General features: G+C 60.9%; 51 protein-coding genes (1 of these 51 cut by a window edge). 31 read left to right on the forward strand and 20 right to left on the reverse strand.

Annotated elements, in window-relative coordinates; genetic code table 11:
- Positions 1-60 precede the first annotated feature (60 nt).
- Both RCH06_RS13185 and RCH06_RS13190 read left to right on the forward strand, forming a co-directional pair.
- Positions 61-369, forward strand: coding sequence for a type II toxin-antitoxin system RelE/ParE family toxin (locus RCH06_RS13185; RefSeq protein WP_327081925.1), 309 nt, complete (start codon positions 61-63; stop codon positions 367-369).
- 4 nt (positions 370-373) lie between these two features.
- Positions 374-694: an addiction module antidote protein gene (locus RCH06_RS13190; RefSeq protein ID WP_327081926.1), complete on the forward strand. Its 321-nt coding sequence runs from the start codon at positions 374-376 to the stop codon at positions 692-694.
- Positions 695-955: 261 nt separating this feature from the next.
- Here RCH06_RS13190 and RCH06_RS13195 read toward each other — a convergent pair whose 3' ends face one another.
- The 9 genes from RCH06_RS13195 to RCH06_RS13235 form a co-directional block, all read right to left on the reverse strand.
- Positions 956-2413: an ATP-binding protein gene (locus RCH06_RS13195; RefSeq protein WP_327081927.1), complete on the reverse strand. Its 1458-nt coding sequence runs from the start codon at positions 2411-2413 to the stop codon at positions 956-958.
- Complete coding sequence (locus RCH06_RS13200) at positions 2406-3848, reverse strand: restriction endonuclease subunit S (protein ID WP_327081928.1); 1443 nt, start codon at positions 3846-3848, stop codon at positions 2406-2408. The genes RCH06_RS13195 and RCH06_RS13200 overlap by 8 nt, the downstream gene beginning before the upstream one ends.
- Positions 3849-4004: 156 nt before the next feature.
- Positions 4005-4421, reverse strand: coding sequence for a hypothetical protein (locus tag RCH06_RS13205; protein WP_327081929.1), 417 nt, complete (start codon positions 4419-4421; stop codon positions 4005-4007).
- Positions 4345-5589: a class I SAM-dependent DNA methyltransferase gene (locus tag RCH06_RS13210; RefSeq protein WP_327081930.1), complete on the reverse strand. Its 1245-nt coding sequence runs from the start codon at positions 5587-5589 to the stop codon at positions 4345-4347. Before RCH06_RS13210 ends, RCH06_RS13205 begins: the two co-directional genes overlap by 77 nt.
- Before the next feature lie 15 nt (positions 5590-5604).
- Entirely contained in the window at positions 5605-9009 is a 3405-nt protein-coding gene (gene hsdR / locus RCH06_RS13215) for a type I restriction-modification system endonuclease (RefSeq protein WP_327081931.1), read from the reverse strand.
- A gap of 17 nt (positions 9010-9026) precedes the next feature.
- Positions 9027-9323: a 3'-5' exonuclease gene (locus RCH06_RS13220; protein ID WP_442799653.1), complete on the reverse strand. Its 297-nt coding sequence runs from the start codon at positions 9321-9323 to the stop codon at positions 9027-9029.
- Positions 9265-9873 (reverse strand): ORF6N domain-containing protein, encoded by a 609-nt coding sequence (locus tag RCH06_RS13225; protein WP_327081932.1) that lies wholly within the window; start codon positions 9871-9873, stop codon positions 9265-9267. The genes RCH06_RS13220 and RCH06_RS13225 overlap by 59 nt, the downstream gene beginning before the upstream one ends.
- A gap of 13 nt (positions 9874-9886) precedes the next feature.
- Positions 9887-10327 (reverse strand): 3'-5' exonuclease, encoded by a 441-nt coding sequence (locus RCH06_RS13230; RefSeq protein ID WP_327081933.1) that lies wholly within the window; start codon positions 10325-10327, stop codon positions 9887-9889.
- Positions 10328-10898: 571 nt separating this feature from the next.
- The gene (locus tag RCH06_RS13235) at positions 10899-11393 is read right to left on the reverse strand and encodes an Lrp/AsnC family transcriptional regulator (protein WP_327081934.1); all 495 of its coding nucleotides are present in this window, start codon (positions 11391-11393) and stop codon (positions 10899-10901) included.
- Between the two features lie 186 nt (positions 11394-11579).
- Here RCH06_RS13235 and RCH06_RS13240 point away from each other — a divergent pair, with 186 nt between their 5' ends.
- The 5 genes from RCH06_RS13240 (at position 11580) to RCH06_RS13260 (ending at position 21132) form a co-directional block, all read left to right on the forward strand.
- Entirely contained in the window at positions 11580-15200 is a 3621-nt protein-coding gene (locus tag RCH06_RS13240; RefSeq protein WP_327081935.1) for an indolepyruvate ferredoxin oxidoreductase family protein, read from the forward strand.
- A gap of 204 nt (positions 15201-15404) precedes the next feature.
- The gene (yajC, locus tag RCH06_RS13245; protein ID WP_327081936.1) at positions 15405-15752 is read left to right on the forward strand and encodes a preprotein translocase subunit YajC; all 348 of its coding nucleotides are present in this window, start codon (positions 15405-15407) and stop codon (positions 15750-15752) included.
- Between the two features lie 91 nt (positions 15753-15843).
- A complete protein-coding gene (secD, locus tag RCH06_RS13250) occupies positions 15844-17718 on the forward strand; it encodes a protein translocase subunit SecD (protein WP_327081937.1) in 1875 nt (624 codons plus the stop codon).
- A 41-nt stretch (positions 17719-17759) separates the two neighbouring features.
- Positions 17760-18713: a protein translocase subunit SecF gene (secF, locus tag RCH06_RS13255; RefSeq protein ID WP_327081938.1), complete on the forward strand. Its 954-nt coding sequence runs from the start codon at positions 17760-17762 to the stop codon at positions 18711-18713.
- Positions 18714-18735: 22 nt separating this feature from the next.
- Positions 18736-21132, forward strand: coding sequence for a DUF1631 family protein (locus RCH06_RS13260; protein WP_327081939.1), 2397 nt, complete (start codon positions 18736-18738; stop codon positions 21130-21132).
- A gap of 54 nt (positions 21133-21186) precedes the next feature.
- Here the strand turns inward: RCH06_RS13260 and RCH06_RS13265 are convergent, their stop codons facing one another.
- From RCH06_RS13265 to RCH06_RS13275, 3 genes are all read right to left on the reverse strand, one after another.
- The gene (locus tag RCH06_RS13265; RefSeq protein WP_327081940.1) at positions 21187-21705 is read right to left on the reverse strand and encodes a DUF494 domain-containing protein; all 519 of its coding nucleotides are present in this window, start codon (positions 21703-21705) and stop codon (positions 21187-21189) included.
- 24 nt (positions 21706-21729) lie between these two features.
- Positions 21730-22875, reverse strand: a complete 1146-nt coding sequence (gene dprA, locus RCH06_RS13270; RefSeq protein ID WP_327081941.1) for a DNA-processing protein DprA — start codon at positions 22873-22875, stop codon at positions 21730-21732.
- A 94-nt stretch (positions 22876-22969) separates the two neighbouring features.
- Complete coding sequence (locus tag RCH06_RS13275) at positions 22970-24190, reverse strand: LysM peptidoglycan-binding domain-containing protein (protein WP_327081942.1); 1221 nt, start codon at positions 24188-24190, stop codon at positions 22970-22972.
- 200 nt (positions 24191-24390) lie between these two features.
- Between RCH06_RS13275 and def the strand changes: the two genes are divergently transcribed.
- The 7 genes from def to RCH06_RS13310 all read left to right on the forward strand — a co-directional run bounded on the left by def (position 24391) and on the right by RCH06_RS13310 (position 31361).
- On the forward strand, positions 24391-24912 hold the full coding sequence (gene def / locus RCH06_RS13280) for a peptide deformylase (protein ID WP_327081943.1): 522 nt from the start codon (positions 24391-24393) through the stop codon (positions 24910-24912).
- A gap of 68 nt (positions 24913-24980) precedes the next feature.
- Positions 24981-25964 carry a methionyl-tRNA formyltransferase gene (gene fmt, locus RCH06_RS13285; RefSeq protein WP_327081944.1) on the forward strand — a complete coding sequence of 328 codons (984 nt, stop codon included), beginning with the start codon at positions 24981-24983 and terminating at the stop codon, positions 25962-25964.
- An 11-nt stretch (positions 25965-25975) separates the two neighbouring features.
- Positions 25976-26746, forward strand: coding sequence for an AzlC family ABC transporter permease (locus tag RCH06_RS13290; RefSeq protein WP_442799656.1), 771 nt, complete (start codon positions 25976-25978; stop codon positions 26744-26746).
- The gene (locus RCH06_RS13295) at positions 26743-27072 is read left to right on the forward strand and encodes an AzlD domain-containing protein (RefSeq protein ID WP_327081945.1); all 330 of its coding nucleotides are present in this window, start codon (positions 26743-26745) and stop codon (positions 27070-27072) included. Before RCH06_RS13290 ends, RCH06_RS13295 begins: the two co-directional genes overlap by 4 nt.
- 414 nt (positions 27073-27486) lie before the next feature.
- The gene (locus RCH06_RS13300) at positions 27487-28680 is read left to right on the forward strand and encodes a phosphoglycerate kinase (protein WP_327081946.1); all 1194 of its coding nucleotides are present in this window, start codon (positions 27487-27489) and stop codon (positions 28678-28680) included.
- Positions 28681-28887: 207 nt separating this feature from the next.
- On the forward strand, positions 28888-30321 hold the full coding sequence (gene pyk, locus RCH06_RS13305) for a pyruvate kinase (RefSeq protein ID WP_327081947.1): 1434 nt from the start codon (positions 28888-28890) through the stop codon (positions 30319-30321).
- 170 nt (positions 30322-30491) lie between these two features.
- Positions 30492-31361: an alpha/beta hydrolase gene (locus tag RCH06_RS13310; RefSeq protein WP_327081948.1), complete on the forward strand. Its 870-nt coding sequence runs from the start codon at positions 30492-30494 to the stop codon at positions 31359-31361.
- Here the strand turns inward: RCH06_RS13310 and RCH06_RS13315 are convergent.
- Entirely contained in the window at positions 31273-32025 is a 753-nt protein-coding gene (locus RCH06_RS13315) for a phosphatase PAP2 family protein (RefSeq protein ID WP_327081949.1), read from the reverse strand. The genes RCH06_RS13310 and RCH06_RS13315 overlap by 89 nt on opposite strands.
- A gap of 107 nt (positions 32026-32132) precedes the next feature.
- On the opposite strand from RCH06_RS13315, the gene RCH06_RS13320 reads away from it, so the two are divergent.
- From RCH06_RS13320 to RCH06_RS13340, 5 genes are all read left to right on the forward strand, one after another.
- On the forward strand, positions 32133-32825 hold the full coding sequence (locus tag RCH06_RS13320) for a response regulator (RefSeq protein WP_327081950.1): 693 nt from the start codon (positions 32133-32135) through the stop codon (positions 32823-32825).
- Positions 32822-34204: a sensor histidine kinase gene (locus tag RCH06_RS13325; protein WP_327081951.1), complete on the forward strand. Its 1383-nt coding sequence runs from the start codon at positions 32822-32824 to the stop codon at positions 34202-34204. Before RCH06_RS13320 ends, RCH06_RS13325 begins: the two co-directional genes overlap by 4 nt.
- Positions 34205-34342: 138 nt before the next feature.
- A complete protein-coding gene (gene fba / locus RCH06_RS13330; protein WP_327081952.1) occupies positions 34343-35407 on the forward strand; it encodes a class II fructose-bisphosphate aldolase in 1065 nt (354 codons plus the stop codon).
- Positions 35408-35511: 104 nt separating this feature from the next.
- Complete coding sequence (locus RCH06_RS13335) at positions 35512-36429, forward strand: phosphoribosylaminoimidazolesuccinocarboxamide synthase (RefSeq protein WP_327081953.1); 918 nt, start codon at positions 35512-35514, stop codon at positions 36427-36429.
- 30 nt (positions 36430-36459) lie between these two features.
- Positions 36460-37035: a cold shock domain-containing protein gene (locus tag RCH06_RS13340; RefSeq protein ID WP_327081954.1), complete on the forward strand. Its 576-nt coding sequence runs from the start codon at positions 36460-36462 to the stop codon at positions 37033-37035.
- A gap of 168 nt (positions 37036-37203) precedes the next feature.
- Here RCH06_RS13340 and uraH read toward each other — a convergent pair whose 3' ends face one another.
- Together uraH and RCH06_RS13350 are read right to left on the reverse strand one after the other, a co-directional pair.
- Positions 37204-37614 (reverse strand): hydroxyisourate hydrolase, encoded by a 411-nt coding sequence (gene uraH / locus RCH06_RS13345; RefSeq protein WP_327081955.1) that lies wholly within the window; start codon positions 37612-37614, stop codon positions 37204-37206.
- Between the two features lie 63 nt (positions 37615-37677).
- Positions 37678-38193 (reverse strand): GlcG/HbpS family heme-binding protein, encoded by a 516-nt coding sequence (locus RCH06_RS13350; RefSeq protein WP_327081956.1) that lies wholly within the window; start codon positions 38191-38193, stop codon positions 37678-37680.
- Positions 38194-38346: 153 nt separating this feature from the next.
- On the opposite strand from RCH06_RS13350, the gene RCH06_RS13355 reads away from it, so the two are divergent.
- Together RCH06_RS13355 and RCH06_RS13360 are read left to right on the forward strand one after the other, a co-directional pair.
- Entirely contained in the window at positions 38347-39021 is a 675-nt protein-coding gene (locus RCH06_RS13355; RefSeq protein WP_327081957.1) for a heavy metal response regulator transcription factor, read from the forward strand.
- The gene (locus RCH06_RS13360) at positions 39018-40397 is read left to right on the forward strand and encodes a heavy metal sensor histidine kinase (RefSeq protein ID WP_327081958.1); all 1380 of its coding nucleotides are present in this window, start codon (positions 39018-39020) and stop codon (positions 40395-40397) included. Before RCH06_RS13355 ends, RCH06_RS13360 begins: the two co-directional genes overlap by 4 nt.
- A gap of 6 nt (positions 40398-40403) precedes the next feature.
- Here RCH06_RS13360 and RCH06_RS13365 read toward each other — a convergent pair whose 3' ends face one another.
- Positions 40404-41297, reverse strand: coding sequence for a tetratricopeptide repeat protein (locus RCH06_RS13365; RefSeq protein WP_327081959.1), 894 nt, complete (start codon positions 41295-41297; stop codon positions 40404-40406).
- 222 nt (positions 41298-41519) lie between these two features.
- On the opposite strand from RCH06_RS13365, the gene purE reads away from it, so the two are divergent.
- The 4 genes from purE to RCH06_RS13385 all read left to right on the forward strand — a co-directional run bounded on the left by purE (position 41520) and on the right by RCH06_RS13385 (position 44686).
- Positions 41520-42032 (forward strand): 5-(carboxyamino)imidazole ribonucleotide mutase, encoded by a 513-nt coding sequence (purE, locus tag RCH06_RS13370; protein ID WP_327081960.1) that lies wholly within the window; start codon positions 41520-41522, stop codon positions 42030-42032.
- The gene (locus RCH06_RS13375; protein WP_327081961.1) at positions 42029-43252 is read left to right on the forward strand and encodes a 5-(carboxyamino)imidazole ribonucleotide synthase; all 1224 of its coding nucleotides are present in this window, start codon (positions 42029-42031) and stop codon (positions 43250-43252) included. Before purE ends, RCH06_RS13375 begins: the two co-directional genes overlap by 4 nt.
- Positions 43249-44232 carry an L-threonylcarbamoyladenylate synthase gene (locus RCH06_RS13380; protein WP_327081962.1) on the forward strand — a complete coding sequence of 328 codons (984 nt, stop codon included), beginning with the start codon at positions 43249-43251 and terminating at the stop codon, positions 44230-44232. The genes RCH06_RS13375 and RCH06_RS13380 overlap by 4 nt, the downstream gene beginning before the upstream one ends.
- A gap of 244 nt (positions 44233-44476) precedes the next feature.
- Positions 44477-44686, forward strand: a complete 210-nt coding sequence (locus tag RCH06_RS13385; protein WP_327081963.1) for a hypothetical protein — start codon at positions 44477-44479, stop codon at positions 44684-44686.
- Positions 44687-44896: 210 nt separating this feature from the next.
- On the opposite strand, the gene RCH06_RS13390 is transcribed toward RCH06_RS13385, so the two are convergent.
- Positions 44897-45727, reverse strand: coding sequence for an IclR family transcriptional regulator (locus RCH06_RS13390; protein WP_327081964.1), 831 nt, complete (start codon positions 45725-45727; stop codon positions 44897-44899).
- 366 nt (positions 45728-46093) lie between these two features.
- Here RCH06_RS13390 and RCH06_RS13395 point away from each other — a divergent pair, with 366 nt between their 5' ends.
- From RCH06_RS13395 to RCH06_RS13420, 6 genes are all read left to right on the forward strand, one after another.
- Positions 46094-46840 carry an SDR family oxidoreductase gene (locus RCH06_RS13395; RefSeq protein WP_327081965.1) on the forward strand — a complete coding sequence of 249 codons (747 nt, stop codon included), beginning with the start codon at positions 46094-46096 and terminating at the stop codon, positions 46838-46840.
- A gap of 30 nt (positions 46841-46870) precedes the next feature.
- Complete coding sequence (locus RCH06_RS13400) at positions 46871-47728, forward strand: fumarylacetoacetate hydrolase family protein (RefSeq protein WP_327081966.1); 858 nt, start codon at positions 46871-46873, stop codon at positions 47726-47728.
- Between the two features lie 83 nt (positions 47729-47811).
- Positions 47812-48483: an amino acid ABC transporter permease gene (locus RCH06_RS13405; RefSeq protein ID WP_327081967.1), complete on the forward strand. Its 672-nt coding sequence runs from the start codon at positions 47812-47814 to the stop codon at positions 48481-48483.
- On the forward strand, positions 48483-49133 hold the full coding sequence (locus tag RCH06_RS13410) for an amino acid ABC transporter permease (RefSeq protein ID WP_327081968.1): 651 nt from the start codon (positions 48483-48485) through the stop codon (positions 49131-49133). The genes RCH06_RS13405 and RCH06_RS13410 overlap by 1 nt, the downstream gene beginning before the upstream one ends.
- Before the next feature lie 84 nt (positions 49134-49217).
- Complete coding sequence (locus tag RCH06_RS13415; RefSeq protein ID WP_327081969.1) at positions 49218-50036, forward strand: transporter substrate-binding domain-containing protein; 819 nt, start codon at positions 49218-49220, stop codon at positions 50034-50036.
- 64 nt (positions 50037-50100) lie between these two features.
- A complete protein-coding gene (locus RCH06_RS13420) occupies positions 50101-50829 on the forward strand; it encodes an amino acid ABC transporter ATP-binding protein (protein WP_442799655.1) in 729 nt (242 codons plus the stop codon).
- Positions 50830-51063: 234 nt separating this feature from the next.
- On the opposite strand, the gene RCH06_RS13425 is transcribed toward RCH06_RS13420, so the two are convergent.
- The 3 genes from RCH06_RS13425 to RCH06_RS13435 all read right to left on the reverse strand — a co-directional run.
- Positions 51064-51615 carry a 4'-phosphopantetheinyl transferase family protein gene (locus RCH06_RS13425; protein ID WP_327081971.1) on the reverse strand — a complete coding sequence of 184 codons (552 nt, stop codon included), beginning with the start codon at positions 51613-51615 and terminating at the stop codon, positions 51064-51066.
- Between the two features lie 62 nt (positions 51616-51677).
- Positions 51678-55736: a Pls/PosA family non-ribosomal peptide synthetase gene (locus tag RCH06_RS13430; RefSeq protein WP_327081972.1), complete on the reverse strand. Its 4059-nt coding sequence runs from the start codon at positions 55734-55736 to the stop codon at positions 51678-51680.
- A gap of 147 nt (positions 55737-55883) precedes the next feature.
- Positions 55884-56605 carry the 3' portion of a branched-chain amino acid ABC transporter substrate-binding protein gene (locus tag RCH06_RS13435; RefSeq protein WP_327081991.1) on the reverse strand. Its footprint extends 358 nt past the window's final position, so only the last 722 of its 1080 coding nucleotides appear in the window; its start codon lies off the right edge, out of view — the gene reads right to left on this strand; it ends in the stop codon at positions 55884-55886.

Genomic DNA, 56605 nt, shown 5'->3' on the forward strand with positions numbered 1-56605 from the left:
GTTTGACCCTGCCGCATTCGACGTGGCCGAAATCAACCAGTGGCTCCACCAGACTGAGTCTTGAATTTCAATACGGGTACTGGGCGGACGCTTACCGATTTCGACACATGGCTGGCTGCGTTGCGGGACACAGTGGGGCAAAAACAGGTTTTGGCGAGGCTGGCCCGTTTGTCTTTGGGGCACTGGGGCGACTGCAATCCGGTTGGCGGCGATGTTGTCGAGCTTCGCCTGCATAGCGGTCCAGGCTATCGCGTCTATTGCTGGAAAGATGGCCTTACCGTGGTGATTGCACTGGGCGGTGGAGACAAGTCCAGCCAGGAGCGCGACATTGCCAAAGCACAGCACATGGTCACATTTTTGAAGGAGTAATCTGATGAACCCCACCGCCGCCGCACAACTTGGCATCAAACCCTTTGAAGCCGCCGACTACCTGCAATCCGACGAAGACTGCGCGCAGTACCTTCAGGCTTGTATGGACGAAGCGCCAGAAGACGCCGCCCTGTTCACCAAAGCCGTAGGCGACATCGCAAGGGCGCGCGGCATGATGCAACTGGCCCGCGACACCGGCATCACCCGAGAAGGGCTTTACAAAGCGCTGGGCGAACAAGGCAACCCCAGCTTTGCGACAGTGATCAAAGTCATGCACGCGCTGGGATTGCAGTTCAAGGTGGGGGCACGGCCGGCGCAAGGGTGAGTGCTAAATTGCGCTGTAGTCCTCGTGGGATATGCGCAAGCAGCTACAAAATTCATAGTGCAATGTGTTGCTTGATTCACTCCCGCAACAGAGCACGCGTACCGACTTCTTTTCATGGGCAACCAACATCGCGCCCATCGGCGGGAGCGCCTGTCAACTACCCATCAAGTAGACCAACGCCTGCAAGCTATTGTTTTGTATAGGTTTCACCCCACGCCATCGACGGATTAGGCCATTCCATCAAGTACTCAGCAAGCAAATTCAAGCCCAGCGCGGCACATAGCGCCGCATTTTGGGCGGTGCATCGGGGTCACTCAGGCGCACGACGCCTGCGTTTAGCGCTTCCTTGATCAGGCGGGACGCCGTGGCGCTGTTCTTGGTGTCGATGCCAAAGCGCTCGCGCAACGACGTATTGGTCATAAATTCTCGCTCTACGTAGCGCAGGCAAGCGTGCAAGTACACGGCCCGCACACGGTCGGCCTGGTCCATCTTGGTCAAGGTGCGCGGCGCAAACAGGGTGCTGCGGGTGCTATCGCCCACCACCTCAAAAGCAGGGGCGGGCAATTGATACAGCTCCGTTTGAAAAACCACCTTGTCCACACCGCTGCCACGCTCTTCGCAGATGCCCATGCGCCGCATCAGCGAAGCCAGCCCCTCGTTGCGAGAGCGGGGTGGGCTGTCCAGCATGCGAGAGGTTTCTACCAGCGGCACGCCGGGGTTGGTGATTTCCATGCGGTCGTCAAAAATCTCCACCATCGGCCCACTGCCGGTAATAGACAGGTCTTGGTGAATCAGCGCATTGGCCACCAGCTCACGAATCGCCAACTCAGGGTAAACCGGCACCGCCTTGCGCAGCGCCTGCCCAATCACCTCGTTCACCGGCAGTAGGTTGTTGATGAACCCTATCAAGCCCTCAAAGCCCGCCGCATAGCCCTTGGCCCCAGTCTGTTCACGCAGGGTATGGACTCGGCCCTTGCCCTTGTAAACCACCACCCGCACCGCCTTGCGTTGCAGCCCGCCAAAGTCTGACAACTGCTTGGCCAGCAAGATGGCGCCTACATTCGACACATTCCAATAACCGCCACCGGCAGCTTCAATCAACTTATCTGCGGCCAGCGCTTCCAAAATCGCGCTGTGCCCGTCGGGCAAGGCCCGGTCTACCAAATCAAAGTAGCTGGGGTAATCCAGCAATTTCAGCGTCTCATCCCCGGTGAGTTTCTCTGCGGCAGGCAAGCGCTCAAACGGCGTGGCATCTAGCGTGCGCCACAGGGCACGCTCTTTTTCTTGAAAGTCTTTCAGCCGCTTTTTATAAGTGCCAATCCGAATGAATGTGGCGCCGCCAAACTGCACCGGGTGCCGGAAAGCGCAGTCAATCTCTAGCAGCATGAGCTGCACACCATCAAACTCAACCCGCACAAACCGAAAGCCGATTTTGGGGGCGAGCTGGCGCAGCAGCCAGTTCTCTAGCTCTTCATTGCCCACGCGCTTGCTGAAAGGGTTAAACGCAGTGCCCAGCAATGCATGCGTGGCGTCATCAACACCCCAGACCATATAGGCGTGTGCCTTGCCCTCCAAGGCGGCCGAATTGGCCAGCGCAGAAATGTATTCACCAATTTCCGCCGGTTCGGCATCGTTGTGCTTGAACTCCAACCAGCCGGTTTCTTGCGGCAATGCGCACAGCTCGCGAACCAGGCTGGCCCAATACTGCACATCACGCATGGGTGCTGTCCTTCGACTTACGGCCCCGCGAAGCCTTCAATGGCGCAGATGTTGAGCGCTCGGCAGCGATGCGTGTCAGCAACACGCTGACTGGTTCGTCTTGCGGGTCTTGCGGCACCAGCTCTCCGCGAAAGGCCTTGGCCAGCACCAGTGGGCTCAGGCGCTGGGCGTGAGCGCGGGCGGTGGTTGCGCGGGCTTCGATGCGGTCGGCTAGGGCGAACAGGTTTTTTACCTGCCGAACAATTGCTTCAATTTCTGTCTGAGGAGGCACCGCAATTGGCAAAGCATTCAACGCGCCTTGAGTTAGCTTTGCTCTTCCCGTAGTCCCTGTGAGCCAGGGATGTACGTCGTAAAACATGAGTGAAAAACAGAGGTAATCCGCTCTGTGAACGTTGCCTGCTAACAAGACATGGGCATGATTGTTTACCCAGCAACGCCCAGAAGATCGATATGCGATTGGTTTTTCGCGCCCATAAAAAGTTTCGTCTTCGGTCACCAGTACCAACTCATCATCAAACAAAAAATCATCAACCATATCTACCTGGCCGTTTGCACCGTAGTACGGATACAAGCCCTTTGCAATAGCGCGCTTGTCTTTGGTGACAGGCACACGTTGATGATCCAGACACTCTGCAAACGTAGAAACGCTTTCGACCACCCATGACGCTGGTAGTTGCAACGCCCAATGCGTCAGGTCTGGCTTGCTAGGCTCCTTAAATTTTTTGTTGCTCGGTTGTTTCGCTCGTCGAGAGTTGAGCCGCTGTTCCACCTCTAGTTTGGCAACGCCAGTCGCTGTCGCATTCATGTCGCGCCATTCTTTGCTCAATTCCCCTGTAGTTGCCGCTCTTAACACCGTCTGCCGAAACCGTTTGAGCAAGGCGGGGATGGCGTCCAAGCGGTCGTTGCAGGACTGGATGCGGGTGAGCAGGGTGTCGAGTTGGTTGGCGATGCGGGTTTGCTCTGCGCGAGGTGCGAGCAGTATCGGTGTCTCCAGCAGGTAGTCTTTGGGCACACGTTTATGGCCAACAGAGCCCGTCATTAACATTGCACCTGTGCGCAAAAAGCCGTCGGTTTTCAGATGGGCTAACAAATACCGGGCATCAAGTGATTCTGTGCTGGTGCGACAAACAAAGTATTCCGTGCTGCCTGAGCCAACTCCATTCGGCAAAGCCTGTGCGATGCCAACTTTTCCGTTTTCAAAACAGGGCGTGATCTTTGCGAGAAGAACGTCACCATTTTGAAAATGGGTGTAGCCTTTTTTTACAGAAATCCATGGGCGTAATTCAAATCTAGGAACATCAAACCATGCTTTTCCAAGCAATGTCATCGGCACAAAACCAACTTCAGTTTGGTCGTCGATATCGGTTGTCTTTGGATTCAAATCAATCAGAGTGCCCAATGGAACGCGCACCCACCCTTCTGGCAACTCACTCATCTCGCCCCCTTCCAACAACACTCCACATCAGTCGTTCGCGCAGCTCCTGCAGAGGTTGGTATTGGGCGTAGTTTTTTAATTGTGCCGACAGCGTCGACAAATTGTCGCAACGCTGTCGCGACAATTTCAATACAGCAGTATTCGATTGGGCAGTATTCACAAATTGCCCTCGTCGGCGGTGGCGTCGTCCACCAGCAAGTCTTCCAGCGTGGCATCGGGGTCTTCGCCCAACTCTTCCAGCAGGCTACGCAGGTCGGCCATGGCGCCATCCAGTTCACGCATTACCAAGCGGGCCACCAGCGCGGGTTCGTCGCGCTGGGCCTCTGCGGTTTCGGCGTTGTCGTCTTTGAGCCAGCTGATGTCCAGGTTGTCGCCACGCGCTTTGATTTGCTCGCGGCTGTATTGGCGCCAGCGGCCTGCCTCGCCGGTGTCCACGCGCAGGGCCAAGGCTGCAGGGCCGCCGCAGGGGTCGGAGCCAAACACGTCTTCAAACTTGTCACGCGGAGTGCTGGCCGGTGCATCGGGCGCGGTGCGAAAGTAGTCGCGGGTAAAGGGAGTGCGCTTGCCAAACATGGGGCATGTTGGCGCGCATGTCGTACACCCACACTGCTTTGGTGTTGCCGGTGTCTTTAGCTCCTCGGGTAAAGAACAGCACATTGGTTTTGACACCCTGGGCGTAGAAGATGCCGGTGGGCAGGCGCAATATGGTGTGCAGGTTGCACTTGTCCATCAGGTCGCGGCGAATGTCTGCGCCAATATTGCTCTCAAACAGCACGTTGTCGGGCAGCACCACGGCGGCGCGGCCACCAGGTTTGAGGTTGCGGTAGATATGCTGCAAAAAGCAAAACTGCTTGTTGGTGGTGGGGTAGGTAAAGTCGGTGCGGGTGGGCAGGCCGCCGCCTTTTTTGGTGCCAAAGGGTGGATTGCTGAGGTTGAGTGTGGCCTGTGGCAGGCGGGTGCCTTCTTCGCCCAAGGTGTCGCCAAACTGGATGCCGCCTTCAATGCCGTGCAGCAGCATGTTCATCAGCGCCAGGCGGTGGGTGTCTTGCACCAGCTCCATGCCGTAAAAGGTGCTGGTGCGGTATTTGCGCTGCTGCGCTTCGGTGCGCGCGTCGGCCGGGAATTTGGCCCGCAGATAGTTGTTGGCGGCTATCAAAAATCCGCCGGTGCCAGCGGCCGGGTCTTGAATCACGTCGCTTAGCGTGGGCTGCATGACGGTGACGATGCTGTCGATCAAATCACGCGGGGTGAAGTACTGGCCCGCGCCGCTTTTCTTCTCATTGGCGTTGCGCTCCAGCAGGCCTTCATACAGGTCGCCCAGGTCGTCGCGCTGCACGCTGTACCAGTCAAGCTTGTCAATCTCCACCACCAGCTTCGACAAGGTGGCGGGCTTGGTGATGAAGGTGCTGGCGTTGGCATAGATTTGCTGCACGCTGCCATGGCCGTGCAGGCCGTAGTCCAGCAGCAGTTCTTTATACGTGTCCAGCCGGTCGGGGGCCGATGCGGCCATGAGGTCGGCCCAACGGGTGCCGTCCATTCTTACTTTTGGCTCGCCTTTCATGGGCGCTTTGTCGATGACCAGTGTGTCCTCTTGGCCGGTCTCTTGCATCATGCGCAAAAACAGCAGATAGGTGAGTTCGCTCACGTACTGGTGGTAGGTCACACCGTCGTCGCGCAACAGGTTGCACAGGTTCCACAGCTTGGCAACGATGTCAGACGCTGCGGGGTTCACTTGGGTCATAAATTCTTAGAGTTTTCAGGCAGACTTTTGATTGTCGGCCCACAGGGCGTCGTTAAAGGCTTCCAGCACGGGTTGGAGCTGGCCGTTGAAGAGTTTGTCTAGCCGGGCAAAGCCGCCGCCTTCGCGTTTGAAGAGCAGGTCGGGGTCGTCCAGCGCGTCGCGGTCTACCAGCATGTTGGCTTTGGTCTGCGCGGCAATGCGTTTAAGCCAATCGCGCTGGGGCTGCGTCCAGGGTTTGCCCGCCAGGGGCTTGGTCAGCAGGTCTTGCAGGGCGTGGTCTACGCGCTCGGCATACGGCAACAGCGCATCGCCAATGGCTGCTTGGCGGATGTAGCCAATGATGCGGGCGGCAATATCTTGATTGCTGTGCTCGCGCCAGGCGGTGGCCAAGCGGGTTTCGGTGAAGCCTGCCTGGTCTAGCGCCAGCACCAGTTCTTTAAGCTGCTTGCGGGTGAGGTCGCGTGGGCGGGTGAGCACGGTGATGAGCGCAGGCAGCTCATTGCCGTGACTGGTGATGAAGTCTTTGAACGCTTGTAAATAGTCTTCAGGCTTGCTGGCCGTGCCGTAGCCGCGCTCTATGCCTGCCAGTGCGTCGGGGTGGTCGGAGATAAACACGGGCTGGCCGCTGCTTTGGCGTTTGCGGTCCAGTATTTCGCCCAATTGGGGGTTATGAATAAACCAGTTGGCTATTTCGTCGACTGAGAGGGTGCGCAGTTTTTGAATGAAAGCGTCTGGCCCCATGCCAGCCTTGGTTTCAAAGTCTTGCGTGGCTTGTGCATCGAGGTGGCGCTTTTTGACTTGCAGCTTGGCCAAAAATTGCTCGCGTACCAATTCGCGCGCAGCAGGGTCTTGCACGGCCACCATTTCTTGCTCTAGCTGCGCAAAGCTGATGTTGGGGTTGACCACCACCGGGCGCATGGCGGTCAGGTTGCCAATGGCTTCAAAGATACGCACCGCGTCAAACACGCGGAAGCTGTCTTTGGGGGCGCCATCAAAATCGCACAGGCGGGTGGCGCGGCCCAGCATTTGGTCAAACAAGATGCGGCTGTTGACCTGGCGCAGGAAGACGAGGTTGCAGATTTCGGGCACGTCGATGCCGGTAGTGAGCAAGTCCACAGTCACGGTTACATTGGGCAGGCGTTCGTTTTTGAAGCGGCGGATCAGCTCCAGCGGTTTGTCGGCGTTGCCAGTGATTTTGATAACGGCGTCGTCTTCCACGCTGCCGTATTGGGCTTCAAATGCGGCCTTGAGCACGTCTACCACCAAGTCGGCATGGTCGGTGTTGACGCAGAAGATGAGTGTTTTGCGTTTGCCGGTGGGGTCTATCTCTTGCGCCAGGTACTGGCACACCACTTCATTAAAAGACCGGGTGATGACCTTGCGGTTGAAGTCCTCCACATTTAGGTCAATGGCGTCAGGCGCTTTGAACAGGTCGATCTGGTTGCGGCTTGCGTCGTATACCTTGACCTCTTCGCCCACCTTCCAGTGCATGCCGTCTTTTGATAACTCGGTGTAAATCTGAATAGGTGGCTCGTAGTCCACCAGAAAGCCATCGACCACGGCCTCGCGGTAGCTGTAGGTGTACGCCGGTGGGCCAAAAATCTCGGTGGTATGTAGAGCTGGGGTGGCGGTGAGGCCGATCTTGACGGCGTCAAAGTAGTCCAGCACGCGGCGGTATTTGGAGACGTAGTCGTCAAAACCGCGAAAGCTGAGCTCGGTGTCCGACATCTCGCGGTCCAGCGTGTAGCCGCGGTGGCACTCGTCAATCACCACACAGTCGTATTCATCTACCGTGGGCGGTGCCACACCGGCAGCCGGAAACAACACGCGGCGCATCATGCCTTGCACAGTGGCAATTTGGACGGCGGTGTCGTCGTCTGGCGATTGTTCTTGCAGTTCCTTAATGCCAAAGATGTCGGCAAAGGTTTGCAAGCGCTCCATGCGGGTGTCTTTGAACGAGTTGGCGGCCTGTTCGCCCAGTGCGGAGCGGTCCACCAAAAACAAGATGCGCTTAAAGCGCTGGGCCTTGAGCAGGCGATAAATCAGCGCAATGCATGTTTTGGTCTTACCGGTGCCGGTAGCCATGGCCAGCAAGATTTCGCGCTGGCCTTTGCCTATGCAGTCTTCCGTTGCAAGGATGGCCTGCTTTTGGTACGGGCGCAAAGGGAAGCCGAAGTTAAATTCGGCAATCGCCAACTGCTGGTGTGCTTTGACTTCGTCTGTGCCCAGCAGGCTTTTCAAGCCCTCTGGGCTGTACCAGCCGTCCAAGGCTTGGCTGCGGTTCTCCGGGTGGCGCAGGTCGCAAAACCAGATGCCGCTCTTGGTGGCCAACTGGCGCAGGTAGGGGCGACCATTGGCTGAGAAGACGAACGGAATGCGGTATTCAGACTTGTCGCCCCAATTGCGCTCGTGGAGCTGCGTTTCGCCACTGGCCGTAAATGTGCGGCTGTAGCGTTTGGCTTGCTGCAGCGCGCCGGATACGTCGACGTTTTTGCGCTTGGCTTCGACCACGGCCATGGGTGTGAGGCCGTGGAACAGCACGTAGTCGGCTACGTTACCGTCGCACGGCCACTCTGCAATGGCCAGGTTGCGTCCGCGTTGGGGACGCTTGCCCTTGCTGTAGCGCAGGGTGGGGGTGTCTGCCTCCCAGCCCGCTTGGCGCAGTTGCGCGTCGATGATGCGGCGGGTCTCGGATTCGTCCAGTTGCACCTGGGTGGCGGCGGAGGCCGAGGAGCGGAGGAATGTTGTGAACTGAGCGCTTGGAGCGGCTTGCGCGGCAGCTTGCAAAGACGCCAACTGTTCAGCCAGTTGCGCTTTCTCTTGTTCGGACTCGGTCGCCAATTGCTCCCAAACGGCTCGCTCTTCGCTCAGCGACGATAGCTGTGATTGGGCTGAATGCAATGCGACGTTAGTTTGTGCGTGCTGCGCTTGAAAGCCACTGACCGCTTCACGTAGTCGGGCCAACTCTGTCTGCAGCTCTGCAGTTTCTTGCTGCGGGGCCTGCGGGGGTACAAATGGCCCTGATTTGTATGCGGCATCTTTGAACGTGCGGTGAAACCAAAGCGCCAATTGCCAGCACAGCTTGAGTGTGGACAAGGCGCTTGCATGGTTGCCTTCCAGCGCGTGATTGGCTGCGTTGCCATTCACGCGGATTTGATCGAATACCTGCTTTATTTCCCTGGGTAGCGCACCTTCGTTTGCCAAGCGCCGAATGAGCTCGTATTGGGTTTCGCTAGGGTTTGTTAAAAGCCCGATTCGGGCTGCCAGTGACTGGGCCAATATCTCGGAGAACTGACGCAGCTTAAGTAGGCTGGTATTGGGGTCTTCTGCAAAATACCGTTCAGCGACAGCGCCGAGGCGCCAAAGCTGCTCCTCGTAAGGGCGCAGCATGTCAAAGTTGGAGCGGATGCTTGGTGTCATGGAGTGCCGATTCTCCGCTACAGCCGGCTTCTGAAAGCGGATGGCCTGCCGGCTCTGATCAACAACTTGCTTGTTGCCCGCGTAGCCGCCACATAAAACACGCGCGCCGCCTCCGTCTCGTCCTCGCCCGGCGCAGGCATGTGCCCCACGCCGGATAGCGCCACCACGGGGAACTCCAGGCCTTTGCTGACCTTCATGGTCATGACCTGAATGGCGTCTGCGCCGGGGTTGTAGTCGCCTCTTTTAGTTGTGCGCTCACGAGGACTTCTTTCCTTTGATCGTCTTGCTGGCTTTCGGTGCCTTTTTATCCTCATGCGCCAGAAACCCAATGGGTCGTTTGATCGGCTCCAGTGGTGTGGTCAGCTCACGCACCGCGTCCAGTAGTTGGCGCAACTGCAGCCGGGTGTTCCTGCTAAACGCATCGTGCGACATCTCTAGCGATTCGGTCTTCATCTCCAAGTCGGCCAGGCGCTTGGCGACATCCACATTGGCAGACAGTGACTGGCGCAACTGCACAAACGCGCGCACTACATAAATGCCCATCTCCACTGCTTGGCTTGACGTCAGCACATTAGCTGCCTGAATCGCCCCGTGCTCAGTAAACGCAAACGGCAGCGTCTTGGAAAACTTCAGGTTTTGGAGGTGGTCGCAATTTGCGACCACCTCGGTTTTCTCATCCTGCGTAAGTTGAAACAGAAAATCGCTGGGGAAGCGGTCCTGGTTGCGTTTGACCTGCTCATTGAGTCGCTTGGTCTGTACGCCGTACAGCGTCGCCAAGTCCACATCCAGCATGACCCGCAGGCCGCGAATCACTTGGATACGGCTCTCAATGCGCGGCACCAGTACCGAGTTGCTCGTAATCATGCTTGTAGCCTTTTCATGTTCCTAGCATTGCCCCAAACCCGCTGTCGCCGCCGACTGTCACTAGCAATTTCTGCGTAGCCCTTGTCGCCGCCACATAAAACACCCGGGCCGCCTCCGTCTCGTCCTCGCCCCGCGCAGGCATGTGCCCCACGCGGGGTAGCGCCACTACGGGGAACTCCAGGCCTTTGCTGATCTTCGTGGTCATCACCTTGATGGCGTCTGCACCGGGGTTGTAGTCGCCGCTGCGTTTGCGCACGCGGTGCGGCGACTTGCATTGGGCCAAGGCGTTGGCCAAGTGGGCGGCTATGGAAAACGCTTCGTCACGGAGTGTGGGCAGTTTGATGATGACGAGGGCTTGTCCGTCGCGCCCGCACCTCAAGAGTTGCTTCGGGCCAACCCGCACGGTGCGCCAACGCGAAAAATCACTGAGCAGTTGCCCCAAGCGCTCAGCCATCCGGCGCTTGCCCGCGCTATCGAATGAAGTGATCCCTGTACTGGGAATAAGAGTCGCCATTTCGCTGCCACCGCCCTGTCTTGTTGTTCAGTTTTTGATTAACACTTGGTAACAGGCGATCATGCAGCCAATGTTGCTTCGGAAGCCGAGTTAGATGCGAATTAATTCGACGGAGTGTTTACGTTGCGTGTCTCCAGAAGCCGCATCGCCATCCGCCTCATAAGACAGGGCTCAGAAACGTGGCATAGCGCGGTTGCCGTTTGAGTGACTGCCGTCTGCGCGTGGGCAGAACCGGTAGACGCAGTTGCAATACCCGTCTGCTACGTAAACCATAGCAACAAGCGCATCACCAGATTGCGGAAGCAATCTATTTCCCTGATTTCTCGTAACTACTCAGCTTGTTCATGAATCAGGTCACCGAGTCCGGATGACTTCGTCCCCATTGGGGAATGTTGGGGCGAGTGCCAGCGAGCGGGAGTGCTGCCCAAAAAATCGTCATCGGGGAACCCTCACCCCCGCCCTCTCCCAGAGGGAGAGGGAGCAAGAAGGTCAAATTCGATAAGCTGCGCAGTTACGGTTTTTTCGCCGTATCCCGCAATAAGTGCCCCAGCGGCAGCGCGCCGCTGGCTTTCACCTCGCCGAGCGAAAAGCTGGTGTGCAGGTCTTTCACATTTGGCAGGTTGATCAGCACGTCGCGCGCAAACTGGCTGAAGCTGTTCAGGTCGCGGCTGACGACCTGCAGTTCAAATGTGCCGGTGCCGCTGATGTAGTGGCAGCTGACCACTTCCGGAATCTTGCGGATCGCTTCTTCCAGCGACTGCAGCACGTCGCCGCTGTTGCGGGCGGCGTCTAGGCGCACGAAGGCCAGCACGCCCAGGCCGATCTTGTGGCGGTTGATCTCGGCGCGGTAGCCGGTGATGAAGCCGGATTCCTCCAGTGCCCGTACCCGTCGCCAGCACGGCGCGGCTGACAAGCCGACGCGCGACGCCAGTTCGGTGTTGGTCAGGCGCGCATCAAGCTGCAACTCGTTCAGGATGGCGATATCAAACTTGTCCAATGTTTCCATTTTTCGTATTTTGCAGCAAGAATCTTTCGCGAGGCGCGCTAAATCAGGCAAAAAAAGCAAAGACATATCACAAGGCGGGACATACACTTTTGCCTAAAGTCAAAGCACAGGCCTGACCGGGCTTGACGCTGGCAAAACCATCTGCCCACAAGGCGGGTTACAAAAACCATCCTGGAGACAAACACCATGAATGCACCGCTGCCCGAGCACATCCGCAAAGCGCTGGAAACCGTCACGCTCGACGACAAATATTCGATTGACCGGGGCCGCGCCTTCATGAGCGGCGTGCAGGCGCTGGTGCGGTTGCCGATGCTGCAGCGCACGCGTGATGCCATCAACGGGTTGAACACCGGCGGTTTCATCAGCGGCTACCGGGGTTCGCCACTCGGCGGCTACGACCAGGCGCTGTGGGCGGCCAAAAAGCACTTGGCGGCGCAAAACATCGTCTTTCAGCCCGGCGTGAACGAGGAACTGGGCGCCACCGCTGTCTGGGGTACGCAGCAGCTCGACCTGTACCCGCAAAGCAAAAAGTTCGACGGCGTGTTTGGCATCTGGTACGGCAAGGGGCCGGGCGTGGACCGTTGCTCGGACGTGTTCAAGCATGCCAATATGGCCGGCACGGCGAAACATGGCGGCGTGATTGCGATTGCCGGCGATGACCATATTTCCAAAAGCTCGACCGCGCCGCACCAGAGCGACCACATTTTCAAGGCCTGCGGCCTGCCGGTGTTCTTTCCATCCAGCGTGCAGGAAATCCTCGACATGGGGCTGCATGCGTTTGCCATGAGCCGCTTTTCGGGCGTCTGGTCAGGCATGAAGACGATTCAGGAAGTGGTGGAGTCGTCGAGTTCGGTGTCGGTGGACCCGGACCGCGTGAAAATCATCATGCCCGAGGACTTTGAGATGCCGCCGGGTGGCCTGCACATCCGCTGGCCCGACGCGCCGCTGGAGCAGGAAGCGCGGCTGATGGACTACAAATGGTATGCCGCACTGGCCTATGTGCGCGCCAACAAGCTCAACTACAACGTCATTTCCGGGCCAAACGACCGCTTCGGCCTGATTTCCAGCGGCAAGGCCTTCAACGACACGCGCCAGGCGCTGAACGACCTGGGGCTGGACGAAGACACCTGCCACCAGCTCGGCATCCGGCTGCACAAGGTCAACGTGGTGTGGCCGCTTGAGGCCAGCATCACGCGAGACTTTGCGCAGGGGCTGCAGGAAATTCTGGTGGTGGAAGAAAAGCGTCAGGTCATTGAATACCAGATCAAGGAAGAGCTCTACAACTGGCGCGCTGACGTGCGGCCTACCGTGCTCGGCAAGTTCGACGAACCCGAAGGTGACCAGTCGGGTGGCGAATGGGGCCGTGCCAACCCGAGCGACAACTGGCTGCTGCGCGCCAAGGCCGACCTGACGCCGGCCATCATTGCCAAGGCGATTGCCAAGCGCCTGAAAAAACTGGGCGTGCCCAGCGACATCGTGGCGCGCATGGATGCCAGGCTGGCGGTGATTGACGCCCGTGAGCGCGCATTGGTCGAGACCAAGCTGGACACCGGCGAACGCGCGCCGTGGTTTTGCAGCGGCTGCCCGCACAACACCAGCACGCGCGTGCCCGAAGGTTCACGCGCCGTGGCCGGCATTGGCTGCCACTACATGGCGACGTGGATGGACCGCAGCACCTCGACCTTCACGCAGATGGGCGGCGAGGGTGTGAGCTGGATTGGCCAGGCACCGTTCACCACCGATGCGCATGTGTTTGCCAATCTGGGCGATGGCACCTACTTTCACAGCGGCCTGCTGGCGATTCGCCAGAGCATTGCCGCTGGCGTCAACATCACCTACAAGATTTTGTACAACGATGCGGTCGCCATGACCGGCGGCCAGCAGGTCGGCGAGCGGCCCGAAGGCCATTCGGTGGCGCAAATCGCGCACAGCCTGCGCGCCGAGGGCGTGGTCAAGCTGATCGTGGTCACCGACGAGCCCGAGAAATACCACGGACGCACGCACACGCAGGACGCCAGTGCCGCGCGTGCCGGCCACGCCGAGTTATTGAACGATTTGCCGGCGGGCGTCGAGGTGTTTCACCGTGATGAACTCGACAAACTCCAGCGCGAGTTCCGCGAGCTCAAGGGCTGCACCGCCATCATTTACGACCAGACCTGCGCGACGGAAAAGCGCCGCCGCCGCAAGCGCGGCACGCTGGTCGACCCGGCCAAGCGCGTGGTCATCAACGAGCTGGTGTGCGAAGGCTGCGGCGACTGCTCGGTGCAATCGAACTGCCTGTCGGTCGAGCCGCTGGAAACCGAATTTGGCCGCAAGCGTCGTATCAACCAGAACACCTGCAACAAGGACTACTCCTGCGTCAAAGGCTTTTGCCCGAGCTTTGTGACCGTCGAGGGCGGACAGCTCAAAAAGCCCAAGAAAGAAAAGAAGGGCGACCTGAACAGCTTGAGCCCGATTCCCGAGCCGGTACTGCCGGTCGCTGAAAAGGCCTGGGGCATCGTCGTTGGCGGCGTCGGCGGCACCGGCGTCATCACCATCGGCCAGTTACTGGGCATGGCCGCGCACCTGGAAGGCAAGGGCGTGGTGACGCAGGACGCGGGCGGCCTGGCGCAAAAAGGCGGCGCGACCTGGAGCCACATTCAGATCGCCAACCGGCCTGAAGCAATTTTCACCACCAAGGTCGATACGGCAAAGGCTGACTTGGTGATTGGCTGCGACCCGATTGTCACGGCCAGCCCGTACACGCTGGCGACCATGCAGCCGGGCCGCACCTTTGTCGCCATGAACTCGCACGGCGCGCCAACGGCGGCGTTTGTCACCAACCCCGGCTGGCAATTTCCGGGTGGCAATTGCGAAAGCGCGGTGCAGGCTGCCGTGGGCGCAGAAGGCATGGCGAGTTTTGATGCCGAACAGGTTGCAGTGCAGCTAATTGGCGACTCTATCTACACCAACCCGCTGATTCTGGGTTTTGCCTGGCAAAAAGGCCGGGTGCCGCTGTCGCATGCCGCGCTGATGCGCGCCATCGAACTCAATGCCGTGCAGGTAGACAACAACAAGGCAGCGTTTGAATGGGGCCGTCGCTGTGCGCATGACCTGGCGTCAGTGCAGGCAATGTTCAAGGCGGCGCAGGTGATTGAATTCGTCAAAAAGCCATCGCAGACCGAAATGCTGACCAAGCGGGTGGCTTTCCTGACGGCTTACCAGAATGCAGCCTACGCACAGACCTATCAGTCCTTCGTGGAAAAAGTGCGCGCGGCAGAAGCGCCATTGGGCAAAACCACGCTGACCGAGGCAGTGACCCGTTATCTTTTCAAGCTCATGGCCTATAAGGACGAGTACGAAGTGGCGCGGCTGCACACGGACACCAGCTTCCTGAACAAGGTCAACGCCATGTTTGAAGGCGACTTCAAGCTCAATTACCACCTGGCGCCGCCGCTGCTGGCGAAGAAGAACGACCAGGGCGAGCTGCAAAAGCAGCAATTCGGCCCGTGGATGCTGACCGGCTTTAAATTGCTGGCCAAGCTCAAGGGTCTGCGCGGCACGTCTTTGGATGTGTTCGGCCGTACCGAAGAGCGCAAGGAAGAGCGCGCGTTGATTGCCGAGTACCGGGCGAGCATTGAGGAAGTGCTTGCCCGCCTGAGTATTGAAAATCATGCGACTGCGGTGGAAATCGCCCGGATTCCCGAGCTGATCAAGGGTTACGGCCATGTCAAGGCACGCCATTTGGCCGCAGCCCGGCCGCAATGGACGGCGTTGATGCAGGCCTTTCGCCAGCCAGCCATCGTGCAGAAAAAGCAGGCCGCCTGACGCTGCATACGTCTGCCGCCCGGGCTGTTTCAAGCTTTCCGGGCGGCAGGCCAACTGCCGTGGCGGGAGGTGCGTGAAAAATAGCCGTACGCGCGCCGGTTAAATTCGCGGCTTTTACTCGACGCATACAATCCACGATTTCCTGCTCCGGTCTTGCTGGCCTGAGCGCCTGTCAGTGTTTCTTTCCTAATCGTGGAGTTACCCGTGTTTATTTCATCAGCTTTTGCCCAAACTGCCCCCGCTGCTGCTGCAGCCGGTGGCAGCGACATGATGTCCACCCTGACCGGCATGCTGCCGCTGGTGCTGATGTTTGTGGTGCTGTATTTCGTGATGATCCGCCCGCAGATGCGCAAGCAAAAAGAGCATCGCACCATGATTGAAGCGCTGGCCAAAGGCGACGAAGTCGCTACTGCCGGTGGTTTGCTGGGCAAGGTCACACGTCTGGGTGAAGGCTACCTGACGCTGGAAATTTCCCCGGGTGTTGAAGTGCAACTGCAGCGCAGCGCGATTGTCCAGGTGCTGCCCAAGGGCGCCATCAACAGCGCCAAATAAAGCACCATTGCAATAACATGCTCCAGTCGGACCCTGGCTGGACCAGCCGGGTCTGCACTTTGTCTATCCGTTCATCAGGAACAAATCTCTCATGAATCGTTATCCGGCCTGGAAGTACGTCCTTATTGTGGTCGTGCTGCTGATCGCAGCCCTGTACACGTTGCCCAATTTCTTTGGCGAAGCGCCTGCGGTGCAAATTTCCAGCAGCAAGTCCACCGTCAAAGTCGACACGACGACGCTGGCCAAGGTGGAGCAGGCGTTGAAAGGCGCTGGCATCACGGCAGATGGCATCACGCTGGAAGCCGGTTCCATCAAGGCCCGCTTTGGCGATACCGATACCCAGGGCAAGGCCAAGGACGCCATCCAGACAGCGCTTTCGCCAGACCCTTCCGATTCGTCTTATGTGGTTGCGCTGAACTTGTTGTCGCGCTCACCGGCGTGGCTGACATCGCTGAACGCCAACCCGATGTACCTGGGGCTGGATTTGCGCGGCGGCGTGCATTTCATGCTGCAGGTGGACATGAAGGCTGCGCTGACCAAGCGTGCCGAGTCGCTGGCCGGTGACATTCGCCTGTCTCTGCGTGAAAAAAATATTCGCCACAGTGGCATTGCCCGCAACGGCGACGTGATCGAAATTCGCTTTGGTGATTCGGCCACCCTCACATCGGCCAAAAACCTGATCCAGGACCAGATTCCAGACCTCGAGATGGTGGAAGCCCCCGACGGCACCGGCTACAAGCTGAGCGCCACTATCAAGCCTGATGCTGCCCGCCGTATCCAGGACCAGGCGCTCAAGCAAAACATGGTGACGCTGCACAACCGGATCAATGAACTGGGCGTGGCCGAGCCGGTGATCCAGCAGCAGGGCATCGACCGCATCGTGGTGCAACTGCCGGGCGTGCAGGACACGGCCAAGGCCAAGGACATTCTGGGCCGTACCGCCACGCTTGAGATGCGTTTGGTGGAAGACAGCGCCGAAGCCCGCGCCGCTGAAAACAACAACGGCCCTGTGCCCTTTGGCGCGGAACGCTTTTTCGAGCGCAACGGCCAGGCGGTGATTGTCAAAAAGCAGGTCATCCTGACTGGCGAAAACCTGACCGATGCCCAACCAGGCTTTGATTCGCAGAATCAGCAACCCAAGGTTGATTTGACAGTGGATGCCAAGGGCGGCCGCATCATGCGCGACACCAGCCGCGAAAACCTGAAAAAACGCATGGCGATCCTGCTGTTTGAAAAAGGCAAGGGCGAAGTGCTGACGGCGCCGGTCATCCAGGGCGAACTCGGCAACCGTTTCCAGATTTCCGGCTCCATGAGCGTTGCCGAAGCCAGCGACCTGGCGTTGCTGCTGCGCGCCGGCTCACTGGCTGCGCCAATGGAGATTATTGAAGAGCGCACGATTGGGCCCACGCTGGGCGCCGAAAATATCACCAAGGGCTTTCATAGCGTGTCTTGGGGCTTTGCGGTGATCGTGGCTTTCATGGCGACGTACTACATGCTGTTCGGTTTGTTTTCCGGAATTGCGCTGGCGGTCAATTTGCTGCTGCTGGTGGCGGTGCTGTCAATGCTGCAGGCGACTTTGACCCTGCCGGGCATGGCGGCGATGGCGCTGGCGCTGGGCATGGCGATTGACTCCAACGTGCTGATCAATGAGCGCATTCGTGAAGAGCTTCGCGCGGGGGCTTCGCCGCAGGCCGCGATTCATGCGGGCTATGAACGCGCATGGGCGACGATTCTGGACTCCAACGTCTCGACACTGATTGCTGGTTTGGCCTTGTTAGCCTACGGCTCCGGGCCGGTGCGTGGCTTTGCCGTGGTGCATTGCATCGGTATTTTGACCAGTATGTTCTCGTCCGTCTTTTTCTCCCGCGGCTTGGTCAACCTCTGGTATGGTCGGCAAAAAAAGCTCAAGTCGCTGTCGATCGGTACGGTCTGGCATCCGCCAGCAGATGGCGTACTCGTCAAGTAATATCGCCCACTTTTTTCTGAGCTGCTTTCCTAGGACTCGAGATGGAATTTTTCAAAATCCGGCGTGACATTCCGTTCATGCGGCATGCCCTGATCTTTAACGTCATCAGTTTTATCACCTTTGCGCTGGCGGTTTTTTTCCTGCTCACGCGCGGCTTGCACCTGTCGGTCGAGTTCACCGGCGGCACGCTGATGGAGGTCAACTACACCCAGGCCGCCGACGTCGGCAAGATTCGCGACACGGTGTCAAAACTGGGCCTGAATGATGTGCAGGTGCAGAGTTTTGGCACTTCGCGTGACGTGATGATCCGCCTGCCGGCGCAAAAAGGCGTCAGCACCGCGCAGCAGAGCGATACCGTGATTGCCGCCCTCAAGGCCGCCAGCCCTGACGTGACGCTGCGCCGCACCGAGTTCGTCGGTCCGCAAGTGGGCGAGGAACTGGCGCAGGACGGCCTCAAGGCCCTGGCCATGGTGGTGTTCGGCATCATGGTCTACCTGGCGTTTCGTTTCGAGTGGAAATACGCGGTGGCGGCCATCATCGCCAACCTGCATGACGTGATCATCATTCTCGGATTTTTCGCCTTTTTCCAGTGGGAATTTTCGCTCGCCGTGCTGGCCGCCGTGCTGGCGGTGCTGGGTTATTCGGTGAACGAATCAGTGGTGATCTTTGACCGGATTCGCGAGAATTTCCGCCGCTACCGCAAGATGAACACGCAGGAGATCATCGACAACGCGATCACCTCCACCATCAGCCGGACCATCATCACCCACGGCTCGACCCAGATCATGGTGCTGTCGATGCTGCTGTTCGGCGGTCCGACGCTGTTCTATTTTGCGCTGGCGCTGACTATCGGCATTTTGTTCGGCATCTATTCGTCGGTGTTCGTGGCGGCGGCGATTGCCATGTGGCTGGGCATCAAGCGTGAAGACCTGATCAAGGGGCCGGCGAGAAAAGAAGAAGATCCCAACGATCCGAACGCAGGCGCCACGGTGTAACTCTCCTTAGTAGTCGTTCAAGTTGGCCTTACCTCCGCGCGACCTCAAGCACAGTCTTATTGCCGGACAGGCGCGCGCCCTTTTTACCGAGCGCGCCGTTCGCATGTTGCCTGTGCTGGCTGCAGCCATTGGCGATAGCCTGCTCGAGCTGGCTGCGCGGACGGGCAATGCCCGGGAAATGCAGGAACGGCGCGATGCGCTGCAGGCTTATCAAAAAAATAGCGCCATCTGGGCGCAAGGTACGCAGCGCGCCTGGAGTAAAAGGCTGCCGCCTGCCGTGGCTGCGGCCCGCTTGTCGCTTGCTGATTCTGGCAAGCTGGAACTGCTTGGCGATGACACCATAGAGCACAGGATTCTTGCTTCGCGCCTGGCACTGCGGCTGCTTGATTTTTCGAGCTGGGAACTCAATGACCTGCGTTTGCGCATCCAGAGCCTGGAAAACGTACCCGAATTGCACAGGCAGGACATTTTTCGGCCCGAAGTGCTTGCCCAAGGCCTGATTGAGCAGTGGGTACGTGCGGGCTTGCCGCAGTCGGTCTGGTTGCTGGTTCAGGAGATTACCCAGAAAAGCATGGCTGTGCAGATGCACGATATCTATCACGCCACCAATGAATTTTTGATTCGGCAAGGCGTGATGCCGGAGATTGACCTTCGGCCCCTGGTCAGGCGCACGCCTTCTGCCGTGAGTACGAATGTGCCGCCTAGCCAGACGGGGTTGCTTGAAAAAACCGGATCGGCCAAGGGCGAGACTGGAAATTCGCAGAGTGCCGATGGCGGCGACACTGCAAATGGCAGCCCTGCAGGCAGCGCGGCGATCCGTGGCGAAGACAGTGCTGCGCAGGCGGGCGCTATCAGCAGCGTTTCGGGGGACGGTCAGGACGAAGCGCGCAGGCAGATGGCAGACACGCCCATGGCCCGTGTGCGCGTACGGGCCCAAGCGGTCATGGGGCGGCTCAAGCAACTGCTGACGCGTCAGGTTCCGGGTTATGACGAGGCGCAGATGCATCAGGCATCACCGCAGCTGGCGCAGGCGATGAGCCGCCTGCAGCAGGCTGAAGAATCTACTGCTGACCTGCCGGCTTCGGTGCAAGGCCAGATGCAGAGCCAGACGCACGAGCAGCCTGATGTCGACCAGATGCTGCAGGCCCTGCGTCAGCGCACCAGTACGCTGAAACAGTCTGCGTCCACTTCGGCAGAAAAAGCCACTATTGAAATCGTCGCCTTGATGTTTCAGAGCATCCTGACCGAAGACCGGATTCCGCCTGGAATTCGTGTCTGGTTCGCGCGGCTGCAAATGCCCGTGCTTCGGGTTGCGATTGCCGAGCCCGAGTTTTTCAGCTCGCTGCGGCATCCGGCGCGCCAGCTGATTGACCGCATGGGCTCTTGCGTGCTGGGTTTTGATGTCACGGTGACGGGCAGCGTCATGGAAACCGAGATCCGGCGTGTGGTTCAGGTCATCGAGCAATATCCCGAAACCGGGCGCCGCGTATTTCAACTGGTTTATGACGAGTTCGACAAATTCCTGTCCTGTTTTCTGGCTGAGCAAGATGGCGTTGCACCGATGGTGAGTCTGGCGCAGCAGCTTGAGCAAAAAGAAACCATGACCATCCAGTACACCATCGAGATGCGCACCATGCTCAACGACATGTCGGTACGTGAAGAGATTCGGGATTTTTTGTTCAAGGTCTGGGCCGAGGTGCTGGCTGTTGCGGCGGTGAAAAACGGTCCGCAGCATGTGCACACGCTGCAGCTCAAACAGGCTGCGGCTGACCTGGTCTGGGCGGCCAGCGCCAAACCGAACCGTGTCGACCGCATCCGGGTAATTTCCACGCTTCCCGGTCAACTGCAGCTGCTGCGTCAGGGCATGGTCATGCTCGGTCTGAACCTGGCCGCGCAAGATGCCCAAGTCAAGATCATCAGCGACATCCTTGCTGATGCATTCATGTCGAAAACCGATGCCATTCCCCTGGAAAAAGTCCAGGCTATGGCCAAGCGGCTGACCAATCTTGAAGACTATCTTTCCGACCAGGATGTTGGCGACTTGCCGCTGGATGCTGACAGCCTCGTGATGATAGGAATTGATGCGGCAAATATCGAGATCATCGGCGATGGCGGCAACGAGCCGACAGACGCCATGCGGACCTGGGCGAGTGCCTTGCAGCCGGGCAGCTGGTTCAGCCTTGACCACAACGGCAAAGTCAGCCATGTGCAGTTTTCCTGGTGCAGCGAGCGCAAGCAGTTGCACCTTTTTGTGGCCGCCGATGGACGCAGTTTTCTGCTCCAGATGCGCAGACTGGCGGCCTATCTGCAGGCAGGCTTGCTGGTACCGACTGAAGAAGAAGCCCTGACGGTGCGTGCCACGCGCGAAGCACTGGCCAAACTCGACGCCAATCCAGAGCGACTGCTCAGCCAGGATTGACTGACGAAAAAAGGGCAGATTATTGCGGCTGCAGTGCGGCCCAGAAGCGCAGGCTCAGTGCGCCAAACGGCCTTCGGTATCGTCACACAGCTCGTCAAGCACCAGCGCATCAGGTTCTTCGCCGAAGCTCCAGTAAACCATCAGGACGATGATTTTCAGGTCGTCCAGCGGAACCGGATCACCGGGTGACGCCATGGCGCGGTCAATCACAATTTCCCGCATGTAGGGCGGCAATACGCCGGATGCTTCAAGAAAGCACACAAATCCCAGGCTTTGCGCACCCAGATGGGTTTGTTCAGCCACTGAATAAATGCGCAGGCTGTTGCTCGACTGCGCCTGCATGCAGGACAGAGCGCTGGCGGCTTCGGCAGGGTCTGAAGTCGCTGTGGTTTCGGGCAGGCTGATCTGCGTGCCTTTGGCGGCGGTGTTCAAGCCGTCCAGCCAGACGAGCGCTTGCTGGATTTCCTCGGCATCAAAGCCGGCTGCGGTGAGTTTGCGGCCCAGCCGGTCAGACTCCGGGCAGGCGTCGCCTTGCCAGTAATTTTCGTAAACATAGACCAGAACTTCAAACATGTAACCAATATAGCGCAGATAGCATCAGCCTGCCGCCAGGCGCTGGAACAGTCCGCCGGGCAGGCGCGCCACTTTTCCGTCGAGCTCAAGCGTCAGCAATTGGGCCTGCAAATGAGGCGTTGGCAGCCCGGTTCGTGCTTGCAGCGCATCCAGGCTTGACGCATCAAAGCCCAACGCGGCCAACAGCGGGTCTTCATCCTCGGTTGCGGCGTCATCTTCTTCGGTTTGTGCGTCGTCCGGCTCCGGGGGTTCTGCGGATGAACCGGTCGGCATGAGTTTCAGCTCTTCGAGCACATCCTGCGCTACTTCCACCAGCTTGGCGCCTTGCTTGATGAGCGCATGGCAGCCGCGCGATTGCGGCGAATGGATTGAGCCGGGAATGGCAAACACTTCCTTGCCCTGCTCGGCGGCCAGGCGCGCGGTGATCAACGAGCCTGACTGCAGCGCCGCCTCAACCACCAGCGTTCCCCGGCTCAGGCCGGAAATGATGCGGTTGCGTCGGGGGAAATTGGCCGTCAGCGGCGGTGTGCCCAGCGCAAACTCGCTGATGAGCATGCCCTGGCGTGCAATCCGGTGCGCCAGATCAAGGTGTTTTTTGGGATAAACCCGGTCCAGCCCGGTGCCGACGACAGCAATCGTATCGCCGTCGCCCAGCATCGCGCCATCATGCGCCGCGCCGTCGATGCCCAGCGCCAGGCCCGACACCACACAGATGCCGGCGCTGCCAAACGCCTTGGCAAACTGCCGGGCATTGCTTTCTCCCTGCGGCGTAGGGTTGCGGCTGCCCACGATAGCCAGGCTGTTTGCTATTTTTTTGGTAGCTGATTCGGCATGAACAGCCAGCGCGCCCAGCATATAAAGCATCAAAGGCGGGTCTTCGATGTTGAGCAGCTCAGCTGGATAAGCCGCGTCGCCCAGAACGGTGACGCGCCGGTCGTCGCCGGCTTGCAGCCAGTCCAGCGTGGTTTGCAACTGCGCCGCCAGCAGGGGCGGCTCGCTTTGCAAGATGCGGGCCAGTTTGTCCGAGCCGATTTTTTGCAAGGTGGCGCTGCTCTGCTCAAAAATGGCCTGCGCCGAGCCGAACGCCGTCAGCAGCTTGCGGGCCGTGGTGTTGCCCACGCCGGGCGTGAGGGCCAGCCGCAGCCAGGCGTTCAGTTCGTGGGGATCCATGACGGGAATTTTTTAAAAGATGCAGGAAGGACGGCGGCATCAGCCGCCTGTGCTGATGCAGTGCGAACGCCCGGAAGGCGCAAAGAGGGAGCCCTCAATCCGGATTGGCGAAGCGGTCGCCGACCTTGACACTGTCCGTCACCTGCAACACCAGCGCATACGACAAGGTGTCAAAGGTGCGAAACACCATCAGCAGGCCGTTGCGTTCATTGGGCAGCTTGAGGTTGGGCCGGGCGCTGTCGGTTTTGTCGAGCAGCCGCTCGCCGTCCTTTGCGATGGCCATCACGTGACCGCGCTCCAGCCCGTCCAGTGCGCCCCGGTTGACCACCACGATCTGGTTTTCGGCGGCATGCACGATGCCGTTGCCATATACCGAGACGATTTGCCCGGTAATCTGGGTGGACGGCGCGCGCGGAACATAGCTGCGCAGCTCGCGCGGTGGCTCGGGAATCAGCCGGTCGCCCACGCGCATTTCTTCCTTGGCGGTCACGATATCGATGGTGGCCGGAACGATGTCGGTCTGCGCCTGGCCGTCCTTGTCGGTGCTCTGGGCGGTGCTTTCGCCGCGCACCAGTTCCACCTTGCCGACATAGTGGGCTTCGTAGCCCAGGATTTGCTGGGTGGTCGGGTCTTTGAGCGGCGTGGCGTTGCGAAACACGCGGAAATCAAGCGGCTCGCCCTTGGCGTCGCTGAGCGGCTTGCCCGCGCCATCGCCCACATAGGCACCGCGTGCATAAGCGCGGTCACCCCGGCTGAGAAGCACCCGCCCTTCCTGGGTGGCCACGATGCGCGGGGCTTGCGAAAAAGTGAGTTCATCAACAATCAGCGGTTCGGCCAGAAACGGCTCAATGTCTTGTGGCGCCAGCGTGGGAATCGAGGCATCGGCCAGTGTCTCGTAGCGTGTGCGCGGCGACACATGAACTGTGTTGTAGGGCTCTGCGCCACTTCCAGCGCGGCGGGTGCGCAGGGTCGCCTTGCCGTTGCTTTTTTCAAGATACAGCTGTTGGCCGGGGTAGATGAGGTGCGGATTGCGGATGTCGTTGAGATTCATGCCCCACAGTTCCGGCCAGCGCCAAGGGCTTTTCAGGAACATTCGGGAAATGGCCCACAGCGTATCGCCGGGCCTGACGATGTAGCTGTCAGGGGCATTGGGAGCCAGGTCAGCCTCCGGAATACCCGTTTGGGCCACCTCGGCGGCAGTGGCCTTTTGGCTCGGGGTAATCGGAAAGTCCTGTGCCTGCAGGCCTGTTGACGCACCCAGCAGGGCGGCGGCAGCGATTGAAATTTGACTGAAACGACCAAAAATAGTTTGCATCTTGAAGCTTGTTGGGTCTGCTGCGGTTGTTTTTGGCTGCAGAGGGCACGTTTTGTAATGTTTGTATCTTGGGGCAATTTTTCAGGGATTCTGTACCCAAGCCCTTGATTAAGCAACGGTTTGCAGCTTCTGAGACGATAGGGCCGTTCAAATTATGGGGAAAAGTGGCGAAAATAGCGACTTCCCCGCTCATTCTTGCCATGACTCAACTCACCATTCTCCGTTTTCCCGACCCGCGCCTGCACACCGTGGCCAAGCCCATCGACAAGGTAGAAGCGCGCCATCGCCAGCTGGTAGATGCCATGTTCAAGACCATGTATGAAGCCGAAGGCATCGGTCTGGCCGCCACGCAGGTCGATGTGCATGAGCGCCTGGTGGTGATTGACGTGAGTGAAAACCGCGACCAGCCGCTGGTGCTGATCAACCCCGAAATCGTCTGGGCCAGCCCCGAGACGCGCATCGGCGACGAAGGCTGCCTGTCGGTGCCGGGTATTTATGACGGCGTGGAACGTGCGCTGGCGGTGAAGGTCGAAGCCCTTGACCTGGACGGCCAGCGCCAGGTGCACGAGGCAGAAGGCATGCTGGCGGTCTGCATCCAGCATGAAATGGACCACTTGATGGGCAAGGTGTTTGTCGAATACCTGTCACCTTTGAAGCGCAACCGCATCAAGACCAAGATGGTCAAGCAGAAAAAAGACGAAGAACGCGACGCAGTACGCTGAATTTGCCGTCCGGGGGTTTTGGCGTGTGCGGCGCGAGATGACGCACCGACTCTTTAGAATCACGCCCCATGCGCGTTATTTTTGCCGGAACTCCTGAATTTGCCCGTGTGGCGCTTGCCCAGCTGCACAGCGCTGGGTTTGAAATTCCTTTGGTATTGACCCAGCCTGACCGGCCCGCCGGTCGCGGCATGAAGCTGCAGGCGTCTGCCGTCAAGCAGTGGGCGCAAAGCCAGTCCATTGCTGTCGCCCAGCCCAGAAGCTTGCGGCTGGACGGCAAATACCCCGAAGATGCTGCCGCCGCCCGCGCTGCCATTGAAGCGGCGCAGGCCGATGTCATGGTGGTCGCCGCCTATGGCTTGATCCTGCCGCAATGGGTGCTGGACACGCCCCGGCTCGGCTGCCTGAACATCCATGCGTCGCTGCTGCCGCGCTGGCGTGGCGCGGCCCCCATTCACCGCGCCATCGAAGCCGGCGACTCACAAACCGGCGTCACCATCATGCAGATGGATGCCGGCCTCGACACCGGCGACATGCTGCTGGTCGAAAGCCTGGCCATCAACGCCACCGACACCACCGGCCAGTTGCACGACCGGCTGGCTGCGCTGGGTGCCGACCTGGTGGTGCAGGCCATCAAATTGGCCGGCGCAGGCGCCCTGACGGCTAAGGCGCAGCCTGAAGCCGGTGTCACCTATGCCAGCAAGATTGACAAGGCCGAGGCGCAGATCGACTGGCGCGAGCCGGCCACGGTGATCGCGCGGCGCATGCGCGCTTTCAACCCCACGCCCGGCACCGTCACCACGCTGGACGGCACGCCGCTGAAGCTATTTTGCTCTGTAATTGATAGCTGCTTGCGCCCGTCCGCTGTGCGCGAGGGCACGATTTTGCTTGCAGATGAGGCCGGAATCGCGGTTCAGTGCGGAGACGGCGTGCTGCGCGTCACCGAACTGCAGCGCACCGGCGGCAAGCGCCTGCCGGTGGCTGAGTTTTTGCGTGGCACGCCGCTGCCGCCTGGCACGCTGCTGGGCGGTGCGGCAGACGGCGCTGCGGCTTGAAATCTGCCCTGATGCCTGAAGGAAAAATCTCTCTGCTGACGCAGACGCGCGCCCTGTTGCGCGACCCCGATTTGCGCAAAGGCGCGCGCGACATGATCGGCATGTCGATTGGTGTGGCGGCCTGGGGGCTGGTCACGGGCGTGGCCATGATCAAAGGCGGCCTGAGCGTGGGCCTGGCGATTTTCATGTCGCTGGTGGTGTTTGCCGGCAGTGCCCAACTCGCCGTGATGCCGCTGCTGGCTACCGGCGCGCCGCTCTGGGTGGTCTGGTTCACCGCAGCCTGTATCAATGTGCGCTTCATCATTTTCAGCGCTGTCTGGCGTGGGCATTTCGGGCATTTCCCGCGTTTCAAGCGCTGCCTGCTCGGCTACTTGAGTGGCGACGTGACCTACATCATGTTCACCCAGCGCTACCCGGACGGCAAACCTGGCCCCGGCCAGATTCCGTATTTTCTGGGTGCGTCCCTGCTGAACTGGGCGTCGTGGCATGTGGCCTCGATTGCCGGCATTTTGCTGGCCAATGTGTTGCCGGTGTCGTGGGGGCTGGGTTTTGCCGGCGTGCTGGCGCTGCTCGGTGTGCTGTGCTCCATGCTGGTCGACCGGGCCACCTGGCTGGCGCTGGGCGTGGCGGGCAGTGCCGCGCTGGCCGCTTACGCGCTGCCGATGCGGCTCAATGTGCTGGTGGCGATTGCTGCGGCCATGATGATCGGCCTGATCATCGAAGCCACCGACAAGGCCTTGCAGGGCAAACCCGTCAAGGTCGATGAGGCGCTGCACGAATGAACACCTGGGAAACCGTGCTGGCCATCGTCGGGCTGGCCGTCATCACATTGATCACGCGCAGTTTTTTCCTGATTCCGGATAAGGAAGTGCCGTTGCCGAACTGGTTGCGCCGCAGCCTGCGTTACGCGCCGCTGGCCGCCTTGGGCGGCGTGCTGGCGCCTGAGATTTTGATGCACAACGGCCAGCTGGTGAGTACGCTGATGGACGCCCGCCTGCCCGCAGCGTTGCTGGCCGGTGCTTTTTATTTCTGGAAGCGCAGCATTCTGGGCACGATTGCGCTTGGCATGGCGGTCTACTTGCCGCTGCATATTGGCCTGGGCTGGTGAGTGTTGCCCCCACGGTCGCCCACTGCGTGTGGCTTCCTGCCCCCCGAGGGGGCCGCTGCGCCTGCAGCCCGGCGAAGCCGGTTCTGCGGCCCATGCTGGGTTGGGGCGCAGCGACGGTCGTGCGTTGCGGGTAGTTTTTGCTCTCTTCTAGGGGCGCTGCGCCTGCGGCCCGGCGGAGCCGGTTCCTCGGCCCCTGCTGAGTTAGAGCGCGGCTACCGTCGGTGGCTGGGTGTAGTTTTTTACTCTCTTCTACCGGTTGTTGCGCCTGCGACCTGGCAAAGCCGGTTCCTCGGCCCTTGCTGAGTTGTAGATAGCGCGCCCTGTGGTCGCCCAGTCTGTGGGCCGCCCCTACAATTCTTCCAGCCAACCGCGCCTGTCAGCGGTTTTTTCAACCTTTGTACTTTGCGAGTCGTCATGAATTTCATCCGTTTTTCCGATTTGTGCGCCAGCGGCCAAGTGGCTGGCAAGCGCGTGTTTATCCGCGCTGATTTGAACGTCCCGCAAGACAGCAACGGTGCCATCACCGAAGACACGCGCATCCGCGCGTCGGTGCCGTGTTTGCAGATGGCGCTGGATGCCGGCGCGGCGGTGATGGTCACGTCGCACCTCGGGCGCCCCACGGAAGGTGAATTCAAGCCGGCTGATTCTCTGGCACCCGTGGCGCAGCGCCTGGGCGAGTTGATGCAGCGCGAGATTCCGGTCGTCAGCGACTGGGTTGACGGCGTGGACGTGCAGCCCGGCCAGCTGGTGATGCTGGAAAACTGCCGCCTGAACAAAGGCGAGAAAAAGAACAACGAAGCGCTGGCCCGCAAGATGGCTGCGCTGTGCGATATTTTTGTGCATGACGCTTTCGGCACCGCGCACCGCGCCGAAGCCTCGACCTACGGCATCGCCCAGTACGCACCCATTGCCTGCGCCGGCCCGCTGCTGGCCGCCGAGATGGACGCCATCACGGCGGCTTTTGCGCATCCGAAGCGGCCGCTGGTCGCCATCGTCGCGGGCAGCAAGGTTTCGACCAAGCTGACCATCTTGAAGGCGCTGGCCGATAACGTCGATCAGCTGATCGTCGGCGGCGGCATTGCCAACACCTTCATGCTGGCTGCCGGCCTGAAGATTGGCAAGAGCCTGGCCGAGCCCGACCTGCTGGCCGAAGCCACAGCGGTGATGGCGGCCATGAAGGCACGCGGGGCAGAAGTGCCGATTCCGACCGACGTCGTCTGCGCCAAAACTTTTGCTGCCAATGCACCCGCCACCGTCAAGCCAGCCACTGCAGTCGAGGACGACGACCTGATCCTGGACATCGGCCCTGACACCACCGCCCGGCTGGCCGCGCAGCTCAAGCGCGCTGGCACCATCGTCTGGAACGGCCCGGTCGGCGTGTTCGAGTTCGACGCGTTTTCGCACGGCACCGAAGGCATCGCCCGCGCGATTGCCGCCTCCAGCGCCTTCAGCATTGCCGGCGGCGGCGACACGCTGGCGGCGATTGCCAAGTACGGCATTGAAAAAGACGTGGGCTACATCTCGACCGGTGGCGGCGCTTTCCTCGAAGTGCTCGAAGGCAAGACCCTGCCAGCCTTTGAAATCCTGCAAAAGCGGGCCAACGGCTGAAAACTGTTTGCTTCTGTTTTGATAGCTGGTTACGCCCGTCCAGCATGCGCAATCAGCTGTTTTATTATAAAAACAGGGTTTCTTGGCGCGCCAGGCGTGCCGCCCGACGCTGCGCCTTTTTCCGGGCCTGGAAGCGCGGTTTTTGGTACCCGTTTGGTAACCGGTTCCGTGTGAGAATCGGCAAATAAACTACAAGGAGACACCCTTATGACGCTTCGCGCCACCAAAATCGTTGCCACCCTCGGCCCCGCTTCCAGTGATCCGGTCTTGCTGGAAAAAATGATACGCGCTGGCGTCAACGTGGTGCGGCTGAACTTCAGCCACGGCAAGGCGCAAGACCACATCGACCTGGCCGCTTTGGTGCGCGAAGTCGCCCAGCGCACGGGCCGCGAAGTCGCCATCATGGCTGATCTGCAAGGCCCGAAAATCCGCGTCGGCAAGTTCGCTGACGGCAAGGTGATGCTGGTTCCGGGCGAAAAATTCATCCTTGACGCGTCGCGCACCGAGCCGGGCGACATCAAGGGCGTTGGCCTGGACTACAAGGAACTGCCGCGCGATGTGAAGGCGCGCGATGTGCTGCTGCTGAACGACGGCCTGATCGTGCTGACCGTCGATGCGGTGCGCGGCGAGGAAGTCCACACCACCGTCAAGCTCGGCGGCGAGTTGTCGAACAACAAGGGCATCAACAAGCAGGGCGGTGGCCTGACCGCACCGGCGCTGACGGCCAAGGACATGGACGACATCCGGACGGCGATGAGTTTTCAGGCCGACTATGTGGCCGTGAGTTTCCCGAAAAACGCCACCGACATGGAAATGGCGCGCCAGCTGTGCAACGTGGCCGCCGCACCGTACAAACACAAGCCGGGCCTGATCGCCAAGATCGAGCGCGCCGAAGCCATCCCGAAGCTCGATGAAATCCTGAAAGTCAGCGACGGCATCATGGTCGCGCGGGGCGATTTGGCGGTTGAGGTCGGCAACGCCGCCGTGCCAGCGCTGCAAAAACGCATGATCAAGATGGCCCGCGCGCTGGACAAGGTGGTCATCACCGCCACGCAGATGATGGAAAGCATGATCCTGAACCCGGTGCCCACGCGTGCCGAGGTCAGCGACGTGGCCAATGCGGTGCTCGACGGCACCGATGCGGTGATGCTCAGCGCCGAAACCGCCGCCGGCCGCTTCCCGCTGGAAACCGTCGAGGAAATGGCAAAGATTTGCGAAGAAGCCGAGAAGGCCGAGTACAAGGAGCTGAGCGCCGACTTTTCGGGCAAGACCTTTGCGCGCATTGACCAGTCGATTGCCATGGGCGCGCTGTTCACGGCGCACCACCTGGGCGCCAAGGCGATTGTGGCCATGACCGACAGCGGCTCGACCGCGCTGTGGATGAGCCGCCATGACATCCGCGTGCCGATCTACGCACTGACCCCGCGCCTGGCGACCCAGCGCAAGATGGCGCTTTACCGCAACGTGCGGCCCATCCTGATGGACAACAGCGCCGACCGCGACACCGCGCTGCAACAGGCTGAAAGTCATTTGCTGCGCCTTGAAATTGTGCAGAGCGGCGATGTCTATGCCATCACCTGCGGCGAGCCGATGGGCGCGCCGGGCGGCACCAACATGCTCAAGATCTGCCGGGTGGCGTAGGCCCCCACGCTTGTCGCTTCGCGTACTGCGCTGCCCCCCGAGGGGGCGCTGCGCCTGTGGCCCGGCAAAGCCGGTTCCACGGCCCCTGCTGGCGCGGCGAGGGTGCACGGCGCGCCCGGTCGGTGCTGGTCTGAATCCACCGCCAGGGGCGCTGCGTATAGCCCTACACCATGAAAACTATCTTCTCTAAATTGCCAAGACGCTCGTTTTTTGCCATGCTGCCGGCGCTGCTCGCCGCCTGTTCGGGTACTGACCTGCTCAATGCCACCGTCGCCACCGACACCTACCGGCGCACCGAGGGCCTGGCCTATGGAAGCGATCCGCGCCAGTTGCTCGACGTCTACCAGCCTGATGCCACCACGCGCAATGCGCCGATGGTGGTGTTTTTTTACGGCGGCAGCTGGTCTTCAGGCGAGCGCGCCAACTACCGGTTTGTGGGCGAGGCGCTGGCTTCCAGGGGCATCGTGGCGGTGGTCGCCGACTACCGGCTGAGTCCGGCCTTTCGTTACCCGGCTTTCGTGCAGGACAGCGCCAGTGCTGTTCGCTGGGCGTTTGACCATGCGGCGGAGTTGGGTGCCGATGCAAAACGTATTTTCGTCATGGGCCACAGTGCCGGTGCCTACAACGCCGCCATGGTGGCGCTGGACAGCCGCTGGCTGGCAGCCGTCGGCTTGAGCCCTTCGCGCCTGGCCGGCTGGATCGGCCTGGCTGGCCCTTATGACTTTTTGCCGATTGGCGACGCCAAGACGCAAGTCGCCTTCAACTGGCCGAACACGTCGCTGGACACGCAGCCGATGGCGCATGTGTCGCGCGCGTCGCCGCCAGCCCTGTTGCTGGCGCCGGTGAATGACAGCGTGGTGGATCCGCAGCGCAGCACGGTGGCGATGGCGCGGCGGCTCAAAGCCAGTGGCGTGCGGGTCGAATCAGCCTTGTACGACGGTGTCAGCCATGTCACTTTGCTGGCGACCATGGCGCAAGTCCTGCGAGGTCGGGCGCCGGTGCTGGAACGCGTGAGCGGTTTCGTGCAATCAGTCGGCTGACTGCCGCATCTGCGCCTGCTGCCACTGTCCAGCACAGCCAGGCCGTCCACAGCGTGTGACTCATGTAATGCGCGCCGCGAATCTGCTGCGCCAGGCCAAACACCAGCCCGGCCAGCATGGCACCGGCAAACCAGCGCCAGGCCGTTTTGGGCAGCCCATGCCGAAAGGCAAAAAAACCGCCGATGAACGAAAACCCCGCCGACGCATGGCCAGCCGGAAAACACCCGCCTGTGCCACCATCGCGCAACCCCAAGGCCCAGTGCGACACGTAAGTCGCCACACCGCCGAATTCCTGCAAGTCCCAAGGGCAACTGGTGTGGCTGTACAGCTTGATGGTCGAGACGGTCAGCAGCGCGGCCAGCGTCGTCAGGGCCAACTGCGCCCGCCGCGCCTTCGGCAACTGCCTGAAGCTGCCGAAGGGCAGGAAAATCGCGATCAGCAGACCCAGCTCAATCGCCCACGGCCAGAGCCGGATGTCGTCATGCAGCACGCCGCGCCATAACCAGTGGCTCTCCAGCGCAAAACCGCTGGCAGCGCCAAACCAGTGCGCCAGAGTCAGATCCAGCCCCGAAGCGTCCCAAGCCAGCAACAGCAAAAAGCTGGCCACGGTGCCTAACAAAATACGCGGCGGGGCAGAAAGGAGGGGAGAGCGGAGGGTGAACATGAGCGATCTGGCGGGTGGGCTGCACGCAAGGTAGCCCGATTGCCTTAAGTTCTCCTTAAAAGCCGACCCACCCAAAAAATTTCGCAGTGGGCATGGACAATCAACCGATGCGAATCCTGGTAGTTGAAGACGATGCGGGCATTGCCACCGGCCTGCGTACCAACCTGCAGCAGCGCGGCTATGCCGTTGATGTGTGCGGCACGCTCGATTGCGCCTGGGCAGCGCTGCGCAGTGAAGTCTTTGACCTGGTGCTGCTCGATCTCGGCCTGCCCGATGGTGACGGCGGCGATCTTTTGCAGCGCATCCGGCAATCAAAGACAGCAAAAGACGGCTTGCCCGACGCCTTGATGCCGGTGCTCATCATGACGGCGCGCGACCAGGTGGCTGACCGTATTTCGGGCTTGAATCTGGGCGCCGACGACTACCTGGTCAAGCCCTTTGACCTGGACGAGCTCGAAGCCCGCATGCGTGCGCTGCTGCGCCGCGCGGCCGGTCGCGCCCACCCGCTGCTGCTGCAGGGCGATCTGGTGATTGACCCGGCTGCCCATACCGTGCTGCGCGCAGGGCAGGCCGTTGAGCTGACGCCGCGCGAATTTGCCTTGCTGGTGCTGCTGTTTGACTCGCGTGGCCGGGTGCTGTCGCGCCAGCAACTGGAGGCGCGCCTGTACAACTGGCAAGACACCGTGGGCAGCAATGCGGTTGAAGTGCATGTGCATCATTTGCGCCGCAAGCTCGGGGAAAGCCTGATCCAGACGGTGCGCGGCGTGGGCTATTTCATTCCCCGGCAAGAGCAGGCATGAAGCCGCCTGCAGGCCGGCAGGCATCGCTCACCCGCCGCCTGGTGTGCGGTGTGCTGGCCGCGCTGCTGCTGGTGTGGGCCGGGTTTGTGGTGGTTGGTTACCGCACCGGCGTGCATGAAGCAGACGAGCTGACCGACGGCCATCTGGCCGGAACCGCCGCGCTGCTGCTGACGCTTGATTTGCCGCCTTTTATGCAAAGCACGCCCCAGCTGACGCGCCAGGCAAATCTGGACGTGGCCCAGCCGTCCTTGACCAGCCTGAAAAAGCACGACTATCAATATTCGCTCAGCATTGTGGTGCGGGATTCTGACGGCCATCTGCTGGTACGCACTGGCGACGCGCCGCTGCCGCCTTTTGATCCGCGCGACGGCTTTGCCAATCTGCAATTGGGCAGCCCGGCCAGCGCATGGCGCAGCTTTTCCCAGTGGGATGCGGTGCAAAGCCGGCAGGTGATGGTGCTGGTCAAGGCCGAGGAACGGCATGATCTGGCGGCAGATGTCGCCATCCAGCTGGCTGAACCCGGCCTGTGGCTGCTGCCGGTGGTGGCGCTGGCGTTGGGCGCGGCCATTTTGCGCGGCCTGCAGCCGCTGCAGGCGCTGTCCCGCGATGTGGAAGCGCTGGAGACCGACCATGCCGCGCGCCTGCAGGCCCGTCACCCTTACCGCGAGTTCAATTCGGTCGTGCGTTCCATCAATCAGCTGGTGGGCCAGCAGCAGGACGCGCTGGAGCGCGAGCGCCAGCTGGCCAGTGAAATTGCCCACGAATTGCGCACGCCCCTGTCGTCGATTGCCCTGCAGGCGACCGCGCTGCGGGGCGCTTTGCCGGCCCCGGCGCAAGCGGCCGCGCTGCAGCAAATCAGCGCCGATGCCTTGCGCGCCGGGCATGTCATCAGCCAGCTTCTGGCTTTGGCCCGCAGCAGCCGCACAGACTTGGAACCCGCGCAGGTGCGACTCGACCTGGCCGAACTGGCGCGTCAGGTGGTGGCCGGCTACGCCCAGGCGGCGTGGGAAAGCGGGCACCCGCTCAGCGTGGAGGGTGCCGAAAACCTGCAGATCCAGGCGCATCCGCTGTTGCTGGAGCTGGCCCTGCGCAACCTGATCGACAACGCTCTGCAGCACACCCCGCGCGGCACGGCAATCAGCGTTCAATGGGGATGCGACGCGGGCATGCCGTGGCTGCAGGTCTGTGACGATGGCGCGGCGCAGCACAGCAGCAGCGCGCAGCCGGCACCGCCTTCGGGCGAACGTCTGGGGCTGGGCCACAAAATTGTCGGACGTGTCATGCACAAGCAGGGCGGCAGCTTTGCCCAGCATGCCGCGCCAGCGCCGTTTACCCGCTGCTACCGGCTGTGTTTTGGGGCAGTTTCCAGCACCGGCTGACTTTGGTCAGACGGTAGAATGACCGATTCGGGTTACGTCGCGGTTACCACCGCCCAAGGCACAGCGCTGGCGTTCAAAGCGCCGCAGTCCTGACCAACCCCTTGCGACCGTTTTATTAACTTTCAGGGAACTCAGATCATGGCACTCGTTTCGATGCGCGAGCTGCTGGACCATGCCGCCGCCAATGGCTACGGCATTCCAGCTTTCAACGTCAACAACCTGGAGCAGGTGCAGGCCGTGATGGCCGCTGCCGACGAGGTCGGCGCACCCGTCATCTTGCAAGCCAGCGCAGGCGCACGCAAGTACGCCGGCGAAGCCTTCATCAAGCACCTGATTCTGGCGGCTGTCGAGGCGTATCCGCACATTCCGCTGGTCATGCATCAGGACCACGGCCAGAGCCCGGCGATTTGCCAGGGCGCGATTGACCTGGGCTTCAGCTCGGTGATGATGGACGGCAGCCTGGAGGCCGACGGCAAGACCATTGCCAGCTTCGAGTACAACGTTGAAGTCACCCGCAAGGTGGTCGACATGGCCCATGCGTTCGGCGTGTCGGTCGAAGGCGAACTCGGTTGCCTCGGCAGTCTGGAGACCATGCAAGGCGACAAGGAAGACGGCCACGGCACCGACGCCATCATGACGCACGACCAGTTGCTGACCGACCCCGAAGAAGCTGCCGAATTCGTCAAGCGCACCCAGCTTGATGCGCTGGCGATTGCCATCGGCACCAGCCACGGCGCTTACAAGTTCACGCGCAAGCCCACCGGCGACATTTTGGCGATCGAGCGCGTGAAGGAAATCCACCGGCGCATTCCCAACACCCATCTGGTGATGCACGGCTCGTCGAGCGTGCCGCAAGACCTGCTGGCGCAGATCAACCAGTACGGCGGCCACATGAAGGAAACCTACGGCGTGCCAGTCGAGGAAATCCAGAAAGCCATCCAGTTTGGCGTGCGCAAGATCAACATCGACACCGACATCCGCCTGGCCATGACTGGCGCGGTGCGCAAGTTCCTGGCTGAAAACCCGGACAAGTTCGATGCCCGTGAATGGCTCAAGCCCGCCCGTGAAGCCGCCAAGGCGATCTGCAAGCAGCGCTACATCGAATTCGGTTGCGAAGGCCAGGCCGCCGGCATCAAGGGCCGCAGCCTGCAGGTCGTGGCGGCGCAATACACCAACGGCGAGCTGGCGCAAGTCGTTAATTGATCCCGCTGCCGTCGTCCAGTCCGCCGGATTGGCGATAATTCAAAGCCCGTGGTGGACTGCTTCAGTCGCACGGGCTTTTTTACTTTTTCAACCCGCAGACCCGCATGACCACCACGACCCCCGCACTTCATACCTCGGCCCTGACTTCCTTGCCCCTGCTGGCGCGCGGCAAGGTGCGCGACAACTATGCCGTGGGCAAGGACCGGCTGCTGATGGTGGCCAGCGACCGCCTGAGCGCCTTTGACGTGATTCTGGGCGAGCCGATTCCCGGCAAGGGCGCTTTGCTCACGCAAATGGCGCTGTTCTGGTTCGACAAGCTGGGCGACATCTGCCCCAACCACCTGACCGGCGAAGCGCCTGAAAGCGTGGTGACCGCAGCTGAAGTGCCGCAGGTCACGGGCCGTTCAATGCTGGTCAAGCGGCTCAAACCCATTCCGGTCGAAGCCGTGGTGCGCGGTTATCTGGCGGGCAGTGGCTGGGCCGAATACCAGCAAAACCAGTCCGTCTGCGGCGTGCCGCTGCCCGCCGGCCTGCAAAACGCCAGCAAGCTGCCCGAGCCGATTTTCACGCCCGCCGCCAAGGCCGAAGTGGGCGAGCATGACGAGAACATCAGCTACGAGCAGGTCGTAACCCTCGTCGGCCCCGAACTGGCCGCGCAGATCAAGCAGCTCAGCATCGCGATTTACGAAAAAGCCGCCGCTTTTGCGTTGACGAAAGGCATCATCATTGCCGACACCAAGTTCGAGTTTGGCCTCGATGAAAACGGCACGCTGACGCTGATGGACGAAGTGCTGACGCCCGATTCATCGCGCTACTGGCCCATCGAGGGCTACGAAGCCGCCTTTGCCGCCGGACAAAACCCGCCCAGCTACGACAAGCAGTTTGTGCGCGACTGGCTGGAAGCCGTGCGCATCAACGGCAAGCCGTGGGACAAAACCCCGCCATCGCCGCACCTGCCGCCCGACGTGATTGCCAAGACCGCCGCCAAATACCAGGAAGCGATGACGCGGCTGACGGCTTGATCTGGCTGCGCTGTTGTTGAAAGCTTTGCTGTGCGATTCGACGGCACGCTCACCCAATGGAATGATGACAGAGGCTTTGGCTTCGTCACGCCGGCCCAGGGTGGACAGGATGTGTTTGTCCATATTTCATCGTTTCCGCGAGACGGCCGGCGGCCCCAGCTTCAGGAGCGGCTGTCGTTCGAGCTGGAGCTGAACAAGGACGGTAAGAAACGCGCTGTCAGCGTGCGCCGTCCTGAAGTTTCACGACCCGGCGCTCGCCCTTCAACACCCGTCCAGCGTTCGCGGCCCGCGCGAAGTTTTTTTGCGCAAGCCGTCACGGTGGTGATGCTGGTCGCTGTTGGCGTGTATGGCTACGCGCACTATTCAAAACGGGTCAGCGCCTATACCCCCTCAGATTCAGGCACCTCAAGCGTGCTGCCGGCTGCACAGTTGCCGCAGCCCGCCTTGGCCAACTATCGTTGTGACGGTCGCCAGCATTGCTCTCAGATGACTTCCTGCGCGGAAGCCACCTTTTTTCTCAAGAACTGCCCAAGCGTGAAGATGGATGGAGATAACGACGGTGTGCCGTGTGAGCAGCAGTTGTGTACCGGTTCTTTTGCCCATTAAGCGGAGTAGCCGGTGATTTTTTAATGAAATGTGCCCGTGGCGCTTGCTGCACGGTCAATGTCAGCTACTGATTCAATAGCAAAAAAGCCCCGCTGCGCAGAATGCAACGGGGCTTTTTTAATGCCAGCGCACAAACCGCCAGCGGTCTGCACGCCTTCTGGCGTGGGCTTAGTTGCCGCGATAGGTCGAGAAGCCGTAAGGGCTCAGCAGCAGCGGGATGTGGTAATGCGGCACCGTGCCGTCCACCGCAAAAATCACCGGCACTTCAGGGAAGAACGATGCCTGCTTGTGTGCGGTAAACCACTCGCCGGTCTTGAAGGTGACGCGGTAGTTGCCTTTTTCCAGCGTCTTGCCTTCCGGGTACAGCGCCGGAATGCGGCCTTGCTCGTTGGTCGTGCCGCTGTTCAGTTCAGCCCAGTTTTTGCCGTCCTGCTTTTCGAGCAGCACTTTGACGCCCGGCGAAGGCAGGCCGTCTTGCAGGTTCAGCACGTGAACGCTCAGCGGGTTGGTAGCAGCAAAAGCGATGGCTGAAGCGCCGCACAGGGCAATGCCGGCGCACAGGGATTTGAAAGTCATCATGGGGAAGTTTCCTTTTCGGGTGGGATTACGGGTTACGGATAAAGAACTTGGGCCTGTGCCCGGTCAAGGGGCGGTTGGCATGACTTGGGCAATCGCCTTGAGCGCGCAGCCTTCGTCTTGCGCCGCACCACCTGAGCCGCCTACGCCGATAGCACCGATCACGTCGTTGCCGACCTTCAACGGCACGCCGCCGCCAATCAAGAGCAGTGAATCGACGGTGTTGAGGTTTTGCGATTCGGGGTTGGCGCGGGCGTTGGCGGCCAGCAGGCGCGTGGGTGTCTTGGTCGACAAGGCGGTGAAGGCCTTGCGCTGAGCGGCTTCGGTGTTGTGCGGGCCGACGCTGTCGTCGCGCTGCACGGCAATCAGGTTGCCGCCCCGGTCGACCACCACGGCCACCGCCGAGCGGCCATCGGCGTGGCAGGCGGCCAGCGTGGCGTTGATCAGCTCATTCGCCATCGCCAGTGAAACGTTTTCCTGCTTCAACGTGACGGCCGGGGCGGCCCAGGCGCTGGACGCGGCGGCGGCGCACAGTGCCAGGCTGCTGAGGGCCAAAGCGGCGGTACGGGGGAAGAGTTGCATCGGGTTTCCTTGGGGTCAATTCAGGGACGCTGCTTGGAGCGAAGGCCTTGATGATGCAGCGCCGACCGCGTCAAAACGATGGCCCACAGATGACAACTTTGTCATGTACGCGTGCCCCGTTTGCGTTTAGTCTTGCCTGCAAGGAGACGACGCATGCGTATACTGGTGGTGGAAGACGAGGTCAAGGCGGCAGACTATTTGCGCAAGGGGCTGGGCGAGTCGGGCTACCTGGTCGAGGTGGCGCACAACGGGCTGGACGGCCAGTTTCTGGCGCAGGAAAGCGAGTTCGACCTGATCATCCTGGACGTGATGCTGCCCGGCATTGACGGCTGGCAGCTGCTGCAAATCATCCGGCGCAAGAGCCAGGTGCCGGTGCTGTTTTTGACGGCACGCGACGCGGTGCAAGACCGCGTCAAGGGGCTGGAGTTGGGTGCCGACGACTATCTGGTCAAGCCGTTTTCGTACGCCGAATTGCTGGCGCGCGTGCGCACACTGTTGCGCCGTGGCCCGCCGCGCGAGGCCGAGCAGTTTCAGGTGGCCGACTTGCAGCTCGACGTGCTGCGCCGGCGCGTGGCGCGCGGGACCGAGCGCATCGTGCTGACGAACAAGGAGTTTGCCCTGCTGCAGCTATTGATGGAGCGCACCGGCGAGGTGCTGTCGCGCGCGCAGATTGCCTCGCAGGTCTGGCAGATGAACTTTGACAGCGACACCAACGTGGTCGATGTGGCGATTCGCCGGCTGCGCGCCAAGGTCGATGATCCGTTCAGCCCGAAGCTGATCCACACCGTTCGCGGCATGGGCTACACGCTCGAAGCGCCGGAAGCATGACGGCGCGCATCACAGCGCTGTGGCCGCGTGCCCTCAGCCTGCGGCTGGCGCTGATGTTTGCGCTGGCCAGCGTACTGCTGCTGGGCGCGCTGGGGCTGTACCTGTACCAGTCGCTGGAACGCGAGATTGCCTGGCGCGACGACGTTTCGCTGGTCGGCCGCGTCGAGCGCATGGGCGTCTTGATTGGCGACAGCGACAGCATCGAGGCGCTGCGCCAGCGCCCGCAGCTCTACGCCAACATGCTGGGCAACCAGGGTGATTTGCTCTGGGTACTCGACGGCAACGGCCAGCCGCTGATCGAAATCAACCCGGCCCGTTTACCGGTGCCTTCGTTGCCGCCGGGGCCGGGCGTGCAGCTGCAGGATGGCGTGGGCGAGCCGTCGCGTCTGGCCTGGCTGCATGTACGCCAGGACGGCCGCGACCTGACACTGATTGCGGGCAAGCTGCTGGCCGAACGCAGCCAGATGCTCGCCGCCTACCGGCTGAAACTGTGGCTGGCGCTGGGTGCCGGCGCATTGCTGGCCTTTTTGCTCGGCTGGGCGGTCAGCCTGCGCGGCCTGCGCCCGGTGCGCACGCTGGCGGCGCGTGCGGCGTCTATTGATGTGCAGCATCTGCACCTGCGGCTCGACAGCGCGCAGCAGGTTATCGAGCTGCGCCAGCTCAGCGACGCGCTGAACCAGATGCTGGCGCGGCTGGAAGACGGCTTTGGCAGGCTGTCGCGCTTTTCAGAAGACCTGGCGCACGAGATGCGCACGCCGCTGAACAACCTGATGGGCCAGACCCAGTTCGCCCTGCAAAAACCGCGCAGCACTGAGGATTACGAGGCGCTGCTGGCGTCCAGCCAGGAAGAGTACGAGCGGCTGGCGCGAATGATCGACAACATGCTGTTTCTGGCGCGTGCCGAGCAGCCCGATGCGGTGCTGAACCGCGAACCCATCGCGCTACACGATGCCGTGGCGCAACTGGGCGATTACTTTGAAGGCATGGCCGAAGAGCGCGGCATCGTGCTGGTGAATGAAGCCGACGGCGCACTGGCGGCTGACCCGCAGTTGCTGCGCCGGGCACTTGCCAATTTGCTGGCCAACGCACTGCGCTACGGCAGCGCCGACAGCCCGGTGCGCATCGCCAGCCAGCGGCACGGCAGCTGGGTGGACATCAGCGTCACCAACCAGGGCGCGCCGATCGCGCTAGAGCACCTGCCGCGCCTGTTTGACCGCTTTTACCGCTGCGACCCGTCGCGCGCCGAGCCAGGCGACTCGGGCGGACTGGGGCTGGCCATCGTGCGTTCCATCATGCAGTTGCACGGCGGCGCGGTGCGCGTCGAAAGCAGCGCCACCGGGACCTGCTTTACCTTGCGCTTTCCGGTAGCGGATTAGCGCACATCAGCTCAGCACCACGCTGCTCAGGCGCCGGCGATACGTCGCCACCGTCGCGTCTTCCGGCGGAATCTGGCCGTCGGCGACCTTGGGCTTGGGCGTTTCAATGATGTCGAGAATGGCGATGTAGGTCTTGCGCGCCAGGCCGTCGTTCCACGCCTTGTCGCGCATCAGGATTTCGAGCAGTTCGTCGAGCGCATCGGTCCAGCGCTGGTCGGCCAGCAGCGAACGGGCTTGGTCAAAGCGGGCGTCGAAATCGCGCTTGTTGGCGGCGATTTTTTCATCAAACAGGGCGGATGCGCTTGCTGCATCGGCGTTGGTAGCTACAAAATCAAGAGCATCCATCCAGCGCTTGAGCGAATCAAAACGCCGTACCACCGCCGTCTGGGCAATCACCGGCGCAAACGCCACCTTGGCATCATCGTCACGGCCCAGGCTTAGGAGCTGCTTGACATAGTCGAAGCGGGCGGTTTCGTTGGCCGGGTCGGCGGCGACGGCGCTTTGCAGCCTTTCGAGCACGGCCTCAGGCGCAGTGTCCAGCACCACTTCTTCTTCGGGCGGCGCTGGTTCAGGGGCGGGCGGCAGGTGCTTGTCCAGAAATTCCTTGATCTTGCCTTCAGGCAGCGCGCCGGTGAAGCCGTCAACCGGCTGGCCGTTCACCACCAAAATGCAGGTCGGAACGCTTTGGATGCCAAAGGCGGCGCTGAGTTTTTCCTCGCGGATCGCATCGACCCGGACTAGCTTGAAGCTGCCGCCGTAAGCGGCTTCGAGCTGCTCCAGCAGCGGGCCAAGCAGCTCGCCGGGGTCGCCGCCGGGCGCCCAGAAGTCCACCAGCACGGGCGTGGTCATGGAAGCGGCAATGACTTCTTCCTGAAAATTGGCAATAGTGACGTCGATCATGAGGGGTTACCGATAAGAGGGTCAAAGAGGGGATCAAACAGTTGGCGGGTCGGCGCAGCCTGAAGCCGGCCGGGCGCCACCTTGGCAGCAGGCATGACGATAGCATGGGCGCGCGGCGGCGATGAACCCGCCGGGTATGCCTGCTTGCGTGCAGCCCCAGCCCGTAAAATCAGCGCTTTCCGGCGTACCGCCCCTTCAACATCAGGACGTGAACCCTCCCTTATGACGACGACAACAAACAATCCGGCAAGCCCTCTGGTGGGCGTGGTGATGGGCTCCAGCAGCGACTGGGACACGATGCAGCATGCCGTGCAAATCCTGCAGCACTTTGGCGTGGCGCATGACGCGCGCGTGGTGTCGGCCCACCGCATGCCCGACGATTTGTTCGCCTATGCCGAGTCAGCCGCCGGACGCGGGCTGCAGGCGATCATTGCAGGTGCCGGCGGCGCAGCGCATTTGCCGGGCATGCTGGCCGCCAAGACCCCCGTGCCGGTGCTCGGCGTGCCCGTCGCCAGCAAGCATTTGCAAGGCGTTGATTCATTGCACAGCATCGTGCAAATGCCCAAAGGCATTCCGGTCGCTACCTTTGCCATCGGCAACGCGGGCGCGGCCAATGCGGCGCTGTTTGCCGTCGCCATGCTGGCCCTGCATGACAAAACGCTGGCCGACAAGTTGCAGGCTTTTCGCGCTGAACAAACCGAAGCCGCCCGCGCCATGACGCTGCCGCCGCTATGACTACCTTGCCCATCTTCCCCGGTACGGTCGATGAAACCGGCCGACCCGCCACGCTCGGCGTGATGGGCGGCGGCCAGTTGGGCCGTATGTTCGTGCATGCCGCGCAGCGCCTGGGCTACTTCACCGCCGTGCTCGACCCGGACGCGCACAGCCCGGCTGGCCGCGTCAGCCACCACCACGTCAAGACCGCCTACACCGATGTGCAGGGGCTGTCGCAACTGGCCGGCCTGTGCGACGCCATCACCACTGAATTTGAAAACGTACCGGCCAGCGCGCTGCAAGCCTTGGCCGTGGCCCGTCCGGTCGCGCCCGGTGCGGCGGCGGTGGCGATTGCGCAAGACCGGATTCAGGAAAAATCGCATTTCATGGCCTCGGCCGGTGGGGCGGACGTGCGCTGCGCGCCGTATGCGGTCATTGAAACGCTGGCGCAACTCCAGGCCGTGCCCGACGACTTGCTGCCCGGCATCTTGAAAACCGCGCGCATGGGCTACGACGGCAAGGGCCAGCTGCGCGTCAAAAATGCCGCTGAACTGGCGGCCGCCTGGGCCGAACTCGACCAGACCGCCTGCGTGCTGGAGAAAATGCTGCCCTTGAGCGCCGAATGCTCGGTCATCGTGGCGCGCTCCTGGCAGGGCGACATCGTCAGTTTTCCGCCGCAGCTGAACCTGCATGTCGACGGCATTCTGGCCGTGACCGAGGTTTATGAAGGAAATATGCCTGTAGCGCTTGCTGCACGGGCGCAAGCAGCTGCGAAATCAATAGCAAATCACATCGGCTATGTCGGCGTGCTGTGCGTCGAATTCTTCGTGGTGGACGACGGCAGCGCAGACGGCGGGCTGGTCGTCAACGAGATGGCACCGCGCCCGCACAACAGCGGCCACTACACGCTAGACGCCTGCGACGTGTCGCAATTCGACTTGCAGGTGCATGCAATGGCCGGCTTGCCGCTGCCCACGCCGCGCCAGCATTCACCGGCCATCATGCTCAATTTGCTCGGCGATGTCTGGTTTGACGCCACCGGCCAGGCGCGCACGCCCGACTGGCAGGCGGTGCTGGCGTTGCCCGGCGCGCACCTTCACCTGTACGGCAAGCTTGATGCCCGACCGGGCCGCAAGATGGGCCACCTGACGCTCACCGGCGCCGACGTGGCCGGCGTGAAAGCCACCGCCCGCCAGGCCGCCGCGATTCTGGGCCTGCCGGGTTTTGAAAGCGACGAATGATTCTGCCCGGCACCGACCCGCAAGCCATTGAAGACGCCGCCCGCTGCATCCAGGCCGGCGGGCTGGTCGGCTTTCCGACCGAAACCGTCTACGGCCTGGGCGCTGATGCGTCCAGCGATGCCGCCGTCGCCGGCATTTTTGCCGCCAAAGGCCGGCCCGCGAACCATCCCTTGATTGTTCATGTGGCCGACGCGGCGCAGGTCAACGACTACGCCAGCAGCGTGCCACCCTTCGCTGAACGGCTGATGCAGGCGTTCTGGCCGGGCCCGCTGACGGTCATCCTGCCGCGCAAGGATGGCGTGGCGGCGGCAGCGGCCGGCGGGCAAAACTCCATCGGCCTGCGTTGCCCGGCGCATCCGGTCGCGCTGGCTTTTTTAAAGGCCTGCAACACCGGCGTGGCCGGCCCCAGCGCCAACCGCTTCGGCCGCGTCAGCCCAACCACTGCCGAGCATGTGGCCGGCGAGTTTGGCGACGACCTGCTGGTGTTAGAGGGCGGGCCGTGCGCAGTCGGCATTGAGTCCAGCATCGTCGATTGCACACGCGGCCAGCCGGTGCTGCTGCGCCCCGGCGTGCTGACCCGCGCGCAACTCGAAGCCGCCTGCGGCCAGCCGGTGCTGGACAAGGACGCTGTGCAAACCATCGGCAGCGCCCCGCGCGCGTCCGGCACGCTGGAATCGCACTACGCGCCGAATGCCAAGGTGCGCCTGATGGAGGCTAGCGCCATGCAAACCGCGCTCGACCTGCTCGGTGCAGACGCGGCCCACATCGCCGTCTATGCCCGCACCATTTTGCGCATCCAGTCCCCCAACGTGCTTTACCGCCGCATGCCCGACGACGCACTGGCCACCGCGCAGCAGCTGTTTTCGGTGCTGCGCAGTTTTGATGCGCAAGGTGCTCGGTTGATCTGGGTGGAAACCTTGCCCGTTGCTAGCGAATGGGACGGCGTGCGCGACCGGCTGGGGCGGGCTGCGGCGAGTTGAGGGTTTGGGTGTTGGCGTGATTGGCGTGATTGGCGTGATTGGCGAGTTTCGGCCAGGAGTGGACACTCGGATTGCACGCTCGACCTGACGCACGCCCGTTTGTTTTTTGCCCAATGGCACCGGCTTTGGCACCTTATCGTGGTGTGCAAGAGTTTGCTCCGACCCACCCTTCGACATCACCTTGCCTTAAACGGCGACAAACACAAGCAGTGCAAAAATTGGTGTTTTATACAATCCTGCGTCTATGAATCCATCCGTCGTCCATGCTGAATTAATCGCCACTTTCAAGAGGGCAGAAGTGGATGCTGCGCACAAGCTCGGGTTGATAAAAACGGTTGCAAAAAAGGGGCCCAAGGCTATTGAGGCGGCCATTGATACCGCTGCAAGCGCTGAAAAACGCAGGGATGCGTATGCAAAAAAGTTGAGCGCCCTGGGGATAGTCCTTGATGATTGAGCTGGCCTCACTACCTGCATAGGCACCTTCCATCTGGAAGCCAGGCAGCGCTATAGCGTGCCATGAAGGACGCCTATGGCGAGGCTGTTCTCGGCTAGAAGCAGCCATATTCGGTGCTGCGCAGTTTTGATGCGCAGGGCGTGCGATTGATCTGGGTGGAAACCTTGCCCAGTGATAGCGGGTGAGGTGGCGTCCGTGACCGGCTGGCTCTCAGTGATCGGCAGACGCCGCCTGCAAGTCATATCCCAGCCGTTTAGACAACCGGGCAGAGATATCTGCCAGTGCGGTTTTAATTTGCTCTTTGTTCGGCGTGGGCGTCCCGTCTATACGCGCAATATGCGGGATGTTGATGGCGGCAACGACTCGCTGACCCAACCCCCATACCGGGAATGCGATATTCGTCACGCCCTGGATCTGGATGCTCGGCATCATGGCGTAGCCGGTTTGCCGCACGGCCATCAACAGTGAAAACAACTGTCCCGGATCAATGTCAAGCTCTCCTTCGACCTTGATGTGATAGCTGAGCATGCGCGTGCGCGTCACTTCGTCCTGGTAGGCCAGCAGCACGTGGCCAGAAGAGGTGTCGCTCAAGCCCATCAGCACACCCACCTTCAGGCCGAACGACCAGCGTTCCGGGCTGTCGACCTGTGCAATCACGACCACCCGGCCATTTTGGTAAATCGTGAGGTGCGCCGATTGACGCGTGCGCTCGACAAGCTCTTGCAGCAAAGGATGCGCAGCGTCCACCAGCGACTTGATCGGCGGCTGTCGATGCGCCAGCGCAAACATCTTCAGCGTCAAGGTGTAGCGGTCGCTCGAATCGGCCTGGATGTAGCCACGGCGCTCCAGCGTAACCACCATGCGAAAAATCTCGTTGACATTGCGTTGCAGCACCTGGCTGAGCTCGTTGAGTGAGTACCCGTCGGCGCTCGCACTCAGGGCCTCAAGTATGTCCAGACCCTTGTCCAGCGCTGGCGCGGTATAGCGCGCGGTCGGGTCTGGCTCACTCGGGGTCTCTGATGGATTGGGCTCTGTGGTCATGGCGGAAGGGGGTTGCGTATTCATGAAGTTCAGCCGTCGCTGGCCTGTTGTCTGTGGCGATGATAACCGTGGCACTGCAAAAAACAGCGCTGAAAATCTCATAGATAAAAATCAAATTTATAAATAAAAACAAAAGACAAAGGGAAAACCCTATTTTTTCTATAGAAAAACTCATACATACTTCGTTTAATTGTGAAAAAAGAGCATCTTTTTAAAAGAAATTTGTTTTTACATACGAAATCAAATAATGAGGTTGGATTGCGGTTCTGGGTGGATGTCTGGGCAAATGGTTGCTTGTTGACGCTCTCTGATTCGCCTCCTGCCGCTTTGGGGCCGGCGCCCCGTCATGTCACTACTGGAGAAGAAATGGCTGGTCGTTTAGCAGGAAAAACAGCATTGGTCACGGCCGCTGCCCAAGGCATTGGCCGTGCAACGGCAGAGTTATTTGCGCGTGAGGGCGCCACCGTCATCGCTACTGACATCAACCAGGAGTTGTTGTCGAGCTTGCAGGGTTGCCAGGTTTTCAAACTTGATGTCACGCGAAGCGACGACATTGCGGCACTGGCGGCGAAGGTCGGCGCCATTGACGTTCTGTTCAACTGCGCGGGTTATGTTCACGATGGAAACATCCTTAACTGTGATCGCCAGGCCTGGGATTTTTCCTTTGCGCTCAACGTGACGGCAAGCTATGAGATGGCGCGCGCATTCTTGCCCGGCATGCTGGCGCGTGGTCAGGGCTCCATCATCAACATGGCGTCGGCCGCGTCCAGCGTCAAAGGCGTGCCAAATCGTTTTGTGTATGGCGCCACCAAGGCGGCCGTGATCGGCATGACCAAAGCCATCGCCGCAGATTTCGTGGCCCAGGGCATACGTTGCAATGCCATTTGCCCGGGCACTGTCGAGTCTCCTTCGCTGCAGGCGCGGATTGCCTCGCAAGCCGGCAAATACGAAAAATCCATTGATCAGGTGCGGGCCGACTTCGTGGCGCGCCAACCCATAGGCCGGGTGGGTCGGGCCGAGGAAATCGCTTTGCTGGCCTTGTACCTGGCGTCAGACGAGTCTGCCTTTACCACCGGCACCGCACAAATCATCGACGGCGGCTGGTCCAACTGAGTTCACCCCGTTCCCCACTAAAGGATAAGTATGAAATTACTACGTTACGGCCCGGTTGGCCACGAAAAACCCGCCATTCTTGACGCGCAGAACGCGGTTCGCGACCTGTCCGGCGTGATCAGTGACATCACGGCAGAACAGCTGTCGCCGCAAGGGCTTGAAGCCTTGCGAAAAATAGACCTGACAACGCTGCCGGTAGTGGCGCAACCCGGACGGATTGGCACGCCCTATGCCGGTGTCGGCAAGTTCATCTGTGTCGGCTTGAACTACAGCGACCATGCGGCTGAAACCGGCGCTGCAGTGCCAGCTGAACCCATTTTGTTCAACAAATGGTCTCGTCCCACCGGCCCCAACGACACACTGGTCATTCCCCAGAATTCGTTGAAAACCGACTGGGAAGTGGAGCTGGGTGTGGTGATTGGCAAGAAGGCGCGTTATGTGCCGCTGGAAACCGCGCTGGAGCATGTTGCGGGTTACTGCGTGATCAACGATGTGTCTGAGCGCGAGTACCAGATTGAGCGTGGCGGTACCTGGGACAAGGGCAAGGGCTGCGATACCTTCGGCCCCATCGGCCCTTGGCTGGTCACGTCGGATGAAGTTGCCGACCCGCAAAAGCTCGGCATGTGGCTTGATGTCAATGGCAAACGTTTTCAAAACGGCAGTACGCAAACCATGATTTTCAATGTGGCGTACCTGATTCACTACATCAGCCAGTTCACGACGCTCTATCCGGGCGACCTGATCTCGACCGGCACGCCGCCCGGGGTTGGACTTGGCCAAAAGCCCCCGGTCTACCTCAAGGACGGTGATGTTGTGCGCCTGGGCATTGAGGGCTTGGGTGAGCAGATGCAGCAGGCCCGCGCCTGGGATGCCGCCTTGCTGGATTGACGATGCCAAGGCCGTGCGTCTTTGCGCATGGCCATCCGGTTCTTTTTTCTACCCTGCATTCTCCACACAACCTTTGAATTGCCATGAGCTACGCCTTCGAGTTTGATACGGTGTTTCACGCCTGGCCCTTGCTGCTGGAGGGCACGCTGCAGACGATTAAGCTGTCTTTCTCAGCGATGGTGATTGGCCTGGCGATTGCCGTGGTGTGCGCATGGGGGAAAACGCATGGCGGGCGGCCGGTCAAGTGGGTGATCAATGCCTATATAGAGCTGATCCGCAATACGCCGTTTCTGATCCAGCTGTTCTTCTTCTTTTTTGCGCTGCCCAGCATTGGCGTGCAATGGTCACCGACCACGGCAGCGCTGGTGGCAATGTTCGTTAATCTGGGTGCGTTTTCTGCCGAGATTATTCGCGCCGGTATCGAGTCGATTCCCAAAGGGCAGGTGGAAGCCGGGCTGGCGCTCAATCTCAAGCCGCATCAGATATTCCTTTTTGTGGTTCTCAAGCCCGCCTTGAAAACGATCTTTCCGGCGCTCTCCAGTCAATTTATTTTGTTGATGCTGACCTCCAGCATCGTGTCCGCCATTTCAGCCGATGACCTGACATCGGTTGCCGCCAGTCTGCAGTCCGAAACATTCAGGAGTTTCGAGATCTACATCGTGGTCACGACCATCTATTTCGCCTTGTCGATGATGTTCATTGGTCTGTTCAAGCTCTGCTACCAGCGCTTTCTTTACTATCCGGGCAGCAAGTAATGCGTGACTTTTCGCTTTCTGACGTCTGGCTGATTGTTGAGGCCGCCCGCTGGACACTGGCGCTGTCTTTGATCGCCCTGCTGGGCGGTGGCATTGGCGGGCTGATTGTGGCGCTTTGCCGCACTTGCGACAACACTGCATTGCGCACGCTGGCGCGCAGCTTCATCTTGCTGTTCCAGGGCACGCCGCTGCTGCTTCAGCTGTTTCTGATCTTCTTCGGTTTGCCGGTGATGGGACTGGACGTGAGTCCGTGGATTGCGGCCGGTATGGCGCTGGTATTGAACACCAGTGCATTTTTTGGCGAAATCTGGCGTGGCTGCATCGAAGCCGTTCCGCAGGGCCAGACCGAGGCCAGCAAAGCGCTGAATCTGAGTTATGTCAACCGCTTCCGGTATGTGATCTTGCCGCAGGCATTCCGGATTGCCGTCGCCCCAACCGTCGGCTTCATGGTGCAGATCATCAAGGGCACCTCACTGACCGCGATCATCGGCTTTGCGGAATTGACCCGAACGGCCCAAGTGGTGAACAACGCCACGTTTGCACCGATGGAGGTTTTTGGCCTGGTTGCCGTTATCTACTTTTTCTTGTGCTGGCCGCTGTCCAGATGGGCCGATCACTTGGAGGCACGCTTGAAACTATCAGGCCGGTAGCCAAGGTTTTTTATTAAAAGAACCGGTACACATCAAGCCGGCTTACACATTGACTCGGGACGCCCGATAACCCAAGGAAACAACATGCGATCCAATACCCTGAAAACAAAGCTCTACACCTCTGCCCTGGCATTGCTGGGCGCCAGCGCCCTGATGGCGGCGTCCGTCGCACACGCCGAGGATTACCTGGCCACGATCAAGCAACGCGGAACGATCAAGGTGGGCATTGTGGTTGACTTCCCCCCTTACGGCGTGACCGACAGCAATAACCAGCCCGATGGCTACGATGCCGATGTCGCCAAACTGCTGGCCAAACAACTCGGTGTCAAGCTCGAACTGATCCCGGTGACCGGCCCCAACCGGATTCCTTACTTGCTGACCGACAAGACCGATGTGCTGGTCGCTTCTTTGGCCATCACGCCTGAGCGTGAAAAACAGGTGCAGTTTTCCAACCCTTATTCTGCCGCCGGCATGGTTCTGCTCGGGCCCAACAAGGTCAGCATCTCTTCGGCAGAAGATTTGAAGAACTACAAGATTGGTGTGCCGCGTGCCAGTACGACGGACATGGGCGTGACGAAAATCGCCCCTGCCGGCACCAACATTCGGCGCTTTGACGACGACGCATCGGCGCTGCAGGCCATGATGGCCGGTCAGGTTGACCTGGCGGGCACATCAACTGCCATTGCTTCCCAAGCGCAAAAAAGAGCACCCGGCCGGTTCGAGATCAAATACAAGATCAATGAGCAGCTGATGGGCATCACGATGCGCAAAGACCGGCCCGAACTGCTGGCTGCCATGAATGGCTTTATTGCCACCAACGTGGCCAACGGCCAGCTCAATCAGCTGTTTGAAAAGTGGATCGGCACGCCACTGCCTGACACCGTCAAAAAGCCGGCCAAATAAACCAGTGCCAGATTTTTTTACAGCCTTTTCGTGAGCGTGTTGTGCAATGACCAATGACAGTCCAATGATTCAGTTCAGCCAGGTCGAGAAATGGTATGGCGATTTCAAGGTTCTGACCGACATCAATCTGTCAGTCAGAACTGGCGAGCGCATTGTCATTTGCGGGCCATCAGGGTCCGGAAAATCAACGCTGATCCGCTGCATCAACGGGCTGGAATCGATCCAGCGCGGGCGCATTGACGTGAATGGCATTGAGCTGAGCGGCTCTGCGCACCAAGTGGGGCAGGTCAGGCAGCATGTTGGCATGGTGTTTCAGCAGTTCAACCTGTTTCCTCACCTGACGATTTTGCAAAACTGCACCTTGTCGCCCATGCGCTCATTGAAACTCAGCCAGGCTGAGGCGGAAGCCACCGCCATGGATTATTTGCGGCGTGTGCGTATTCCCGATCAGGCCAACAAGTACCCCAGCCAGTTGTCGGGCGGCCAGCAACAAAGGGTGGCTATCGCACGTGCTTTGTGCATGAAACCACAGATCATGTTGTTTGACGAACCCACTTCGGCGTTGGATCCAGAAATGGTCAAGGAAGTGCTCGATACCATGATTTCGCTGGCTGAAGACGGCATGACGATGTTGTGCGTCACGCACGAAATGGGATTTGCCCGCAGTGTTGCAGACCGCGTGATCTTTATGGCGCAAGGCGAAATCCTTGAGCAAGCGCCTCCCGAAGAGTTTTTCAAAAACCCGAAGCATGAGATCACCCGTAATTTTCTCGGGCAAATCCTCAATCACTAGGTGACGCTACAGCGCAATCCGGTTTGACGGGTAACCACAGAATATGAGAAATCAAGCATTTTGCTATTTTATTAATAGCTGAAAACGCATATGCAGTATGCGCAATCGGCCTTTTTTATTCAAAAGTAGTCGTTTTTGGGTCTAACGCGTGCGCTTTAGAAGCCGTCCTGCCCCCTGAACAGCGCTATGTGCTAAAGCGCTGGACACAAGTGCTGCCTGAGGCACGCGATCATTTCAACGGCGGGCCACCGCGCCGAATAGGCCGGCTGGCAGCTTGAGCCCTGTCAGGCGGCAGCTTTCAAGCCTTTGTGCCAATGAAGGATTCCACTCCTGCAGGCCAACGCCCAGGCATTTCAGGCCGGCTTCGAGCCGGGTCCATTCGTGCGCAAAGGCCGGCGGCTGTTCATCGGTCGGCAGGGCTGCAATGCGCGCCAGGACTTGCGGCCCCAGGTAGTCGCGGGCGACCGGTTGCCAGTCCAACTCCTGCGGCAGCCGCAGGATGTCGATACCTACGGGGCCGCATCGGTGAATCGCGGCCACCGAGAGGCCGGCTTCATGGCTGACCGACAAGCCGATGCCAATGCCGTGGCGGGGCAGGTCGACGCGAATCGCCTGTCCAGGCCGGGAGGCCAGCACAATCGATTCTGGCGTGCAGTCCAGTTGCAGTCCCAGCACCTCGCGCACTGCTGTGCGTAACTGTAGACGCGCCACATGGCGCAGCGGGCTGTCGGGCGTGGCAACGCTGATCACGACCAAGTCCGGCGCGGTGCCGGCCAACGCCGTCATCAGTGGCCGCGATTCTGGCCAGCCATGAACGGCGACTTGCGTCTGGTCTATCGCTGGCAGCCTCAAACCCGCGCCGGCGCTGCCGGGCAGCCGCGCCAGGCTGTCGCCGCCGGGATGAATTCGCCCTTCATCACCAGCGTCAGCGCGCCCAGCTTGGCGTTGTCGCCCACCACGGCGCTGTACAGCACGGCGCTGCGCGGCCCCATGTAGACGCGGCGGCCGATGGTGACGTGGTCGATCTTCATGATGCGGTCTTCGAACAGGTGGGTTTGCGGGCAGGCCAGGGCGTTGAGTTCGCTGTAGTCGCCAATCGTCACACAGTCGAATTCGGTGATGTCGGTGGTGTCCAGGTACACGCCGCGCCCGATGCGGCTGCCCAGCAGGTTCAGCGCGACCGGCAGCCACGGCGTGCCGCGCAGGTAGCGCATGAAATTCGGCACGGCAATGCCTTCGTACAGGTTGGTCACGGCTTCGGACAGCCAGACAAACGGCGTCCACATCGGCACGCTGCATTTTTGGTAACGCCGCAGCAGCAGCCACTTGAGCACCGCCACAAAAACGAAGGTACCCACGCCGTACGCCAAGCCGGCCAGCGTCAGGTCAAGCACCACTTCGCCCCAGCGCCCGTCAGCCGCCAACGGCATCACGTCGAGCACGATGGTGTAGCCGACGGCAATGACAAACGCATGCGGCGCGACGATGCGAAAGGCTTCGACCGCACCGCGTCCGATGCGGCGCAGCACCGACGGCCTGAAGGTCAGGTGTTCGGCAAACCCGCGCACTTCTTCACGCGCCGGCAGGTTGATGGGCGGCGAGCCGAGCCAGGTGTCGCCGTTGCGCATCGCGTCGTTGCCAGGCACGGTCGAATGCACGCCGATCAGCACGTTTTCGGGCAGCGTCGTGCCGTCGGGAATATAAGCGCCGTTGCCGACAAAGCTGCGCCGCGAAATCACCGTCGGCTTCATCGTCATCCAGCCGCCGTCGATCTTTTCGTCGCCCAGCATCACCGCGTCGGCAATGAAGGTGTCTTCGCCCAGCGTCAGCATGTCGGGCACCAGGCCCAGCGCGGTCGATATCTCAGCGCCCCGGCCCACTTTGGCACCCAGCAGCCGGTACCAAAACGGCGCATACACCGTGGCATACACGCCATGCAGCACGCTCAAAGAGCATTCCTGAATCTGGTTGACCAGCCATTTGGCGCAGTATTTGTTGCTGTGTACCGGCCAGCTGCCCGGCTTCATGCGCGGCAGCACGCCCCAGCGGATTGCCGCCGAAAGCAGGGCGGTGAGAACAATCAGCACCGCCGTGGCCGGAAAGGCCAGCATGAAATACCTGGCCAGCTGCAACGGAATCTCGCGGGTGGGCATGGGGCCGAAGTTGTCAGTGTTGTCGATCCAGTCGATCAGCATGAAGCTGGGAAACACCGGCAAAAAGAACAGCGTCGTGATCAGCAGCGCACCACACAGGAAAAACACGGCCTCAGTGGCGCTTCGGAGCCGGGTGACCGGCAGCCGCGCAGGGTTGCTTGCCTTGTCGAACGCGCCCACATCGCGCGCTGGCGAGCCGCTCCAGGTGCGGTCGGCTGGCACGGTCATGCCGTCGCTCAGCGCGGTTTGCCCTTCCAGGTGGCCGAAAGCGCCAATCGCCGTATTGCCTTCCAGAACGACATACGAGCCGACACCGGCATCCGCGCCGATGGCGATGGCGCCCAGGCGCAACTCGCCGTGCTCGACGCGCGCGTTCTCGAAATTGACGGCGTTGCCAATGCTGGCCCTGTCGCCAATTACCAACAAATCGGGCGCGCGCAGGGTGACTGAGCCAATCACCACTTCACTGCCGATTTTTGCGCCCAGAGCGCGCAGCCACCACGCATAGAGCGACGAGCCATTGAGCATGTAAGTCGGCGCGGACTCGATCAGCCGGTCGGCCAGCCACCAGCGGTAATACGTCAGGCCCCACAGCGGGTAGCGGCCCGGCTTCAAGCGTCCGGCGACCAGCCATTTGCCGACAATCGCCAGCACGAAGCCCAGCAGCGTGGCCAGCAGGTAAGCGCCCGTTGCGGCGGCAATCGCCAGCTTCAGCGAGTCGCCCGGATCGCCCGTGAAGAAGTGATAAGCAAAAAATGGCGCCAGCCACTGGCTCATGTGCAGCGTCACCAGCACCGGAATGGCGGCGGCCTGAGCCGCGCCGCAACGCCAGCGCTTCCAGGCCGACGGCGGCGTCCAGCGGGTATCGACCGGCGGCGGCGCATCATGCGTTTGCGCCAGCGCTTCGGCAATGCGCCCGACGGTGCGGTTTTGGTAAATGTCGCGCACCGTGACATGCGCAAAACGCGCATCGGCGCGCAACGCGGACGCCAGGCGCGCCGCAAACAGCGAATGGCCGCCCAGGTCGGAAAAGAAGTCCGCGCTGCGGCGAATCGCTTGGCCGGGAAACAGCTTTGACAAGGCGTCGAATAGCGCTTGTTCAGCCGGGTTCTCGGGCGCGTCGGAATCGGCGGCATCGCGTGCCACCAGCGCCAGCGGACGCGCCTTCAAGTCCTTGCGGTCAATCTTGCCCGACGTGAGGCGCGGCATTTCCGTCAGCATTTCAAAGTGGCCGGGCACCATGTACGGCGGCAGCACGGCGCTGAGTGCAGCGCGCAGCACGGTGTTGGACAGCGTCTGGCCGCTTTCCGCGACGAGGAAGGCAATCAGCTGGTCGATGCCGTCTTCAGGGCGCAGCACCACGGCCACCGTGCCCACGCCGGGCTGTTTGGCCAGCACGGCTTCGATCTCGCCCAGTTCAACCCGAAAGCCGCGAATCTTCACCTGGTCGTCGGTGCGGCCCAGGCACTGCACGCAGCCGTCCGGGTCGATGCGGGCCAGGTCGCCGGTGCGGTAGAGGCGCGTTTGCTCGGCGCTGCTGGCCCACGGGTTGGGCAGGAATTTCTCGGCACTCAGGTCGGGGCGGCCCAGATAACCCGCCGCCACGCCGGGGCCGGTGATGCACAGCTCACCAACGTCGCCGCGCGGCAGCAGCTTCAAGCCGTTTTCAATGTCGGTGCTGATGACCAGCAAGCCGTAGTTGGGCAGCGGCCGGCCAATCGTCACCGGCTCGCCCGGATGCAATTCGGCCAGGCTGGCCGACACGGTGGCTTCGGTCGGGCCGTAGGTGTTGAACACTTGGCGTCCGGGCCGTGCCCAGCGCGCCACCAGCGACTGCGGACACATTTCGCCGCCCAGGTTGATCAGCCGCAGGCTGGTCACGTCCTGGGTAAACAGCGCCAGCAGCGTCGGCACTGCGTGCAGCACGGTGATGCGGTTTTCTTCCAGCGCACGCGGCAGCGCTTCGGGGTCAGACGCTAGTTCCTTGGGGGCAAGCCACAGCGCGGCACCGGCCAAATAGCTGACCCAGATTTCCTCGAACGACATGTCAAAGGCGACTGAAAAGCCCTGGTACACGCGGTCGGTGTCCGTAATGCCGAGCAGGGCGTTTTCGCTGCGCAGAAAGTGGCAGATGCTGCCCTGGCTGATTTCAATGCCTTTGGGCTTGCCGGTCGAACCCGAGGTATAGATGACATACGCCGGGTCAGACGGCTTGACGCCCTGACGCCGGAGCAATGGCACCCCACCGGGGACTGACAGCGCTTCGGCAGTCCACACCGTGCGGCCGCAATTCTCCAAGCGCGGCGCAAAGCTGGCGCAGCTGACAATGCCGGGCGCGTTCGCATCGTCCAGGCACACGGCAATACGTTCGACCGGCGTATCGGCATCAAACGGCAGCCAGGCCGCGCCGGTCTTGGCAATCGCCGCCTGCATCACCAGCAGGTCAATGCCGCGCGGCAGCCACAAGCCGACGATTTGCCCAGGGCGCACGCCGGCTTCGATCAGGCTGGATGCGACCTGGTCGGCCTGCGCATCAAGCTCGCGGTAGGTCAGTTGCCGCTCACCGAAGATCAACGCCAGATGGTCGGGAATGCGGGTGGCCGTCGCCTCCAGCAGGTCGGCCAGCACTTCAGTGCGAATCAGGTCGGGCCGAACGGGCCCCAGCAAAATGTCCGGATTTAGAGCGGGATCGTCGGCGGGAAGAAGGTGAATCGGAGAGAGATCGGCGGCGTCGAGAAGTGAGGGTGTGGTCATTGCGGGGCTTGGTAGTGCCCGATTTTGACAGATAGACTGTTTTCTGAACGAAGTTTTATGGGGATAAATCCTCTTCAGCGCAAGCGGCTCTGGCCAGCCCGGCTGAAGGCAATAACGGGCCGGATCGCCAACCGGCCCGTGCGTTCATCAGTTCAGCGCAGTGCGCACATTGTCTTTGTAGACATACAGCGTGACGGCGGGTTTGGTCAGCTCGCCATTGGCGGTGAAGGCGATGTTAGCGGTGACGCCCTTGAACTGCGTTTTGCCGATAAAAGGCGTGTAGGTCTTCGGGTCAACCGAGTTGGCGCGCTTCATGGCGTCGACCAGCACAAAGGTCGCGTCATAGGCGTACGGGCTGTAGATCTGGAACTGGCCGGGGAACTTGGCGTCGTACTTTTTCTTCCATTCGGTGCCGCCCTGCATTTTCTGGATTGATGCGCCGCCGGTGGCGCAGGTCACGTTTTTGATCGATGCGGCCTTGCTCGACAGCTCGGGCAGCTTTTCAGTGCACAGCGCATCGCCGCCGAAGAACTTCACATCGGTCAGGCCGAGTTGCGCCAGCTGGCGCAGCATCGGGCCAGCCTGCGCGTCCAGTCCGCCAAAGAACACCGCATCGGGCTTTTTGGCCTTGATGCCGGTCAGGATGGCCATGAAGTCGGTGGCTTTGTCGGTGGTGAATTCCTCTGCCACCACCTCGATGCCTTTTTCCTTGGCGGTGGCCTTGAACACATCGGCCAGGCCCTGGCCGTAGGCGGTGCGGTCGTCAATCACGGCGACCTTCTTGATTTTCAGGGTGTCATGGGCGTAGATGGCCAGCGCTGCGCCGAGCGCGTTGTCGTTGGCAATCAGGCGATACGTGGTTTTGTAGC

Origin of the sequence: Polaromonas sp. CG_9.5 (genome assembly GCF_035984465.1) — a bacterium.
In the GTDB taxonomy this organism is placed as follows: Bacteria; Pseudomonadota; Gammaproteobacteria; order Burkholderiales; family Burkholderiaceae_C; genus Polaromonas.

Excerpts from the sequence above, each read along its gene's own strand:
- RCH06_RS13190 (WP_327081926.1), top strand. The coding sequence starts at position 374 with ATGAACCCCACCGCCGCCGCACAACTTGGCATCAAACCCTTTGAAGCC.
- RCH06_RS13195 (WP_327081927.1), bottom strand. The coding sequence starts at position 2,413 with ATGCGTGATGTGCAGTATTGGGCCAGCCTGGTTCGCGAGCTGTGCGCA.
- RCH06_RS13200 (WP_327081928.1), bottom strand. The coding sequence starts at position 3,848 with ATGAGTGAGTTGCCAGAAGGGTGGGTGCGCGTTCCATTGGGCACTCTG.
- RCH06_RS13205 (WP_327081929.1), bottom strand. The coding sequence starts at position 4,421 with ATGTTTGGCAAGCGCACTCCCTTTACCCGCGACTACTTTCGCACCGCG.
- RCH06_RS13210 (WP_327081930.1), bottom strand. The coding sequence starts at position 5,589 with ATGACCCAAGTGAACCCCGCAGCGTCTGACATCGTTGCCAAGCTGTGG.
- hsdR (WP_327081931.1), bottom strand. The coding sequence starts at position 9,009 with ATGACACCAAGCATCCGCTCCAACTTTGACATGCTGCGCCCTTACGAG.
- RCH06_RS13220 (WP_442799653.1), bottom strand. The coding sequence starts at position 9,323 with ATGAGGATAAAAAGGCACCGAAAGCCAGCAAGACGATCAAAGGAAAGA.
- RCH06_RS13225 (WP_327081932.1), bottom strand. The coding sequence starts at position 9,873 with ATGATTACGAGCAACTCGGTACTGGTGCCGCGCATTGAGAGCCGTATC.
- RCH06_RS13230 (WP_327081933.1), bottom strand. The coding sequence starts at position 10,327 with ATGGCTGAGCGCTTGGGGCAACTGCTCAGTGATTTTTCGCGTTGGCGC.
- RCH06_RS13235 (WP_327081934.1), bottom strand. The coding sequence starts at position 11,393 with ATGGAAACATTGGACAAGTTTGATATCGCCATCCTGAACGAGTTGCAG.
- RCH06_RS13240 (WP_327081935.1), top strand. The coding sequence starts at position 11,580 with ATGAATGCACCGCTGCCCGAGCACATCCGCAAAGCGCTGGAAACCGTC.
- secD (WP_327081937.1), top strand. The coding sequence starts at position 15,844 with ATGAATCGTTATCCGGCCTGGAAGTACGTCCTTATTGTGGTCGTGCTG.
- secF (WP_327081938.1), top strand. The coding sequence starts at position 17,760 with ATGGAATTTTTCAAAATCCGGCGTGACATTCCGTTCATGCGGCATGCC.
- RCH06_RS13265 (WP_327081940.1), bottom strand. The coding sequence starts at position 21,705 with ATGTTTGAAGTTCTGGTCTATGTTTACGAAAATTACTGGCAAGGCGAC.
- dprA (WP_327081941.1), bottom strand. The coding sequence starts at position 22,875 with ATGGATCCCCACGAACTGAACGCCTGGCTGCGGCTGGCCCTCACGCCC.
- RCH06_RS13275 (WP_327081942.1), bottom strand. The coding sequence starts at position 24,190 with ATGCAAACTATTTTTGGTCGTTTCAGTCAAATTTCAATCGCTGCCGCC.
- def (WP_327081943.1), top strand. The coding sequence starts at position 24,391 with ATGACTCAACTCACCATTCTCCGTTTTCCCGACCCGCGCCTGCACACC.
- fmt (WP_327081944.1), top strand. The coding sequence starts at position 24,981 with ATGCGCGTTATTTTTGCCGGAACTCCTGAATTTGCCCGTGTGGCGCTT.
- RCH06_RS13290 (WP_442799656.1), top strand. The coding sequence starts at position 25,976 with ATGCCTGAAGGAAAAATCTCTCTGCTGACGCAGACGCGCGCCCTGTTG.
- RCH06_RS13295 (WP_327081945.1), top strand. The coding sequence starts at position 26,743 with ATGAACACCTGGGAAACCGTGCTGGCCATCGTCGGGCTGGCCGTCATC.
- RCH06_RS13300 (WP_327081946.1), top strand. The coding sequence starts at position 27,487 with ATGAATTTCATCCGTTTTTCCGATTTGTGCGCCAGCGGCCAAGTGGCT.
- pyk (WP_327081947.1), top strand. The coding sequence starts at position 28,888 with ATGACGCTTCGCGCCACCAAAATCGTTGCCACCCTCGGCCCCGCTTCC.
- RCH06_RS13310 (WP_327081948.1), top strand. The coding sequence starts at position 30,492 with ATGAAAACTATCTTCTCTAAATTGCCAAGACGCTCGTTTTTTGCCATG.
- RCH06_RS13315 (WP_327081949.1), bottom strand. The coding sequence starts at position 32,025 with ATGTTCACCCTCCGCTCTCCCCTCCTTTCTGCCCCGCCGCGTATTTTG.
- RCH06_RS13320 (WP_327081950.1), top strand. The coding sequence starts at position 32,133 with ATGCGAATCCTGGTAGTTGAAGACGATGCGGGCATTGCCACCGGCCTG.
- RCH06_RS13325 (WP_327081951.1), top strand. The coding sequence starts at position 32,822 with ATGAAGCCGCCTGCAGGCCGGCAGGCATCGCTCACCCGCCGCCTGGTG.
- fba (WP_327081952.1), top strand. The coding sequence starts at position 34,343 with ATGGCACTCGTTTCGATGCGCGAGCTGCTGGACCATGCCGCCGCCAAT.
- RCH06_RS13335 (WP_327081953.1), top strand. The coding sequence starts at position 35,512 with ATGACCACCACGACCCCCGCACTTCATACCTCGGCCCTGACTTCCTTG.
- uraH (WP_327081955.1), bottom strand. The coding sequence starts at position 37,614 with ATGATGACTTTCAAATCCCTGTGCGCCGGCATTGCCCTGTGCGGCGCT.
- RCH06_RS13350 (WP_327081956.1), bottom strand. The coding sequence starts at position 38,193 with ATGCAACTCTTCCCCCGTACCGCCGCTTTGGCCCTCAGCAGCCTGGCA.
- RCH06_RS13355 (WP_327081957.1), top strand. The coding sequence starts at position 38,347 with ATGCGTATACTGGTGGTGGAAGACGAGGTCAAGGCGGCAGACTATTTG.
- RCH06_RS13360 (WP_327081958.1), top strand. The coding sequence starts at position 39,018 with ATGACGGCGCGCATCACAGCGCTGTGGCCGCGTGCCCTCAGCCTGCGG.
- RCH06_RS13365 (WP_327081959.1), bottom strand. The coding sequence starts at position 41,297 with ATGATCGACGTCACTATTGCCAATTTTCAGGAAGAAGTCATTGCCGCT.
- purE (WP_327081960.1), top strand. The coding sequence starts at position 41,520 with ATGACGACGACAACAAACAATCCGGCAAGCCCTCTGGTGGGCGTGGTG.
- RCH06_RS13375 (WP_327081961.1), top strand. The coding sequence starts at position 42,029 with ATGACTACCTTGCCCATCTTCCCCGGTACGGTCGATGAAACCGGCCGA.
- RCH06_RS13380 (WP_327081962.1), top strand. The coding sequence starts at position 43,249 with ATGATTCTGCCCGGCACCGACCCGCAAGCCATTGAAGACGCCGCCCGC.
- RCH06_RS13385 (WP_327081963.1), top strand. The coding sequence starts at position 44,477 with ATGAATCCATCCGTCGTCCATGCTGAATTAATCGCCACTTTCAAGAGG.
- RCH06_RS13390 (WP_327081964.1), bottom strand. The coding sequence starts at position 45,727 with ATGACCACAGAGCCCAATCCATCAGAGACCCCGAGTGAGCCAGACCCG.
- RCH06_RS13395 (WP_327081965.1), top strand. The coding sequence starts at position 46,094 with ATGGCTGGTCGTTTAGCAGGAAAAACAGCATTGGTCACGGCCGCTGCC.
- RCH06_RS13400 (WP_327081966.1), top strand. The coding sequence starts at position 46,871 with ATGAAATTACTACGTTACGGCCCGGTTGGCCACGAAAAACCCGCCATT.
- RCH06_RS13405 (WP_327081967.1), top strand. The coding sequence starts at position 47,812 with ATGAGCTACGCCTTCGAGTTTGATACGGTGTTTCACGCCTGGCCCTTG.
- RCH06_RS13410 (WP_327081968.1), top strand. The coding sequence starts at position 48,483 with ATGCGTGACTTTTCGCTTTCTGACGTCTGGCTGATTGTTGAGGCCGCC.
- RCH06_RS13415 (WP_327081969.1), top strand. The coding sequence starts at position 49,218 with ATGCGATCCAATACCCTGAAAACAAAGCTCTACACCTCTGCCCTGGCA.
- RCH06_RS13420 (WP_442799655.1), top strand. The coding sequence starts at position 50,101 with ATGATTCAGTTCAGCCAGGTCGAGAAATGGTATGGCGATTTCAAGGTT.
- RCH06_RS13425 (WP_327081971.1), bottom strand. The coding sequence starts at position 51,615 with ATGACGGCGTTGGCCGGCACCGCGCCGGACTTGGTCGTGATCAGCGTT.
- RCH06_RS13430 (WP_327081972.1), bottom strand. The coding sequence starts at position 55,736 with ATGACCACACCCTCACTTCTCGACGCCGCCGATCTCTCTCCGATTCAC.